Genomic DNA, 54,972 nt, shown 5'->3' with positions numbered 1-54,972 from the left:
TCATCATGAACTGCACCCGCCGCTCCATCCTCCTGGGGGCCGTGGGCGCGGCCGGCATGCTTGCGCTGCCGGCCCGCTCCCAGGCTCCCTCTGAATTCGAGACCCTGTTTGCCCAGGCCCTGTCCGATCCGGACGCCCTGGAACGGGTGCGCCTGCTGCGCGAGCAGCCGCTGGTCGGCGGCACCAAGGCGGTGGCGCCGCGCGTCAAGCGCTCGGACCGCAAGGTGGCGGAGGAAGCGGTGCGCATGCTGGTGCTGTTCGAAGTGAGCAGCGAAAGCCGCTACACCGCCAAGTACCAGCAGCCGGTGTGGCCGGGCGGCGACTCCGGCGCCACCATCGGCATAGGTTACGACATCGGCTATGCCACCGAGTCCTGGCTCAGGGATGACTGGAATGGCTATGTGGACGCCGCCACCCTGGCGCGGCTGCGCGGCGCCTGCCGCAAGACCGGCAAGAGCGCCGGCCAGCTGGTACCCGGCCTGCGCGACGTCGCGGTGCCGTGGACGGCGGCCTACAGCCAGTTCACGGAACGCCTGCTGCCGCTGTACGTCGGCGCCACGCTGAACGCGGTGCCGCTGGCGGACCGGCTGTCCGACAAGTCGCTGGGCGCGCTGGTGTCGCTGGTCTATAACCGTGGCGCCAGCTTCAACAAGCCGGGCGACCGCTACAAGGAGATGCGCGCCATCAAGGCCGCATTGGCCAGCGGCGATTACGCCAGCATCCCCGATCAGATACGGCGCATGACGAGGCTGTGGGATCCGGCGCAGTTCGCCGGCCTGCATACCCGCCGCAAGATGGAGGCCGCGCTGTTCCAGGAGGGCCTGGCATGAAGCGCCTCCTGCCCCTGCTGATACTGTGGCTGCTGTGCGCCGGCGCCCAGGCCCAGGGGCCGCAGCGGCTGGCGCTGCTGATCGGGAACTGGGACTACAACGGCAACGGCCGCTACGACGACAATCCAGACGAAGGGCTGCAAACCGATCTGCACCATCCCTGCGAGGACGCCGCGCGCGTCGGGGAGGCGCTGCGCAAGGTCGGCTTCAGCGGGGTCGATACCGTCTGCAATGTCAACAAGGCGCAGTTCGACAGCAGGGTGGCCGATTTCGCCCGCAAGGTGCAGGCGCTGCCCAAGGGGTCGCTGGTGTTCATCTATTACTCGGGCCACGGCACCCAGCAGTACGGCTATGTGTATTCGCTGCCCGTGATGTTCCGCCTGGGCGAGCAGCTCAATACGGCCAAGGTCAACGACCAGATCCGCTACCTGGCCTCGAACGCGGTCGATGTGCAGGCCATGCTGGCCAAATTCCCGGAACGCAAGGACCTCGCCATCTATGTCGCGCTGGACCAGTGCCGCAGCGAGGCGGTGCAGAAGTTCGACGCCTACAACGACATGGTCAACATCCACACGGCGGACAACGTCATGATCCAGTACTCGACCACGCCGGGCGAGACCAGTCCTGACCAGAGCGATTTTTCCAGCCTGCTGGTGCAGGAACTGCTGCGCGGCGGCGACATGGGCAGCGTGGCCTCGCGCGTGTACGGCAAGAGCCTGGCGCTGTTCCGCAGCGGGAAGACCGGCACCTATGCTCGGGCCCATTCCGGCTACGATTTCGGTGCACTGCGCAGCCCCGCGATGCAGCTGGTTGCGTCCAACCTGTCGCCTGCGCCGCCGGCGCTGCCGCCGGTCAAGGATGCGGGCGCCGTGATGCGCAAGCCGCGCCTGTTCCGCAATATCTACGACAACCCTTCCATCGACATCTTCTGGTGCGCAGGCGAGGGGGAGCGCGAGCGCTACGCCACGGCGGTGGGCATCGCGGAAAAGCTGGCCGCCAACGCCGCCAAATATGGCGTTGGCCGGGTGCGGGTGAGGGAGCTGGATGTGAACCAGAACCTGCACAATGGCTTCAACGTGTGGCGCAACCTGATGCGCTTCGATATCGAGGATCCCAAGGAGCGCAAGCTGTTGGAAAGCATCTCGGCCCAGTTCGCCGAACTGGGCCTGCTGCCCCAGCGTGGCACGGGCAATGCCGGCATGCCCACGCCGAACTACGTTTCCGCCTTTATCTGCGCGGGGTTCACGGGACGCTGAATCAGTATTTGAAGATCAGCGGCAGGTGCGGGCGAAAGTCGTGCACCCTGCCTTGGGCACCGTGATCGAAGCCGGCAGCGGCGCCGGTGTATCCTTGCGCGATGGACTCCCTGATTTCCGCCGCCGCGCGCGCCCTGGCTGGCGGCGATGTGCTCGCTGCCTTACAACATGTCTCCCTGCGCGACGATCCGCCCGCGCTGGCCTTGCGCGGGATCGCCATGGCGCAGCTGGGCGAGCACGCGAGGGCGCGCGAACTGTTGCGGCACGCCGCGCGCGGCTTCGGCGCCCACGAGGCGCAGGCACGGGCGCGCTGCGTGGTGGCGGAGGCGGAGGTGGCGCTGGCCATGCGCGACTTCTCCGCCGCGCCGGGCCCGCTGGCGGCGGCGCTGGCGGTGCTGGAGACGCATGAGGACCATGCCAACGCGCTGCTGGCGCGCCTGATTGTCGCACGCCGCCATCTGCTGCTGGGCCGCCTGCACGATGCCGACACCGCGCTGGCCGGGCTGGCCGCCAGGCCCATGCCGGCGCCCTTGGCCGCGATGGCGGGATTGTGCGCGGCCGAGCTGGCGCTGCGCTCGCTGCGTATCGCCGAAGGGCGCGCCGCGCTGGAGCGCGCGCGGCAGGCGGCCGAACAGGCGCGTATCGCGCCGCTGCTGGGCGAGGTGACGGCGGCGCAGGAAGCGCTGTCCCGTCCCGCGGCCCGCCTCGGCCGCCATGGCGGCCAGGTGCTGGATCTCGGCCAGGTGGCGCAATTGCTGGACTCCGGCGTGCTGGTGCTCGATGCCTGCCGCCGTGGCGTGTCGGCCGGCGGCGAGTGGCGTGCGCTGGCGCGGCGTCCCATCCTGTTTGCGCTTGCGCGCGCCCTGGCCGAAGCGTGGCCAGGCGATGTCGCACGCGAGGCGCTGATCGCCTCCGTGTTCCGTACCGCCCGCCCCGACGATACCCATCGCGCCCGCCTGCGGGTGGAAATCGGCCGTTTGCGGGCGCTGCTCAAGGGGCTGGCGCGGATAGAGGCGACCGCGCACGGCTACACGCTACGGCCCGAGGGCGTCGAAGGCGTGGCCGTGCTGGCGCCGCCCGTGGACGGCGAACAAGCCGCGCTGCAGGCATTGCTGGGCGATGGCCTGGCCTGGTCTACCTCCGGACTGGCGCTGGCGCTGGACGCCAGCCAGCGCACGGTACAGCGCGCCCTGGCCGAGCTGGAAGCGCAGGGTAAGGTGCGGGCCATCGGCCACGCCCGCGCGCGGCGCTGGCTGGCGCCGCTGCTGGCCGGATACACGACAATCTTGTTACTCCCCGCCACGCTGCGTATCCCATAAAGTGTGCTTGCAGCGCCGCTTCCGGCGCACCAACAGGAGCCAGCAATGACACAAGAGAGCAAACTGACGCGCCCGGCCGAGATCGTGCGCGAATACGGACCATTCGGGGAGGCAGGGCGCGTCCACGGCGTGACCCACGACGGCAAGCAGGTGTGGGCCGCCACCGGCGAGCGCCTGGTGGCTTTCGATCCCGCCAACGGCGCGGTCACGCGCAGCCTGGAACTGGCCTGCGACGCCGGCACCGCCTTCGACGGCGCTTACCTGTACCAGATCGCCGAACAGCGCATAGACAAGATCGATCCCGCCAGCGGGCAGGTGGTGGCCAGCATCCCGGCGCCCGGTCACGGCCATGACTCGGGCCTGGCCTGGGCCGAGGGCAGCCTGTGGGTGGGCCAGTACCGCGAGCGCAAGATTCATCAGATCGATCCGGCCAGTGGCGCCATCCTGCGCAGCATCGAGTCCAACCGCTTCGTCACCGGGGTGACCTGGGTCGATGGTGAACTGTGGCACGGCACCTGGGAAGGCGAACAAAGCGGGATACGCCGCATCGATCCCCACAGCGGCGCAGTGCTGGAACAGCTGGAGATGCCGGCCGGGACCGGCGTCAGCGGCCTGGAGTCGGACGGCGCCGAGCTGTTTTATTGCGGTGGCGGCGGTACTGGCAAGGTGCGCGCCGTGCGCCGCCGCTGATCACCTGCCGTAGCAGGCCTTCAGGCGCGCGTAATCATAGTAGTGGCTGGAGGGCGCCACGCGCGCGCTGTCGCAGGCGGGCTTGAAGTCGACCTCTTTTTCATTGTGCAGCATGCGCAGCAGCAGGCCGCCCTTGCCGTCGCTGTACAGGTCCCACTGCACATTGGCCGCCATCGGCGCCACCGCCGCGCCGCGCCACGGGCTGCCGGCATAGGAATAGGGCAGGGCGCGCGGCAGCGCTTCCGACATGCCGGGCAGGCCGAGCAGGGTGATGAAGGGGATCACGGTTTCGGCATGGGCGAAGCGCAGCTTGGCCAGGTGCCGCAGGTCGCCGGCCGCCACCGCGTCGGCCTCGGCGAAGAAGTCGTCCAGCAGCCGCCGCGCCATGCGCGAGGTGACACCCTGGTCCTCCAGCGCGCCCGGGCCTTTTTCGTAGAAGGCCAGGGCATCCTCGGCCTGGGCGAACACGGCGGCCGAGGCGGGCGGCATGTAGCGCTTGAAGTCGGGCTGCAGTTCGGCGCGCATGGAGGCGGCGGCGCTGTACACCTCATACAGGGCCAGGCCGGCGTCGGTGACGGAGGCAATGACGGCGCTGCCGTCGCCGCTCAGCTCCACCTCGCGGCCTTGCTCCTGGCCTTGCCGGGCGCTGCCGGCCTGGGCTTGGTTGCCCTGGCCTGCGCTGTGGTGGCGCACTTTGCCGCTGTTGGCGGCTTGCACCTTGCCCTGGTCCAGCGCCGCCAGGAAGGCGGGCGTGAACAGCGGCGCCAGCGCGGCGCGCGCGGCGGCCGCCAGGCCGGGATCGGCGAGCACCCGCTGTTCCACCGCGTGCAGCGCATCGCCCCTGGCGTAGGCCTGGTAGGCCAGGCTGTCCTGCCAGGTGCGGAACAGGGGATCGGTGCTGTCGCTCACCTGGTCCTGCTTGCCCAGCTTGTGGAAGTACAGCAGGTAGCGGTCCGTGCCCTGCGGACGGCTGGCGTGGTCGGTCTCGGCGCGCGGCGCCAGCGAGGGCGGATACACCACCAGCGGCTTCGGGCCGGTCTGCGAGGCCGTCAGCGATTGCACGAAGAAGTAGCCGCTGTCCACGGCGCGGTCCTTGCCCGAGGTGACGACGACGATCTCGCGCCGCGCCGCGCTGGCCGTGGCGGCGTCGCGGAACAGCTCTGGCAGGCGCAGGCGCAGGCGTTGCGCCAGCTGGGTGTGCTCGGCGATGCCCTGCATGGTCTCGTTGCCGTAGCCCGGCCTGGTGATGCCGGCCACGCCATCACCCAGCAGCGCGTTGGCGCGCAAAAAGGCTTCCAGGTCCGGCCCCAGCTCGCGTCCCAGCGCGGTAAGCGCGTGGTCTTTTTCCGCCTGCTGCCACAGGCGGTACAGCGCCAGGTCGGACTTCATGCTGCTCAAGCCGCGCGAACCATGGCGCGCCAGCAGCTGGGTGTGGACCGCGCGGTAGCCGGCGGGAGGCGCCTCGTAGCTGGCGGCGTCCTGCTGCGGGACGTAGGGGGTCTTGGTCTGGTAGTAGCCGTCATCGGCATGGGCGCTGGCGGCGGCCAGCAGGGCAAGCAGCAGCGCGGCCGGCAGGGAGGGGCGTTTCATGAGGCGTGTTCCGTCTTCAGCAAGTAAAAAGGCGGGCGGCGCGCCCGTGGCACGCCGCCCGCCCCGTGAGGGATGGCTCAGAAGTCTACGCGAACATTCAGGCTGGCGGTGCGCGGCGCGCCCACGTTCAGGTAGTTTTCCTGGTAATAGGTCCAGTATTTGCGGTTGGCGATGTTGGCCACGTTGGCGCGGATGCTGACCATCTTGCCGCCCATGCGCGCACGGTAGTTGAAGCCGGCGTCGAACAGGGTCACGCCGGACAGGGTGTGCACATTGGCTGCGTCCATGGCCAGTTCGCCCAGGTACTGGGTGCCGGCGTGCAGCGCCAGGCCGGCCAGGCCTTCCGGCCGCCAGGTGGCCTGCAGCGAGGCCTGGCGGCGCGGGGCGCCGATGGCGCGCTTGCCCACCACGGCCGGCGCCGCGTCTTCCAGGGTGGCGTCCAGGAACATCAGGCCGCCCTCGACCGACAGGTTCTTCGCGGCCTGCACCACGCTGTTCAGTTCCAGGCCCTGGTAGCGGGTCTCGCCGTCCAGCACGTAATAGTTGGCCGCGTTGGTGTACTGGGCCCCGCGCTGGATGCGGAACAGGGCGGCGCTGGCGTTCCACAGGGCGCGCTCGGTTTTTACGCCGATCTCGGCCTGCTTGCTCTTGATGGGCGCGAACACCTGCTTGGCGTTGACGGTGTTGTCCGGCGCGCTGGCGCTCTGCTCCAGGGCTTCCACGTAGCTGGCGTACAGCGAGGTGTCGGCGGCCGGCTTGTACATCAATGCCACGGTGGGGGTGGTCTTGTTGGCCGGGTAGTAGGCGCTGACCTTGCCCTTGGCGTCCCAGGCGGTGTCCTTGAAGCGGGTGTAGCGCAGGCCGCCCAGCAGCGACCATTGTTCGCCGAACTTGAGGGTGTCGGCCACGAACACCGCGTCCTGGGTGGTCTTTTCGTCGTCGTAGGTGCCGCCGCTGTAGTTGATGCCGTACACGGTCAGGATGTTGGGCGAGTACAGGTTGCCGGTGCCCAAGTAGGTCTTGGGCGTGGTCACGGAGGAGGTGGACACCAGCTCCTGGCTCATCACGCCGGCCACCACTTCATGGCCCACGGCGCCGGTGGCGAACTTGCCCTGTACCATGGCCTGGCTTTGTTCGAAGCGGTAGCCGTGGTATTCGGAGGTGACGCGGTCGCGGTAATCGCCGGCGTTGCTGGTGATGTAGTACTGGTCCTTCTTGTACACGCGTATCGATTCCGAGGTGCGGTAGGACAGGCTGGCGGTCCAGTCGGGCGCGAAGCGGTAGTCCAGGCCCACGGTCTGCAGGTTGAATTCGACGTCGCTGCCGGCGCCTATGCTGTTCAATTTGCTTTCGCCGTCGATGGGGCGCGGCATGGCGTTGGTGGTGTTGATCACCACGTCGGTGCCGCCCACGGTCTTGCGGCGCTGGTAGATGCCGTCGTAGGTCAGGGCCAGGTCCTTGCTGACGCGCCACTCCAGGTTCAGGCCGGCCGCGTTGCGGTTGATTTGCCCGCTTTCCTCGGCCACGTCGCCGTCTTCATGCACCAGGTTGAGGCGGTAGCCGAAGCCGCCTTCCTCGCCCAGGCGGCCGCCGGTGTCGATCTGCTCCTTGAAGGCGCCGCCCTGCTGGTAGCCTACGGCCGCCGCGAAGCTCTTGTCGGTGGTGGGGCGCTTGCTGACGTAGTTGATGATGCCGCCCGGGGAACCGAAGCCATACATAAAGCCGGACAAGCCTTTCAGCGCTTCCACGCTCTCGAACATTTCCAGCGGCAGCTCGCTGCCGCGGTTGACTGCGGCCAGGCCGTCCACCTTGTAGCCGTTCAGGTCATCCAGGCGCAGGCCGCGCATCTGCATGGTGGCCGGGTGGGTGCTGATGGCGGGGCTGATGGCGGTCACCGAGGCGTCGTACTTCAGGGTTTCGGCCACGCCGGTGGCCAGGCGGTCCTCGATTTCGTCGCTGCTGACGGCCTTGGTGGAGAAGGGCGTATCGAGCGCGGCGCGGCGGCCCAGGGCGCCGCCGCTGATGCTGTCGCCCAGGGTTTTCTTTTCCGCCGTGGCTTTCACCACGACTTGCGACAGGGGGCCGAGGTTGGCGTCGTCGGCGGATTCGGCGTGGGATGGCTGTAACACGCCGGCGCACAGGCCTGCCGCAACGAGGGCAAGGTGCAAACGGGTGGCGCGGGGAAGAGGGCTGGCGGGAGAGTGGAAGCGCATGGAGTCCTGGCTTGCAGAGTCATAGTTATTGGAGCCGGCGATGGTAGACCAGCGATATGACAGGGATGTGACAGCGGCGCATGCACTATCATGCTGATGCCACGCCAACCAAGGAGACCGTTTGAGATGAAGCGTTCGTACCCGATACCAGTAATCGCGCTGCTCAGTGCATGCGGCATGGCGGCCGCGGCGCCGGCCTCGCCGGATTTCGTCACCGTGAGGGACAGCCATTTTTCGCGCCAGGGCCGCCTCTACACCGTCGCCGGCGCCAACTTGTGGTACGGCGGCCACCTGGGCGCCAGCGATCCCGCCCGCCTGATGACGGAACTGGACCGGCTGCAGTCCATCGGCGTGAACAACCTGCGCGTGCTGGCCATGTCCGAAGCCACGCGCATGGACAGCGCGGTGCGTCCCGCCACCATGTCCGCTCCGGGCCAGTACGATGAACGGCTGCTGCGCGGACTGGACTTGCTGATGGCGGAAGCGGGCAGGCGCGGCATGACGGTGGTGCTTTACCTGAACAATTTCTGGCAATGGTCGGGCGGCATGACGCAGTACCTGAACTGGGCCGAGGGCCCGCCCGCCATCGATCCCAACGTGAGCCGCGACTACAACGGCTACATGCAAAAGACCGCCGCCTTCTACCGCAGCGCGGCGGCGCAGGCCGCATACCGCAAGGCGATCGCCATGCTGGCCGGGCGCGTCAATACCGTCAGCGGCAAGCGCTATGCGGACGACCCGGCCATCCTGTCCTGGCAACTGGCCAACGAGCCGCGTCCCGGCAACGGCCAGGCCACGGCCGGGGACAAGGCCGTGTACGTGCAATGGATAGCCGACACGGCCGGCTACATCCACAGCCTGGACGGCAACCACCTGGTCAGCAGCGGCAGCGAGGGCCTGGCCGGCTCCGCCCAGGACGCGCAGCTGTACCTGGACGCCCACCGCAGCGCGCACATCGATTACCTGACCTATCATCTGTGGCCGAAGAACTGGGGCTGGTTCGATACCGGCAATCCGGCCGCCACCTGGGACGGCGCGATCGCCAAAAGCCGCGACTACCTGAGCCGCCACATCGACCTGGCGCGCCAGCTCGGCAAGCCCATCGTGCTGGAGGAATTCGGCCTGGACCGCGATGGCGGCGCGTTCAGTCCCAAGGCCGGCACCACCATCCGCGACCGGTTCTACCGCGAGGTGTTCGATATCGTCAGCAGCCGCGCCGCCAGGGGCGATCCCATCGCCGGCTTCAACTTCTGGGCCTGGGGCGGCGCAGGCCGGGCCGCCCATGCCGACTACTGGTGGAAGCCGGGCGACGATTTCCTCGGTGATCCGCCACAGGAAGAGCAGGGCCTGTATTCCGTGTTCGACAGCGACGCCGGCACGCTGGCGCTGGTCAAGGATTACGCGGGACGTCTGGCGGCGCTGGCCGGCGCCGGCGTGCCGGCCGCCGGCGTGCCGGCCGCCGGTTCGCCGGCCGCCGGCGTGCCGGCCGCCGGTTCGCCGGCCGCCGGTTCGCCGGCCGCCGGTTCGCCGGCCGCCATGCCGGTTGCCGTGGCGGCCGGCGACAGCCGCGTCGCCGTGATGGGCCGTACCCAGATCTTGCCCGATGGCGCGCTGCGCTTCGCCTATCCCGGCGTGAGCCTGTTCGTGAACGTGGAGGGCACGCGCCTGTCCATGAACGCGGCCGGGGCGCGCGGCCAGAACTACGTGGACGTGATCGTGGATGGCGGCGCACCGCGCACCTTCCGCATCGCGGCCGGCATGCAGGCCGTGCCGCTGCTGGACGGCGCCGCACCGGGACACCACAGTGTCGAAATCGTCAACCGCACCGAGACCCGCTTTGGCGCCGTCACCGTGGCCGGCTTCAACACGGACGGCAAGCTGGTGGCGCCGCCCGCGCTCCCGCAGCGCAAGCTGGCCGTGCTGGGCGATTCCGTCACCTGCGGCGAGGCCGCCGAGCGCCAACCGCACGGCAAGAAGGAAGCCTCGTGGTGGAATGCGCGCCTGTCCTACGGCATGCTGGTGGCCAAGGCGCTGCAGGCCCAGGTGCAGCTGGTGTGCTATGGCGGCCGTGGCCTGGTGCGCACCTGGGACAACAAGACCGACGCCCTCAACCTGGAAGACTACTACCAGCTGGCCGTGGCCGAGAAGGCCAGCCCGGTGCCGTGGGACCAGTCGCGCTACCACCCCGACCTGATCCTGGTCGCCATCGGCACCAACGATTTCGCGCCGGGTGTGCCGGAGCGCGAGCGCTATGTGGGAGCCTACGTGCGGCTGCTGCGCCAGCTGCGCGCCGACCATCCGCAGGCGCGCATCGCGCTGACCGAAGGCTCCATCCTGGAAGGCGCGCAAAAGGAGACGCTGCGCGGGTACATCGCCGAAGCCATCCGCCGCGCGGGCGACGGCCGCATTTACGCGGTGGATTCCTCGCGCCAGCCGGGCGAGGGCGGCGACGACCATCCCACGCTGGCCCAGCACGCGGCCATGGCGGCCGAACTGGCGCCGCAGCTGCGCCGCCTGATGGGCTGGTGACGGGCTGGTGATGGGCGCGTCAGCCACCGCCGGGCTGGTGTTTGGTGTGCCGGTCCCGGGTGGAGTGGTGGCGGCCTGCGCCGATTATTGGATGGCTGCGGCGATGTACTGGCCGGCCTCGGTGGTGCTGGCCGTGCCGCCCAGGTCCGGCGTGCGCGGCCCCGACACCAGCGAGCGCTCGATGGCGGCCAGGATGGCGTCGTGCGCGGCGCGGTGGCCGAGGAAGTCCAGCATCATGGCGCCGGTCCAGATCATGCCGATGGGGTTGGCGATGTTCTTGCCGTAGATGTCGGGCGCCGAGCCGTGCACCGGCTCGAACATGGACGGCAGTTCGCGGGTCGGGTTGATATTGGCCGAGGGCGCGATGCCGATGGTGCCGGTGCAGGCCGGGCCCAGGTCGGACAGGATGTCGCCAAACAGGTTGGAGGCCACCACCACGTCGAAGCGCTCGGGCGACAGCACGAAGCGCGCCGCAAGGATATCGATGTGGTACTTGTCCCAGCGCACGCCGGGGTAATCCTTGGACAGGGCTTCGACCCGCTCGTCCCAATACGGCATGCTGATCGAGATGCCGTTCGACTTGGTGGCCGAGGTCAGGTGCTTTTTCGGCCGGCTTTGCGCCAGCTCGAAGGCGAACTTCAGCACCCGGTCCACGCCGGTTTTGGTGAACACCGCTTCCTGCAGCACGAACTCGCGTTCCGTGCCTTCGAACATGCGGCCGCCCACGGACGAGTATTCGCCTTCGGTATTCTCGCGCACGATGTAGAAATCGATGTCGCCCGGCTGCTTGTTGGCCAGCGGGCAGGGCACGCCCGGCATCAGGCGCACCGGGCGCAGGTTGATGTACTGGTCGAAGTGGCGGCGGAACTTGATCAGGGAGCCCCACAGCGAGATATGGTCGGGCACCGTGTCCGGCCAGCCCACCGCGCCGAAGAAAATGGCGTCGTAGCCCTTGAGCTGCTCGAACCAGTCGTCCGGCATCATCTGGCCGTGCTGTTGGTAGTAGTCGCAGTTGGCCCACTCGAAGGTGGTCCATTCCAGCGGGATGTTGTACAGCCTGGCGGCGGCCTGTACGGCGCGCACGCCTTCCGGCATGACTTCCTTGCCGATGCCGTCGCCGGCGATGATGGCGATTCTGTGGGCTTGCATGGCTGCTCCTGTAGTCGTGATGGAGACAGCATAGCGTTTTCTGCGGCGTTTATAATCGGCTGTAATGTAAATCCATAAAACACGAATCGTGAATAAAAAGGTCGACAACGAGGATTTGCGCGTGTTCGTCACGGCCGCGCGCCGCGCCAGCTTTGCCGGGGCGGCGCAGGAGCTGGGCATGTCGCCGGCCTGGGTCAGCAAGCGCATCTCCATCCTGGAGCAAGCGCTGGGCGTGCGCCTGTTCCACCGCAGCACGCGGCGCGTGGTTGTCAGCGAGCAGGGCGAACAGGTGTACACGCGCGCACTGGCTATATTGGACCACCTGGACCAGTTGTTCGACGATGTGGTGGAGCGGCGCGGCACGCCGCGCGGCGAACTGCGCATCAGCAGCAGCTTCGGTTTCGGCCGCCGCGTCGTCGCACCTGCCGTGGCGCGCCTGGTGGCAGCCCATCCGGCGCTGCAGGTACGCTTCGAAGTGTTCGATCGCGTGGTCGATATCGTCAGCGAAGGCTTCGACCTCGACATCCGCATAGGCGACGACATCGCGCCGCAGCTGATCGCGCGCCGCCTGATGGACAACCGGCGCGTGCTGTGCGCCGCACCCGCCTATCTGAAAAAGCATGGCGCACCGCGCACCCTGGCCGAGCTGTCCGGCCACCGCTGCCTGGCCATCAAGGAGCGCGACCTGCCATTCGGCCTGTGGCGGCTGCGCGCCGGGAGCGGGCGCGAGGAAACCGTCAAGGTGACCGGGCCGCTGTCCACCAACCATGGCGAGATCGCCGTGCAGTGGGCGGTGGCCGGGGCCGGCATCGTGCTGCGCTCGCTGTGGGACGCCCAGCCCTACCTGGCGCGCGGAGAACTGGTGCAAGTGCTGCCCGAGTACCGCCAGGAGGCCAATGTGTGGGCTGTCTATCCGCAGCGCCTGGCCAATTCGGCCAAGGTGCGGGTGTGCGTGGAGTTCCTGGAGCAGGCGCTGGCAGCTCAGACGTCCTCTTAGTTGGAAAAGCCCTGCATGCGTGGCGGCGCGTCGTGACGTATGCCCCACCAGGGCAGGTAGGCGTAATTGGCGCCGCGGGCGCGGAACCATTTCTGGTCCGGCCGGATCGGGCGTACCACGGCGGGCGGCACCACCATCACCGCGACCGGCCTGCCTGCTTCGGTGGCGCCGGCCACCATCACGTTCCTGCCCATGTGGTTGGCGTAGCCTATGGCCAGGGCGACATTGGTCAGCGCGCTGCCGGCGCCCATGTCGCCCAGCAGCGCGGAGGTATTGAAGGTTTGCGCCATGAAGTCCAGCCGGGGCGGCAGCGTGGTGATGGCCTGCGCCAGCGGGCCTATGCGTTCCGAGGACGAGGGATAGGCATTGCCGGCGTCGTGGATGGCGTAGCCTATGTCGGTTATCTGCTTGTTGGCGTTGCGGGCAGCGGCATCGAATACGGCGCTCCAGGCGCGGACCGGGCCGGGGAGTGCGTGATCGGCCGGGTAGCCGGCGCTATCGCCGCTGGCAGGGTAGCCTATCCAGGCCAGCGCGGCGCGCTTGGTGTCGTACTGGGGGCCGGCCAGCACCAGCAGCACCAGGTTTTCGTTGATCTGTTCATCGAGCGGGCGGCTGGGGGCGTCCCAGTTCAGCACCCACACGGTTTCGGCGGGGTGGGCTTTCAGGTAGTCCAGCGCCAGGCTGAGCGACGTGAACCCGGCGTTGGCGCCGCCCATGGTGACGTTGACGTCCGGCGGGGTGGAGCGTGACCAGGTGGTGGGGAGGTGCACGTTTCCGATTTCAAATGCATCGATGATGCGATCGCGGATGGAATCGCGCGCCTCCTTTGCATCAAGCTTGCCGGCGGGGAGCGCGTATTCCACGTGGATGCCTGCCAGTTCACGCCAGGTGCTCCTGTCCTTGAGCGAATGCGCGTTATAAAAATAATTTGAGTCCATGAAGTAGATGTCGTGGAATAGCGAGGTCAGTTTGTGGAAATAGCTTTTTTGATAGTTGGCGAAGGTCGTTGTGCCCTGGTCCCCTGCCACGATGGAAGCGACGTTTCTGATCGAGGAAAAAATATGCGGATGCGATTTGACCATATCATCGTCCACATTGGGCTTGACCAGGCCGAGCGTCCATAGCAGCTCCCATTCGGTGGAGTAGTCCCGGCGGTGCAGCGGGTTCAGCCACTGAACGCCTACGACCTGCGCCAGGTAAGGTTTTTCTGGCACGACCGATGCCGCCGTGGGGACTGGGGGCTTCAATTTGGCTGGTGTACATGCCGCCAGAAGAAAAATGAGAAAGAGTGCTATTAGCGTGACCGCGAAGTACGTTTGCATTGGAATTCCCGCTGTGGTTTTCATGGATGGCCTCGTTGGCTTTGACGTGGGTTTTGTCTTTGATCTGCGATCTTCTCCGGCATCTTCACTTCACTGTTCAGTACCACCCACTCATGCAGTGGCTTTTTTTCAATGGTTCCATTATCAAAGTGCTCGAAAAACGGGAGGTGGCTTGCCAGCTTTATGTCTTTCAATAGCCGCCAATCCGCAGCCTTGCGCAGCAACAGCAGGTCGCGCTGGCTGATCGTGCAGATGCCGACCGCCACGTCGTAGGCCAGCGCCTTGCGGGCGTGCATGTCGTTGGTGAGGATGGTGGAATGGTCGGTGGCGTTGGCTTCCGCTCCTGCGAGCAGCGCGCGTTCTATCTCAGCCTCGCGCCATGTGGTGTACTTTGCGCTGGCGGTTTCCGGCTGGTCTTCCTCCACTACCGCCGCACCCGGCGCGACCATGCCGGCACGCCGCGCCTTCATGCGCAGCATCGCGTGGTGCTCGTAGCGTAACGAGGCTTCGTCCGCTTCGCTGCCCAGTGCCTGGTCGGTGCCGCCATCGGGGGTGGCGTGCACGCCGCCATAGCCAGCGCCGGCCTTGCGCTGGCGCTGGATATTGCGTTGCTGGCCGGGCGGGTCGTAGCCTTCGTCGAACTGGTCGCTGCGGTTGCCGTGGCGTTTGGATTGCGGCAGGAATGGTTGCGGCAAATCCGGCGCCTCTAGCGGTACCGACCAGTCGTCGGGCGGCGTGGCGTTGATGCGGCTGGTGATGACGCTGGTCAGGATCAGCGGAACCGGCGAAGTGACTAGGGTGGCCGCCTTGCCTATCCAGCTGCGGGATGCTTCCATCGCCCGTCCAAGCGCGAAGCGCGCCGGTTTCGAGGCCGGATACCAGTATGCGTTGCTGCCGCGTTCGGGCCGCCGCCAGTGATGGTCCCAATAGTGATAGCGCCCTTGCCGTCCGACTTCAAAGCCCTGCGCGAACACGCGCTGCACCAGCACCCCGGCCGCGCCGGTGCGTTCGATGTCGCTGGGCCGTCCGTCCATACGCTGGTCGGACAGTCCGCACCAGCCTATGCCGTGCACCGGCGTGGCGGAAATCACCTGGTCGTGCGGGTTGCAGTACAGCGTCACCCGGCCATAGGACGAGGTGCCAGCCGGGTAGCCATGGCGTTCCCGATCGGAGGTGGTGGTAAAACCGGCCTGCTCGTTGGCGCACTCCTGGTCGATGCGCGCCGCCGTTTGCACGGTAGCCAGGGCCGAGCGTTCGCGTATGATGTTGAAGAAGGCGCCCAGTGTGGCGTCGCGCGCCGCCTGGGTCTGACGTCCCGTGCGTCCCTGGCGGTCGCGCATGCCTCCCTGGCTCCAGTTTTCGATGAAGTTGTCCGGCTTGAGGCTGTAGGGCGGATTGCACAGCACATAGTTATCCGCCACACAGGCGCCCTTGCGGCCATTGCCATCGGTGGCGGGCGGCAGGCGCTCGCCCAGGAAGGCGGCCGCCGTTCCCACCATATTGCCCTGGCTGTGGCAGACCATGGTGATGGGCACATCGGCCTGCTTCTGGCGGATGGACTCCACCAGCCTGGCCAGCCGGTAAGCCGCCAGCACGAAGTAGGCGCGCGGCGGGCAGTCAAATATCTGCCGTCCCGGCTCCGGGTTCATGTGCTGCACCTGCCACCACAGGAACAGTTCATCCGACAAGCCACTGCCCCACAAATCGGGCAGGGTGCTGCAGCCGTTGGCGAACGGCCCGCCGCCCCAGTAGTTGTTCTCGTTCAGGTAGATGCCGGCGCCGTAGCGCTGTAGTTCGTCGGCGCTGGCCTTGTAGCCCCAGCGGAAGCGTATCACTGGCGAGCGGCTGCCGCTGTCGTCGATGAAGCTGTTGGGATTGACCAGCGGGCTGATGAAGCCATCCCCGGTCAGTTCGGCGCCGTAGCGTACCGGCGCCAGTTGGCCGCCCTGCGGCCCGGCGTACAGCAAGTCCTGGTCACGGCGGCGCAGGCGCTCGTTCAGGCCGGCGCACAGGCCGCGCTCGGCCTCCTCGTACCACTCGCCGTCCGAATTCACGCCGTGGACCAGGATGACGATACCGGGCAGCGGCAGGGGCCAGGGAATCAGGGCGTCGCCGCCACCGGGCCATGGCAGGATGGTGTCCAGGTAATCGGCTGTTTGCATGGCGTCTCCTTGGGGGAAATGCCCAGTATTGCCGCCCTGGCCGCAAGCCGGCTTGGGATGGCGCAAGCCTGCTCAGGGAAGTCGGCCAATCGCCGCTATGTGTCGCCCGGTAGCCGTTTTTTGCAGTTCGTCGCAATCCGGATGAGGGCAGGGAAGCGCTTCGCTATAGTGATCACATACCCACTGCATACGAAGGAGCGCATCATGAACATCGCTAAAAACATGGAAGCCATCTTCCTCGCTGTCGCCGTGCTGGGCGGCGCCACCGCCTACGCCACCGCCGCCCAACCGGAAATCGTGGTGCCCTACAGCACCCCGGTAGTGGCAGCCGCCCAGGCCGATCAAGCCATGCCTGTCGTTGTTGTCGCCGCCAAGCGCCTGTCCGCCGCGGAAAAAGCCGCTCTGGTGCAATAACACGCGGCGGGCGATTGCCTGCCGCCGCCATGGGCTGCTACATTAGCCGCCACGGCGCCGGTCCCAAACGCCGCGCTGGCCGCTAATGGCGAAGAGAACTACACGAGGAATCGACTATGACGAAATTTTTCCAATTTGGCTTGCTGTTCGCCGCGTTCTGCGCGCTGTTTGGCCGCGCGAACGCCGAGGACAACCTGACCGAGACGCGCTCCATCGATGCGCGCGTGGTGCGGGTCAAGCTGGACGGCATGATAGACCTGAAGCTGCGCCAGGGCGCCTCGCCGGCGCTGGTGATCATCACGGACAAGCGCTACACGGGCAAGGTCAACGCCTCGCAGGCCGGCGACACCCTGCACCTGGACACCGAGGCACGCGGCCTCAAGCTGAGCCACGCCATGGTGCGCGCCGAACTGGTGCTGCCCATGCTGCGCGAGGTGGTGTCGGAAGGTGTGGGCACCACCGAGATCAACGGTTTCAGCGGCGACGAACTGGAGCTTACCCTGGATGGCGCCGGCTCCATGAAGCTCAACGGCGACTACAAGCGGCTCAAGGCCAACCTGGGCGGCGTCGGCAACATGCAGCTGTGGGTCAGCGAGAATGACAGCGTGGACCTGGACCTGCGCGGCGCAGGCTACATCACGCTGGGCGGGCGCAGCAAGATGCTGCGCGCCACCCTGGGCGGACTGGGCGGCCTGAATGCCCAGCAGTTCCAGGCCGAGTCCGTGAACGTGGACCTGAGCGGGCTGGGCAACGCCACCGTCAATGCCAGGGCCAACGCCGTGCTGAACCTCAGTGGGTTGGGCTCGGTCACGGTGTACGGCAAGCCCCTGAACCGCGATGTGACAGTGGATGGGCTGGGCAAGGTCAGCTGGAAGTAAACACCAAGCAGTTAGGGGAACCGGAGGGGTCTCCGGAACAAGAAGAGAGAAATACCCAATCTGACGCGACATGAAAAAACTATTATTAGCGATAGGCCTGCTGCTGGGCGTCCAGTACGCAGCCCAGGCCGGCTTCGCCGAAGGCGCCACCGCCTACAACAACAAGAATTACCAGCTGGCCTACCGCGAGATCGCGCCCCTGGCCAATGCCGGCAATCCCGACGCCGAGCATCTGCTGGGCTTGATGTACTACATGGGCCGCGGTGTGCCGCAGGACTACAAAAAGGCGCTGGAATGGCACCGCAAGGCCGCGCTCAAGGGCAAGGCCGACGCCCAGTACGTGGTGGGGGCCATGTATTACACGGGCAATGCCGTGATCCAGGACCACAAGCAGGCCGTGGTCTGGTTCCGCAAGGCGGCCGAGCAGGGCCATGCCGAGGCCCAGCAGGTGCTGGGACTGATGTACCGCTACCACATAGGCGGCATGCCCCAGGATAATGTGATTGCCTACATGTTGTGGAACCTGGCGGCGGCCGGCGGCTCGGCCAATGCGGCCGAGCAGCGCGCCGCCATCCTGCGCAGCATGACCCAGGAGCAGATCGAGGAGGGCCAGGCGCTGTCGGCCGCGTGGAAGCCGAACACGCCACTGCCCCAAAAGTCCCGCACCGGCGGCAGCTAACGCCTTTCTCGATGCGAGCATGGCGTCGTTGCCGCTCCTTGCCGTGCAGGCGCACTGCCTTCGGCGCCCCGGCCTTGCCCGCGCCTGGCCCTGACGCTGAGTAGGGCCAACGCTGAAATTGCCGCCGCGCTGCAGCAAATTTCCGGCTGGCGTACAATCGTCCTTTCTCCAGAAAGGGTGACATGCGCGCGATAGAAATCACTCAACCGGGTTCGCCCGAGGTGCTGCAGGAATGTGAACGTCCCATCCCGGCCGTCAAGGCCGGCGAACTCCTCATCAAGGTGCACGCGGCCGGCATCAACCGGCCCGACGTGTTCCAGCGCCAGGGCAGCTACGCGCCGCCGCCCGGCGCCTCCGACCTGCCGGGCCTGGAAGTAGCCGGCGAAATCATCGATGGCGATCTGGCCGGCACCGGTTTCAAGAAGGGCGACGCCGTGTGCGCCCTGGTGCAGGGCGGCGGCTACGCCGAATACTGCGTGGCGCCGGCCGCCCAGTGCCTGCCGGTGCCCAAGGGCTTGTCCATGCTGGAGGCGGCCTCGCTGCCGGAAACCTTCTTCACCGTCTGGAGCAACGTATTCGACCGGGTCCGCCTGGCCGGCGGCGAAACCCTGCTGGTGCAGGGCGGCACCTCGGGCATAGGCGTGACCGCCATCCAGCTGGCCACGGCCATGGGCCACCGCGTATTCGCCACCGCCGGCAGCGAGGACAAGGCGCGCGCCTGCGAGAAGCTGGGCGCCGAGCGCGGCATCAATTACAAGGCCGAGGATTTCAGCGCCGTGGTCAAGTCGCTCACCAACGACCGTGGCGTGGATGTGATCCTCGACATGGTGGGTGGCGACTACCTGCCGCGCGAGATCGCCTGCCTGGCCGACGACGGCCGCATTGCCGTGATCGCCCTGCTGGGCGGCGCCAAAGCCACCCTGGACCTGGGCCAGGTGCTGCGCCGGCGCCTGACGGTCACCGGTTCCACCCTGCGGCCGCGCTCCGTGGCCTTCAAGGGCGCCATCGCGGCCCAGCTGCGCCAGCGCGTCTGGCCCATCATAGAGTCCGGCAAGATCAAGCCCGTGATCTACCAGGTGTTCCCACTGGAGAAGGCCGCCGCCGCCCATGCGCTGATGGAAAGCAGCGCCCATGTGGGCAAGATCATGCTCCAGGTAATCTAATTAACAACAACCCGGTTTGACCGGCCTTCTGACCGCACGGTAAAATAGCGGGTTATTACATATTCTGGCCTCCACGATGCGTCGCAAACTAGTACTCGGTAATTGGAAAATGAATGGCAGCCGCAGCGCCAACAGCGCGCTGCTGTCCGGCATCCTGGCCGGCCTGGATGCGCAGGCCGGCGCCGACTGCGGCGTCTGCGTGCCCGCTCCCTACCTGGCCCAGGCCGAGGCTGAACTCCAGGGCACGGCCGTGGCCTGGGGCGCGCAGGATGTGTCGGTGCACGCCAGCGGCGCCTATACCGGCGAGGTGTCGGCCGCCATGCTGGCCGATTTCGGCGCCCGCTATGTGCTGGTCGGCCACTCGGAGCGCCGCAGCTACCACCAGGAGAGCAATGCCGTGGTGGCGCAGAAGGCCGTGGCGGCCCTGGGCGCCGGCCTGACCCCGGTGGTGTGCGTGGGCGAGACCCTTGCCGAGCGCGAAGCCGGCCACACCGCGCAAGTGGTGTCGGCCCAGCTGGACGCCGTGCTGGAAGCCCTGCCGGCCGCCGGCCTGTCGCGCATCGTACTGGCCTACGAGCCGGTGTGGGCCATCGGCACCGGCAAGACCGCCACCCCGGCCATGGCGCAGGAAGTGCACCAGTTGCTGCGCGCCGGCGTGGCGGCCAGGGATGCGGCGGTGGCAGCCGAAGTGAAGATCCTGTACGGCGGCAGCATGAAGCCGGACAATGCGGCGGAATTGCTGGCCCAGCCCGACATCGACGGCGGCCTGATCGGCGGCGCGGCGTTGAAGGCGGCCGATTTCCTGGCCATCATACAAGCGGCTTAATCGCCGCGTGTAATAAACCGGTTTCACTGCGGTGGAAACTTAACGATACAAAGTAGTTAGCTTAATTAATCTGGGAATGGAATAACATGAACACCTTGTTCAATCTGATCGTTATCGTGCAGGTTTTGTCGGCCCTGGCCATTATCGGCCTGGTGCTGCTGCAGCACGGCAAGGGCGCCGACATGGGTGCGGCCTTCGGGTCCGGCGCTTCCGGCAGCCTGTTTGGCGCCACCGGCTCCTCCAACTTCATGTCGAAGTCGACCGCCATCGCGGCCGTGGTGTTCTTCAGCGCCACCCTGGCCCTGTCCTACGTGACCACCCATCAGGGCGGCGGCAGCGTGAGCGGCGGTGTGATGGAGAAGGCGGTTCCTGCTGCCCCGGCCGCACCGGCCCCGACTACTGGCGCGGGCGCAATCCCCGCCACTACCGCACCGGCAGCCCCGGCAGCGGCCGCACCGGCATCGTCGGCACCCGAAGCAGCGCCGGCTGGCGCGGCAGGCGCCATCCCGAAATAACATGAGAATGAACTAATCTCAACTGAATCGTAGTTTTATCGTTTTTCTTCTTGTTTTACCGCAATACGCATTAACAAATGCGGGAAAACACAGTAGAATAATGGCCTTAATGCCGACGTGGTGAAATTGGTAGACACGCTATCTTGAGGGGGTAGTGGCGCAAGCTGTACGAGTTCGAGTCTCGTCGTCGGCACCAGAAATCAGAGGCCAGCGAAGGTGGTAACCATAGCTGGCTTTTTTACGAGGATGTGTCGTTCGATCCTGGTCTACGCTGATTGGGGCGAACGTCAAAACGCACCGCAGGACACCGCAGTGCGCCGTGTTAACTGACCAAGAGAAGCTCATCAATCGTGAACCTCGAAAATTACTTCCCCGTACTGCTCTTCATCCTCGTCGGCCTCGGTGTCGGCATCGTGCCCCAGGTCCTGGGCCACATTCTGGGCCCGAACAAGCCCGACGCGGTCAAACTGTCCCCCTATGAGTGCGGCTTCGAAGCGTTCGAAGATGCGCGCATGAAGTTCGACGTGCGTTACTACCTCGTCGCTATCCTCTTTATTTTGTTCGATCTGGAAACGGCATTCTTCTTCCCGTGGGGCGTATCCATGCGCGAACTGGGCTGGGGCGGCTTCGTGACGATGATGGTGTTCATCGCCGAATTCGTGGTCGGTTTTTGGTATATCTGGAAGAAAGGTGCCCTTGATTGGGAATAAGCCATGGCTATTGAAGGCGTATTAAACGAAGGTTTCGTCACTACCTCGCTGGACTCGGTGATCAACTGGGCGCGCACCGGGTCGATGTTCCCGATGACGTTCGGTCTGGCCTGCTGTGCAGTGGAAATGATGCACGTGGGCGCGGCCCGCTACGACATGGACCGCTTCGGTGTCGTGTTCCGCCCCTCGCCGCGCCAGTCCGACGTGATGATCGTGGCCGGCACCCTGTGCAACAAGATGGCGCCCGCCCTGCGCAAGGTGTACGACCAGATGCCGGAACCGCGCTGGGTGATCTCCATGGGCTCGTGCGCCAACGGCGGCGGCTACTACCATTATTCCTACTCCGTGGTGCGCGGCTGCGACCGCATCGTGCCGGTGGACGTCTACGTGCCGGGCTGCCCGCCCACGGCCGAGGCTCTGCTGTACGGCATCATGCAGCTGCAGAACAAGATCAAGCGGACCAACACGATCGCACGCTAACCGGGGCCGCCACTGACTATGACTACACAATTGGATGTACTGAAAAACGCCCTCGGCACCGCCCTGGGCGAACGCGTTAGCGCTACCCTTGCGCTGGGCGAGCTGACCATCGAGGTCAAGGCCGCCGACTACTACGCCGTGATGCAAACCCTGCGCGACGACCCGTCGCTGCACTTCGAACAGCTGATCGACCTGACCGCCATCGACTACCTGAACTATGGTGAAGGCAGCTGGGACGGCCAGCGTTTCGCCGTGGTGGTGCACCTGCTGTCCGTCAAGCACAACTGGCGCCTGCGCGTGCGCGCCTTCTGCCCGGACGACGACATGCCGCTGCTGCAGTCCGTCACGCCGCTGTGGCGCGCCGCCAACTGGTACGAGCGCGAAGCCTTCGACATGTTCGGCATCCTGTTCGAGAACCACAACGACCTGCGCCGCATCCTGACCGACTACGGCTTCATCGGCCATCCGTTCCGCAAGGACTTCCCGGTGTCGGGCTATGTCGAAATGCGCTACGACCCCGAGCAGAAGCGCGTGATTTACCAGCCGGTGACCATCGAGCCGCGCGAAAACGTGCCGCGCGTCATCCGCGAAGAAAATTACGGGATCAAATAATGGCTGAGATTAAGAACTACACCCTGAACTTCGGTCCGCAGCACCCGGCAGCGCACGGCGTGCTGCGCCTGGTGCTGGAGCTGGACGGCGAAGTCATCCAGCGCGCCGACCCCCACATCGGCCTGCTGCACCGCGGCACCGAGAAGCTGGCGGAACAGAAGACCTACCTGCAATCCGTGCCTTACATGGACCGGCTCGACTACGTCTCCATGATGTGCAACGAGCACGCCTATGTGATGGCCATCGAGAAGCTGCTGGGCCTGGAAGTGCCGCTGCGCGCGCAATACATCCGCGTCATGTTCGACGAGATGACCCGCATCCTGAACCACCTGATGTGGCTGGGCGCGCACGCGCTGGACGTGGGCGCCATGGGTCCTTTCCTGTACTGCTTCCGCGACCGCGAAGACCTGTTCGACTGCTACGAGGCGGTGTCGGGCGCGCGCATGCACGCGGCCTACTACCGTCCGGGCGGCGTGTACCGCGACCTGCCGGACAGCATGCCGCAGCACAAGCCATCCATCATCCGCAGCGCCAAGGCCATCGCCCAGCTCAACGAGAACCGCCAGGGTTCCATGCTGGACTTCATCGAGGACTTCACGCGCCGCTTCCCCACCTATGTGGACGAATACGAGACCCTGCTGACCGACAACCGTATCTGGAAACAGCGTACCGTCGGCATCGGCGTGGTGTCGCCGGAAGACGCGCTGGCCATGGGCTTCACCGGCGCCATGCTGCGCGGCTCGGGCATCGCCTGGGACTTGCGCAAGCAGCAGCCGTATGAAGTCTACGACTTGATGGACTTCGACGTGCCGGTCGGCACCAACGGCGACTGCTACGACCGCTACCTGGTGCGGGTGGAAGAACTGCGCCAGTCGAACAAGATCATCAAGCAGTGCGTGGAATGGCTGCGCAACAACCCGGGCCCGGTCATCACCGACAACCGCAAGGTGGCCCCGCCCAGCCGCGTGGACATGAAGACCAACATGGAATCGCTGATCCACCACTTCAAGCTGTTCACCGAAGGCTTCCACGTGCCGCCGGGCGAGGCCTACAGCGCGGTCGAGCACCCGAAAGGCGAGTTCGGCGTGTACCTGGTGTCGGACGGCGCCAACAAGCCGTACCGCATGAAGCTGCGCGCGCCCGACTACGCCCACCTGCAGTCGCTCGATGAAATGGCGCGCGGCCACATGCTGGCCGACGCCGTGACCATCATCGGCACCCAGGACATCGTGTTCGGCAGTATAGACCGCTAAGTGCGAGAGGCAGAAAAGATTATGTTATCCGAGCAGTGTTATCAAAAAATCGACCGCGAGCTGGCCAAGTACCCGGCCGACCAGCGGCAATCGGCCGTGATGGCCGCGCTGGCCCACGCGCAAGTGGAGCTGGGCTGGGTCTCGCCCGAGACCATGAAGGAACTGGCCGACTACATCGGCATGCCGGCCATCGCCGTGCAGGAAGTGGCCACCTTCTACAACATGTACAACCTCAAGCCGGTCGGCAAGCACAAGATCACCGTGTGCACCAACCTGCCGTGCGCCCTGTCCGGCGGCGAGCGCGCCGCGCACCACCTGAAGGAAAAGCTGGGCATCGACTACCGTGAAACCACGGCCGATGGCGAGTTCACCCTGATGGAAGGCGAGTGCATGGGCGCCTGCGGCGACGCGCCGGTGCTGCTGGTGAACAACCACCGCATGTGCAGCTTCATGACCAACGACAAACTGGACGCCCTCGTGGAGGAACTCAAGAAATGACGTCGCTCCACAACCGACACATCGACCCGGTCATCCTGGCCGGCCTGGACGGCCAGAACTGGCACCTGGAAGACTACGTGAAGCGCGGCGGCTACAGCGCCCTGCGCCGCATCCTGGAAGAGAAAATCTCCCCCGAGCAGATCATCGCCGACCTCAAGGCCTCGTCGCTGCGCGGCCGTGGCGGCGCCGGCTTCCCGACCGGCCTCAAGTGGAGCTTCATGCCGCGCCAGTTCCCGGGCCAGAAGTACCTGGTCTGCAACACAGATGAAGGCGAACCCGGCACTTTCAAGGATCGTGACATCATCCGCTACAATCCCCATGCCCTGATCGAGGGCATGGCCATCGGCGCTTACGCCATGGGCATCACGGTGGGCTACAACTACATCCACGGCGAGATCTTCCAGGAATACCTGCGCTTCGAGGAAGCGCTGGAAGAGGCGCGCGCCGCCGGCTTCCTGGGCGACAAGATCCTCGGTAGCGAGTTCAGCTTCCAGCTGCACGCCCACCACGGCTATGGCGCCTACATCTGCGGCGAGGAAACCGCGCTGCTGGAATCGCTGGAAGGCAAGAAAGGCCAGCCGCGCTTCAAGCCGCCATTCCCGGCCTCGTTCGGCCTGTACGGCAAGCCGACCACCATCAACAATACCGAGACCTTCGCGGCCGTCCCGTTCATCCTGAACATGGGTGCGGACAAGTACCTGGCCATCGGCAAGCCGAACAACGGCGGCTCCAAGATCTTCTCGATCTCGGGCGACGTCAACCTGCCGGGCAACTATGAAGTCCCGCTGGGCACGCCGTTTGCCAAGCTGCTGGAACTGGCCGGCGGCATGCGCGGCGGTAAAAAGATCAAGGCCGTGATCCCCGGCGGTTCCTCCGCCCCCGTGATCCGCGGCGAGCTGATGATGGAAACCGACCTGGATTACGATTCCATCGCCAAGGCCGGCTCCATGCTGGGCTCGGGCGCGGTGATCGTCATGGACGAGACCCGCTGCATGGTCAAGGCCCTGGAGCGCCTGTCCTACTTCTACTTCGAAGAGTCGTGCGGCCAGTGCACGCCCTGCCGCGAGGGCACGGGCTGGATGTACCGCATGGTGCACCGCATCGAGCACGGCCAGGGCCGCCCGTCGGACCTGGACATGCTGAACTCGATCGCCGACAACATCCAGGGCCGCACCATCTGCGCCCTGGGCGATGCCGCCGCGATGCCGGTGCGGGCCTTCGTCAAGCAATTCCGCGAAGAATTTGAATATCACGTCGAGCACAAGCACTGCTTGGTGCCCGCCTACATTTAAGCTGCGTCAGGTAACGATCACCATGGTTGAAATCGAAATAGACGGCAAAAAAGTCGAAGTCCCTGCTGGTAGCATGGTGATGGACGCCGCCAACAAACTGGGAACCTACATTCCGCACTTCTGCTATCACAAGAAATTGTCGATTGCAGCGAACTGCCGCATGTGCCTGGTCGAAGTGGAGAAGGCCCCCAAGCCTTTGCCCGCTTGCGCCACGCCCGTGTCGCCCGGCATGATCGTGCGCTCCGCGTCCGACAAGGCCACGCATGCGCAGAAGTCCGTCATGGAATTCCTGCTGATTAACCACCCGCTGGACTGCCCCATCTGCGACCAGGGCGGCGAATGCCAGCTGCAGGACCTGGCCGTGGGCTATGGCAAGGGCCAGTCGCGCTACGAGGAAGAAAAGCGCGTCGTGACCCCGAAAGATGCCGGCCCGCTGGTGTCCATGCAGGAAATGGCGCGCTGCATCCAGTGCACCCGCTGCGTGCGTTTCGGCCAGGAAGTGGCCGGCGTCATGGAGCTGGGCATGATAGGCCGCGGCGAGCACTCGGAAATCACCGCGTTTGTCGGCCAGACCGTCAACTCCGAAATGTCGGGCAACATGATCGACCTGTGCCCGGTCGGCGCCCTGACCTCGAAACCGTTCCGCTACAGCGCCCGTACCTGGGAACTGTCGCGCCGCAAGTCCGTGTCGCCGCACGATGGCCTGGGCGCCAACCTGATCGTCCAGGTCAAGGGCGGCAAGGTCAAGCGCGTGCTGCCGCTGGAAAACGAAGCCGTCAATGAATGCTGGATCTCGGACAAGGACCGCTTCTCGTATGAAGGCCTGGACAGCGCCGACCGCCTGACCCAGCCCATGCTCAAGCAGGGCGGCGAGTGGAAGGAAGTGGACTGGCAAACCGCGCTGGAATACGTGGCGCACGGCCTGAAGAACATCAAGCACGAGCACGGCGCCAACGCGCTGGGCGCGCTGGCCACCCCGCACTCCACCCTGGAAGAGCTGCACCTGCTGCAAAAGCTGGTGCGCGGCCTGGGTTCGGACAGTGTCGATACCCGTCTGCGCCAGAGCGACTTCGCGCTGGCGGACGTCAAGCCCTGGCTGGGCATGTCCATCACCGAGTTCGGCGCCCTCAACCGCGCCTTCGTGATCGGCTCCTTCCTGCGCAAGGACCATCCGCTGCTGGCCACCCGTTTGCGCCTGGCCGTCAAGGGCGGCGCGCAGCTGAACCTGCTGCACGCTACCGACGACGACCTGCTGATGAACGTCGCCAACAAGATCATCGCCGCGCCGTCCGACTGGCTGGCCGCGCTGTCGCAAGTGGTGGCCGCCGTGGCGCTGGCCAAGGGCGTGGCCGCTCCGGCCGGATTCGAGGGCGTGCAAGCCTCCGACGCCGCCCAGGCCATTGCCGCCAGCCTGCTGTCGGGCGAGAGCAAGGGCGTGTTCCTGGGTAACGCCGCCGTCCAGCATCCGCAAGCGTCGGCGCTGCACGCCGCCGCCCAGTGGATCGCGGAGCAGACCGGCGCCAAGCTGGGCTACCTGACCGAGGCCGCCAACACCGTGGGCGCCTACCTGGCCAACGCCAACGCCGCCAACGTGGCCGCCTTCAGCACCCCGAAACAGGCTTACCTGCTGCTGAACGCCGAACCGGAACTCGATACCGCCAACCCGCAATTGGCCACCGAAGCCCTGAAGCACGCCGAAATGGTGGTGGTGATGTCGGCCTACAAGCATGGACTGGACTACGCCGACGTGCTGCTGCCCATCTCGCCCTTCAGCGAAACCTCGGGCACCTTCGTCAACTGCGAAGGCCGCGCGCAAAGCTTCAACGGCACCGTCAAGCCGCTGCTGGAAACCCGCCCCGCGTGGAAAGTGCTGCGTGTGCTGGGCAACATCCTGGGCCTGGCCGGCTTCGACTACGACACCTCGGAACAGGTGCGCGACGAAGTGCTGGGCGCCGGCGTGACCGATGTGTCTTCCCGCCTCAACAACGTGTCCAGGCAAGCCCTGGTGGCCGCCGCCGCCAACCCCGCCGCCGGGGTCGAACGCGTCGCCGACGTGCCGATTTACTTTGCCGACGCCATCGTGCGCCGCGCCGAGTCGCTGCAGAAGATGGCCGACGCGGCCGCGCCCCAGGCCCACCTGCCGGCGCAACTGGCGCAGCAACTGGGCGTCGCCGCCGGCGACAAGGTAAAAGTCACCCAAGGCTCGGGCAGCGCCATCCTGGTTGCCGCCGTGGACGCCAAACTGCCGGCCAACACGGTCCGCGTCGCCGCCGCGCACGCTTCGACCGCCACGCTGGGCGCCATGTTTGGTCCGATTACCGTTGAAAAAGCAGGGGAGGGTAAATAATGGCTCTGCCTGAATTCGTCACCGCAATCCATACTGCCGGCGCCACCAGCGTGCTGGCTCCGGTCTGGCCGCTGGTCTGGACCTTGATCAAGATCATCTGCGTGCTGCTGCCGCTGATGGGCCTGGTGGCATACGCCACCCTGTGGGAACGCAAGCTGATCGGCTGGATCCAGATCCGTATCGGCCCCAACCGCGTCGGTCCCATGGGCCTGCTGCAGCCCATCGCCGACGCGCTCAAGCTGCTCTTCAAGGAGATCATCACCCCGACCAAGGCCAACGCCGGCCTGTTCGTGATCGGCCCCATCATGACCATCATGCCGGCCCTGGCCGCGTGGTCGGTGGTGCCCTTCGGTCCGGAAGCGGTGCTGGCCAACGTCAACGCCGGCCTGCTGCTGCTGCTGGCCATCACCTCGATGGAGGTGTACGGCATCATCATCGCCGGCTGGTCGTCGAACTCGAAGTATTCCTTCATGGGCGCGATGCGCGCCTCGGCCCAGATGATCTCGTACGAGATCGCCATGGGCTTCGTGCTGGTGGTGGTGCTGATGGTGTCCGGTTCGCTGAACTTCATCGACATCGTCAAGGGCCAGCAAGCCGGCTACTTCGTCGAGCATGGCGCCAACATCCTGTCCTGGAACTGGCTGCCCCTGCTGCCGCTGTTCGTGGTCTACCTGACCTCGGGCCTGGCCGAGACCAACCGCCACCCGTTCGACGTGGTCGAGGGCGAGTCGGAAATCGTGGCCGGCCACATGGTCGAATACTCCGGCATGGCCTACGCCATGTTCATGCTGGCCGAATACGCCAACATGATACTGGTGGGCGTGCTGGGCGCCATCATGTTCCTCGGTGGCTGGTCGGCGCCGTTCTCCTTCCTGGAATTCGGCGGCGGCTTCGGTGGCTTCTTCTGGCTGTTCGTGAAGACTTTCTTCATCGTTTCAGTCTTCATCTGGGTCCGCGGCACCTTCCCGCGCTACCGCTATGACCAGATCATGCGCCTGGGCTGGAAAGTGTTCATTCCGCTGACGCTGGTCTACCTGGTGTTCGTGGCCGGCTGGATGCAGACCTCCTGGAATATCTGGAAGTAAGGATTAAAGACTATGGAACGATTAAAAGACTTCTTCGGCAGCTTCATGCTGACCGAACTGATCAAAGGGATGGCGCTGACGGGCAAGTACATGTTCTCGCGCAAGATCACCGTGCAGTATCCGGAAGAAAAGACCCCGATGTCGCCGCGCTTCCGCGGCCTGCACGCCCTGCGCCGTTATCCGAACGGCGAAGAGCGCTGCATCGCCTGCAAGCTGTGTGAAGCGGTGTGCCCGGCCATGGCCATCACCATCGAGTCCGAGCAGCGCGACGACGGTTCGCGCCGCACCACGCGCTACGACATCGACCTGACCAAGTGCATCTTCTGCGGCTTCTGCGAGGAATCCTGCCCGGTCGATTCGATCGTCGAGACCCACGTGCTGGAGTACCACGGCGAAAAACGCGGTGACCTGTACTACACGAAAGAGATGCTGCTGGCCGTAGGCGATCGCTACGAAGAGCAGATTGCCGCCGCCCGCGCGGCCGATGCTCCGTATCGCTGACGGCCAGGCGCGCCCGCAAGTCCGCAAGGGCAGGGCGCGCCGCCTCGGCGTTGATCTATCAACTGTACGTCTCCTGGGTTAGTTATGGAATTTAAAACTGCTTTGTTCTACGTGTTCGCGGCCATCATGATATTGGCCGCCACGCGTGTTATCACGGCGCGCAATCCCGTGCACGCGGCGCTGTTCCTGGTGCTGGCGTTCTTCAACGCGGCCGGCATCTGGCTGCTGCTGGAAGCCGAGTTCCTGGCCATCGTGCTGGTGCTGGTGTATGTGGGCGCCGTGATGGTGCTGTTCCTGTTCGTCGTGATGATGTTGGACATCAACATCGACAAGATGCGCGAAGGCTTCTGGAACTACCTGCCGGTGGCCTCCCTGGTGGGCGCCGTCATCGTGCTGGAAATGGCCGCCGTGCTGTGGCGCTCCTTCCTGTCGTTCGACCAGCAGGCGGTCAACGCCGGCAACATCGGCGGCACCAAGGAACTGGGCCTCTTGATCTACACCAAATACATCTACGGCTTCGAAATCGCCGCCGCCATCCTGCTGGTGGCCATCATCGCGGCCGTGGCGCTGACCCTGCGCAAGCGCAAGGACACCAAATACTTCGATGCCGGCGACGCCGTGCGCGTCAAGCGCAACGACCGTCTGAAGATCGTCAAGGTCGCCGCCGTATCGACCCGCGGCGCCGGCGCGGATGCAGCAAACAAGGAGGCTCCATGACTTTATCGCTCGCTCACTACCTCGTTCTAGGCGCGATCCTGTTCGCGATCTCGATCGTAGGGATATTCCTGAATCGCAAGAACATCATCATCCTGCTGATGGCCATCGAATTGATGCTGCTGGCAGTGAACATGAACTTCATTGCGTTTTCGCATTACCTGGGCGACGCGGCCGGGCAGATCTTCGTCTTCTTCATCCTGACCGTGGCCGCCGCCGAATCGGCGATCGGCCTCGCGATCCTGGTGGTGATGTTCCGTAACCTGGACACCATCAATGTGGAAGACCTGGATAGCCTCAAAGGCTAAGTTTTTACCTCGAATAATAACGAATAAGGTTTATCATGGCGGGGCAAATCCTCAACCCTAACCTCCTGCTGGCTGTACCGCTGGCGCCGCTAGCCGGCGCCGCGATCGCCGGCCTGCTTGGTACTCAATTCTTTGGCAACGTGATCGGTCGCAAGACCGCTACCGCCGCGACCATCCTGGGCGTGCTGGTGGCGTTCATCCTGTCGGCCATCACCTTCAACGACGTCCTCAATGGCGCCGGCTTCAACGGTACCGTGTACAACTGGATGACGGTGGCCGGCGTCAAGCTGGAAGTCGGCTTCCAGATCGACTCGCTGTCGGCAATGATGATGTGCGTGGTGACCTTCGTGTCGCTGATGGTGCACATCTACACCATCGGCTACATGGCGGAAGATGAAGGCTACAACCGCTTCTTCTCCTACATCTCGCTGTTCACCTTCTCCATGCTGATGCTGGTGATGGCCAACAACTTCCTGCAGCTGTTCTTCGGCTGGGAAGCCGTGGGCCTGGTGTCCTACCTGCTGATCGGTTTCTGGTACACCCGTCCGACCGCCATCTTCGCCAACATGAAGGCCTTCCTGGTCAACCGCGTGGGCGACTTCGGCTTCATCCTGGGCATCGGCCTGCTGCTGGCCTACGCCGGCTCCATGAACTACCAGGACGTGTTCGCCAAGCGCGAGGCGCTGTCGGCCCTGACCCTGCCGGGCACCGACTGGGCCCTGCTGACCGTGGCCTGCATCTGCCTGTTCATTGGCGCCATGGGTAAATCGGCCCAGTTCCCGCTGCACGTGTGGCTGCCGGACTCAATGGAAGGCCCGACCCCGATTTCCGCCCTGATCCACGCCGCCACCATGGTGACGGCCGGTATCTTCATGGTGTCGCGCATGTCGCCGCTGTTCGAGCTGAGCGATACCGCGCTGTCCTTCGTACTGGTGATCGGTTCCATCACCGCGCTGTTCATGGGCTTCCTGGGCATCATCCAGAACGACATCAAGCGCGTGGTCGCCTATTCGACCCTGTCGCAGCTGGGCTACATGACCGTGGCCCTGGGTTCCTCGGCCTACTCGGTGGCCGTGTTCCACCTGATGACCCACGCCTTCTTCAAGGCCCTGCTGTTCCTGGGCGCCGGCTCCGTCATCATGGGCATGCACCACGACCAGGACATCCGCAACATGGGCGGCCTGCGCAAGTACATGCCGATCACCTGGATCACTTCGTTGCTGGGTTCGCTGGCCCTGATCGGCACCCCGTTCTTCTCGGGCTTCTACTCCAAGGATTCGATCATCGAAGCCGTGCACGAGACCCATATCTGGGGCGCCGGCTTTGCCAGCTTCGCGGTGCTGGCCGGCGTGTTCGTGACCGCCTTCTACTCGTTCCGCATGTACTTCCTGGTCTTCCACGGCAAGGAGCGCTTCGGCCAGGCCCACGCCCACGGCCATGACGACCATCACGCCAAGCATGACGCCCATGCGCATGACGACCACGGCCACGACGACCACCACGACGAGGAAGACGACCACGGCCACCACGGCCTGGGCCCGGGCGAGAAGCCGCACGAGTCGCCGTTCGTGGTGACCTTCCCGCTGGTCATGCTGGCCATCCCGTCCGTGATCATCGGCTTCCTGGCCATCGGCCCCATGCTGTATGGCGACTTCTTCAAGGGCGTCATCTTCATCGGCGAAAACCACAAGGCGATGGAAATGCTGGGCGAAGAGTTCCACGGCCCGGTGGCCATGGCGCTGCATTCGCTGACCTCGCTGCCGCTGTGGCTGGCGATTGCCGGCGTGGCGTTCTCGTACTACTGCTACATGATCAATCCGCGCGTACCGGCCTGGTTCTACGCCAAGTTCAAGGCCGTGCACACCCTGCTGGACAACAAGTACTACATGGACAAGTTCAACGAGGTGGTGTTCGCAGGCGGCGCCCGCGTGCTGGGCAACGGCTTGTGGAACGTCGGCGACAAGACCCTGATCGATGGCCTGGTGGTCAACGGCAGCGCCAAGGTGGTGGGCTGGTTCTCCAAGCTGACCCGTGTGCTGCAGACCGGCTACATCTACCACTATGCCTTCGTGATGATCATCGGCATCCTGGGTCTGCTGATTTACTTCCTGCCGTTTTGGCACGCTTGATTAGCTGATACGCAAAGAGAAAACCATAATGATGCAGTCAATTTCCACACTACCTCCGTATCTGAGCCTGGCTATCTGGCTTCCGATTATTTTCGGCTTGCTGGTCCTGGCCCTGGGCCGCGACAGCCATGCCGGCGCCACCCGCGTCGGCGCGCTGGTCGGCTCGCTGGTCAGCCTGGCCGTGACCATCCCGCTGATCACCAACTTCGACAACGCGGCCCATGGCATGCAATTCGTCGAGCGCAAGCCCTGGATCGAGACCTTCAACATCCTGTACTCGCTGGGCATCGACGGCCTGTCGCTGTGGTTCGTGCCGCTGACCGCCTTCATCACCGTGATCGTGGTGATCTCGGCCTGGCAGGTCATCCAGACCCGCGTGGCGCAGTACCTGGGCGCCTTCCTGATCCTGTCCGGCCTGATGATCGGCGTGTTCTGCGCCATGGACGGCCTGCTGTTCTACTTCTTCTTTGAAGCGACCCTGATCCCGATGTACATCATCATCGGTATCTGGGGCGGCGAGAACCGCGTGTACGCCTCGTTCAAGTTCTTCCTGTACACCTTCTTCGGCTCGCTGCTGACCCTGGTGGCCATCATCTACCTGTACCGCGTCTCGGGCGGCACCTTCGACATCCTGACCTGGCACCGCACCCCGCTGACCATGAAGGAACAGATCTTCATCTTCATGGCCTTCTTCATGGCCTTCGCGGTGAAAGTCCCCATGTTCCCGGTCCACACCTGGCTGCCGGACGTGCACGTGGAAGCGCCCACGGGCGGTTCCGCCGTGCTGGCCGCCATCATGCTGAAGCTGGGCGCCTACGGCTTCCTGCGCTTCTCGCTGCCGATCGCCCCGGATGCCTCGCACTACCTGTCCGGCTTCGTGATCACCCTGTCGCTGATTGCCGTGATCTACATCGGCCTGGTGGCCCTGGTGCAGAAGGACATGAAAAAGCTGGTGGCCTATTCGTCCATCGCGCACATGGGCTTTGTCACCCTGGGCTTCTTCCTGTTCAATAACATGGCAGTGCAGGGCGGCATCGTGCAAATGATTTCGCACGGCTTCATTTCCGGCGCCATGTTCCTGTGCATCGGCGTGCTGTACGACCAGGCCCACTCGCGCCAGATCGCCGACTACGGCGGCGTCGTGAACCGCATGCCCAAGTTCGCGGCCCTGTTCATCTTCTTCTCGATGGCCAACTGCGGCCTGCCGGCCACCTCCGGCTTCGTCGGCGAATTCATGGTGATCCTGGGCGCCACCCAGTACAACTTCTGGATCGGCCTGCTGGCCGCCACCGCCCTGATCTTCGGCGCCGCCTATTCGCTGTGGATGGCCAAGCGCGTCATCTTCGGCAAGGTGGCCAACCACCACGTGGCCGAGCTGGTGGACGTCAACGGCCGCGAGTTCTTCATGCTGGGCGTGCTGGCCATCGCCGTGCTGATCATGGGCCTGTACCCGGCGCCGTTCACCGACACCATGCAGACCTCGGTGGCCGACCTGCTGGCCCACGTCGCCCACAGCAAGCTGCCTTAAGAAGATAACGGAAACACACAATGACTACTCCTCTCCAATACGCCGCGCCGGACATGGCTCCGCTGTACGCGGAAGTGTTCCTGCTGATCGGCGCCTCCGCTATCCTGCTGATCGACATGTTCCTGTCCCAGGCGCAGCGCTCGGTCACCTATGTGCTGTCGCTGCTGGTCCTGGCTGGCTGCGCCGTGCTCAGCTATAACGACTACGCGGCCGGCACCACGGTCTACACCTTCAGCGGCATGTTCGTGTCGGACCCCATGTCCAACCTGCTCAAGCTGTTCACCTACCTGGGCGTGGCCGTGACCCTGGTGTATTCGCGCCAGTACGCGGCAGACCGCGACATGCTGAGCGGTAACCTGGGCGGCGAGTTCTACGTGCTGGCCCTGTTCGCCCTGCTGGGCCAGATGGTCATGATCTCGGCCAACAGCCTGCTGTCCGTGTACCTGGGCGTGGAACTGATGTCGCTGGCCCTGTACGCGCTGGTCGCCATCCGCCGCGACAACACGGCCGCCACCGAAGCCGCGATGAAATACTTTATCCTGGGCGCCCTGGCGTCCGGCTTCCTGCTGTACGGCATGTCCATGATCTATGGCGCCACCACCACCCTGAACATCGGCGACATCGCCAAGGCTGCCGCCTCCGGCACCGTCAAGCCCACCATCCTGGTGTTCGGCCTGGTGTTCCTGGTGGCCGGCCTGGCCTTCAAGCTGGGCGCCGTGCCCTTCCACATGTGGGTACCGGACGTGTACCAGGGTTCGCCCACCGCCGTCACCCTGCTGCTGGGCGGCGCACCGAAGATCGCCACCTTCGCCATCTGCATCCGCCTGCTGGTGGAAGGCCTGCTGCCAATGGCGGTGGACTGGCAGCAGATGCTGATGGTGCTGGCCGTGCTGTCGCTGGCCATCGGCAACCTGACCGCCATTGCCCAGACCAACCTGAAGCGCATGCTGGCCTATTCCACCATCGCGCAGATGGGCTTCATCCTGCTGGGCCTGCTGGCCGGCGTGGCGGGCCTGACCGACCGCAGCGGCATTGCCGCCGCCTACAGCGCCTCCATGTACTACGTGATCACCTATGTGCTGACCACCCTGGGCACCTTTGGCGTCATCATGCTGCTGGCACGCGCCGGCCATGAAGCGGAAGAGCTGGTGGACTTCAAGGGCCTGGGCAAACGCAGCCCGTGGTTTGCCCTGGTCATGACCCTGCTGCTGTTCTCGCTGGCTGGCGTGCCGCCGATGGTGGGCTTCATGGCCAAGCTGTCGGTGCTGGCCGCCGTCCTGAAAACCGGACAGATCTGGCTGACCGTGTTCGCGGTGATGGCTTCGCTGATCGGCGCCTTCTACTACCTGCGTGTCATCAAGACCATGTGGTTCGACGAGCCCACCGACAGTGCTCCGCTGGTGGCCACCGGCGACATGAACCTGGTCCTGAGCCTGAACGGCGTGCTGGTACTGGCCATGGGCGTGCTGCCCGGTCCGCTGCTGGATGCCTGCCGCAAGGCCATGGAACTGACCCTCAATTCCTGAACGGTCTCCATGGACGCATCCTCGGCAAGCTGGCTGGTCATCGCGATCGCGCTGTTCGCGGCCAACTTGCCGTTCTTCAATGACAAAGTCTTCGCCGTGGTGAAGCTGTCCGGCCGCAAGCCCCTGGCGCTGCGGCTGGGCGAGATGCTGGTGCTGTACTTTGTCGTCGGCGCCGCCGGTGTCGCGCTGGAAGCGCGCATCGGCAGCGTGTTCCCCCAGGGCTGGGAGTTCTACGCCATCACCGCCTGCCTGTTCCTTGTTCTTGCCTTCCCCGGCTTCGTGCTGCGCTACCTGCGCAAGTCCCACGGCTGAGCCTGACGGCTCGCGCCTGCCTCCTGTCTCCCGTCCTGCCTCCCTGCTACACTGTCGTCTTCACAGACGAAGGAGCAGGCCGCTACATGGACGAACATCTCACTGAATCCCGCATCGACGGCGAGCTGGTCTACGAAGGCCATTTCCTCAAGGTGCAGCGCGACCGCATCCGCCTGCCGGACGGCAAGGAAACCGCGCGCGAATACATCCTCCATCCGGGCGCCGTGGTGATACTGCCGCTGCTGGACGACGGCACGGTGCTGATGGAGCGCCAGTATCGCTATCCGCTGCACCGGGTCTTCATCGAATTCCCGGCCGGGAAGATCGACCAGGGCGAAGATCCGCTGCTGGCCGCCCGGCGCGAGCTGGAGGAGGAAACCGGCTATACCGGGGGTGAATGGCAGTTCGTGACCCGCATCCACAACGCCATCGCCTACTCGGACGAGCACCTGGACCTGTACCTGGCGCGTGGCCTGAAACCGGGCCAGGCCAGGTTGGACGAGGGCGAATTCCTGGACACCTATACCGCCACCATCGACGAACTGCTGCAGGGCGTGCGCGAAGGCGCCATCACCGACGTCAAGACCGTGATCGGCGTATTCTGGCTGGACAAGCTGCGCAGCGGCGCATGGAAGCTGGATTGAGGCCATGAAGGCGGCGCGCCTGCTGTGCCGCATGGCGCTGGCGATGGCGTGCTGCGCGGCCGGCCTGGCCCACGGCGCCGAGCGCACGCCGTTCCAGATCCGCTGCGAGGACAGCATCGCCAAGACGGTGTCGGTGCTGTCGGCCCAGCAGAATGGCTACAGCATCAACAACCAGATGCCGTACCGCATGCTGACCGCCATGAAAGGCGTGCATGGCAACAGCAGCTATGTGCTGGGGCTGACCAAGACGGAATCGAAAATGTCGGTGGCGCTGGGCGGTCCCATACTGCAGGATGCCGCCAGCGGCTACGAGTGCATCGCGCCGAAGATCGAGGTCAAGCTGTACTACGCACCGGTGGTGGTCTACATCGGCAACGAGTTCGCGCCCGGCACCTGCGGCTACCAGGAAATCCTGACCCACGAACTGCGCCACCTGAAGGCCTATATGGACCACCTTCCCAAGGTGGAAGCGACGGTGCGCGAGGCGCTGGCCAAGCGCTTCGGCGACAAGCCGCTGTACGCGCCGTCCGGCACCGCCATGTCGGCCCTGCAGCACGAGATGAACAGCGGCTGGCTGCCCTTCATGAAGAACGAGATGGCCAAGGCCGAGCCGCTGCAGGCAGCCATCGACTCGCCCCAGGAATATGCGCGCCTGAGCAAGGCCTGCAATGGCGAGATTCAGGCTATCATCACGCGGCGGCGGTCCTCGCCGCGGCAACAGTAATTGGAATAGCATGACAGAAGCCAGCAACACCCCCCGCCCGCATTTACCTTCCTATGTCGCCTTGTTGCCGGCCGCCGGCGTGGGCGCGCGCATGGCGGCCAACGGCCCCAAACAATACCTCCCGGTGGCCGGCAAGCCCATGCTGCGGCACGCGGTGGACGCCTTCCGCGCCAGCCCGCTGGTGGCCCATACCTATGTGGTGGTGAGTCCCGACGACGGCGTGATCGCCAGCGTGCTGCCGCCCGGCGAGCCGGGCGTGACGGTGCTGCGCTGCGGCGGCGCCACCCGCATGGACTCGGTGCTGAACGGCCTGCGCGCCGTGCGCGGCCAGCTGGCCGATGACGACCTGGTGATGGTGCACGACGCGGCCCGTCCCGGCCTGACCCCGGCCCTGATCGAGGCCCTGATACGCGGCGTGGGCGATCATCCGGCCGGCGGCCTGCTGGCGCTGCCCGTGGTCGATACCGTCAAGCGCCTGGGCGCCGATGGCGTGGCCACCGTGCCGCGCGACGGCCTGTGGCTGGCCCAGACGCCGCAGATGTTCCGCTACGCGCTGCTGGAGCGCGCGCTGGGCCAGGCCCCCGATCCGCTCGCCATCACGGACGACGCCAGCGCGGTCGAGATGCTGGGCCTGTCGCCGCGCCTGGTGCCCGGCCATCCGAGGAATTTGAAAGTCACGCTGCCGGCCGACATCCGCATTGCCGAGATGTACCTGGCGCACACCGAGTAACGGAAAAGATAGGAAAACACCATGAGCAAACTCCCGTTCCGCATAGGCCAGGGCTACGACTGCCACGCGCTGGTGGAAGGCCGCAAGCTGATCATCGGCGGCGTCGACATTCCGCACCACCTGGGCCTCCTGGGCCACTCGGATGCCGACGTGCTGCTGCACGCCATCACCGACTCGCTGCTGGGTGCGGCCGCGCTGGGCGACATCGGCAAACACTTCCCCGATACCGACCCGCAGTTCAAGGGCGCCGATTCGCGCACCCTGCTGAAGGAGGCGGCGCGCCGCGTGGTGGCCACCGGCTACCGCATCGGCAACGTGGACGCCACCATCATTGCGCAAAAGCCCAAGATGGCGCCCCACATCGCTGCCATGTGCGCCAACATTGCCGAGGACCTGGGGGTGGAAGTAGGGCAGGTCAACATCAAGGCCAAGACCAACGAAAAGCTGGGCTACCTGGGCCGCGAGGAAGGCATTGCGGCGGAATCAATCGCCTTGCTGGTTGCCGGCTGAGCGGGCCAGGCGCGCGCAGGCCTCGGCGCTGCGCTGCTCGTAGAACAGTACTGCGGGGTTGTCGAACGTCGCGCAGGCCGTGTCGCTGCTGACCGCAGGATGGTCGGCCACGAAATCGCTGATCGTCCTGCCGCTGCCCAGGTAGTCAAACATCAGCTTGACCGGCACCAGCGTGCCGCGAAATACCGGCATGCCACACAGGACCTTACGGTCCATCTCCACAGTAGGCACCAGGGACCGGTAGTAGGCGAGCACCTCTTCATCGATGGGGTCATCCGGTGACCTGCGGGGAGGGATGACCCGCCCGTTAATGGTGCGCACCGGGTTGATCATATGGGCGGGATCGTACGAGAGGTCGTCATCGTCCAGGTCCGGATCGGGAGGCCAGACCATCAGTCCTGACCACCTAGATTCCATGGATGTGGTAGGCATCGGTTTCTCGCCTGGAGGCGCGGCGCATCGAGATGATCCGTACTTCATGGTAGTTCTCCGTATATGTGACAGTAACCAGGCGTCCCGCGCAGAATCCGGTGGTGTTGTAGCGGCGCTCCGGATAGAGGAAGCGGTTGTCCTCTTCCGTATAAGTGTTGCCCGCTAAAACTCCGGGCGCGTCGGCAAAATCGAGGCCGTGCTTGCGCAAATTGCTCTGGCGTTTGGCTTCATCCCAGGTAAAGCGTGCCATGTCAGTGTACTCGCCGGTGCGCATTGTTCAAGCGGCCCCGGCTGCAACATGGGCCGGGGCCGGACGAAGGGATATCGTCGCCCCGGAATGCGATGCCGGACTACGATTTGCTCAATCCTGCTTTCGACAGGACGGCGCGCACGGCGTCGTCCAGCGCCACCTTGCCTTTGCGGGCCTGGCCCTCGAAGGCGATCCAGCCCTGGTTGAAGCCATCGAGCATCTGCATGCGCGGCAGCGGATTGCGCATGCCCTGGCTGCGGAACAGGCCTTCCCAGCTGCCGCGCGGTACCGCCTCGGCCTGTACGGGATGGCCCAGCAGGCGGCTGAAGCTGGCGGCGATATCGTCAGGGCTGACCCGCGCCGGCCCTTCCAGCTCCACCACCCGCACGCCGCGCCAGCTTTCCTGCAGCAGCTCGAGGGCCACCGCCGCGATGTCGGCGCACGCCACCATGGGGATGGCGCGGTCCAGCGGCTGCAGGAAGCTGGGGATGCGCTGCGACTGCCGCGCTGCCGCCACATCCCACTGGCAGTTCTCGACGAACCAGGCGGCGCGCAGGAAAGCCACCGGCACATCCAGTCCACCCAGCGCACGCTCCATCATGCCCAACTGGTTCAGCAAATTGGGCTGTCCGGCCTGCGCGCCTATGGTGGACAGCGCCACCACGCGGCCCGGCCGGGCGTGCTGCAGCGCGGCCCGCAGCGAGGCGATGATGGCGGCCGATTCCGGGAAGCCGTCGCCCGGATCGAAGTTGGGCGGCAGCAGCACGAATACGCCGTCGGCGCCTCGGAAGGCGTGCGCCAGGGCGGCGCTGTCGCCCAGGTCCGCCACTGCCACCTCGCAGCGTGCGGCCAGGTGCGCGGCCCTGGCGGCGGCGCGCACCACGGCGCGCACGGGCAGGCCGGCGTCCAGCAGCATGTCGGCCAGCAGGGAGCCTACCTGGCCGGTGATTCCGGTAATTGCATACATGATGATCTCCTTGAGTGAATGTGCGAGCAGTGTGGTGCAAGATGATTGATACTCCTATAGCATGGAGCTCATAACATTCATGACGAGAAATCATGGTATTTGACGAGAAGACAGTGAACGGCATGCGCGTGCTGGCCGCTATCGTGGACAGCGGCAGTTTTGTCGGTGCGGGCGAGCTGCTGGGCATGTCGCAATCCGGCGTCAGCCGGGCGCTGGCCAGGCTGGAACAGCGGCTGCGCATCCGATTGTTCGACCGCAGTACGCGGCGGGTCTCGCTGACCGACGAGGGAAGGCGCTTCTACGCCCAGGTGCAGCCTTTGCTGGCCGGGCTGGAGGACGCCGTGGCTGCGGCAGGCGCCGGCGCGCTGCAGGTGCGCGGACGCCTGCGCGTGAACGTGGACATGTACGTGAGCCGCGCCATCCTCGGCCCGCATCTGGGCGACTTCCTGGCGCGCTATCCTGAGCTGGAACTGGACCTGGTGACGCGCGACCAGCTGGGCGACATGATAGGGGAGGGCTACGACCTGGCCATCCGCTTCGGCCATCCGGCCAGTTCCTCGCTGGTGGCCCGCAAGCTGCTCGACACGCGCGTGCTCACGGTCGCGGCTCCAGCCAATTTGCAGCGGCGCGGCAGGCCCGCGCACCCGTCGGAGCTGGCGCGGCACGATTGCATACAGTTCCGTGACCCGCGTACCGGCCAGCCGTTTGACTGGGAATTCCACCGCGGCGGGGACAAGCTGGTGGCGGCAACCGCGCAGCGCCTGATCCTGAACGATGCCGCCACCCTGCTGAACGTGCTGCTGGCTGGCCATGGCCTGGCCCAGGTGTTGGAGCTGGCGGTGGCGCCGCTGCTGGCCTCGGGCCAGCTGGTGGCGGTGCTGGACGACTGGCCGGACGAGCGCTTTCCGCTGTATGCGCTGTATCCCTCGCGCCAGCATCCGGCCGCCAAGACGGCCGCCTTCCTCGATTTCGTGGCCGGCCTGCTCAGCCAGCGATAGGGAACACCAGGCAGGTAGTGGTAGCCATGGCGTACAGCCTGCCGCTGGCGTCGGTCAGGCGGCCCTCGGCCACGGCCACCTGGTTGCCGACCGTGACGATCTTGCCCTCGGCGCGCACCGGCCCGGTCTTTTCCGTGAGGCCGCGCAGGTAGTTGATCTTCAGCTCCAGCGTCGTATAGCCCTTGCCGGCCGGGAGCATGCTGTGGATGGCGCAGCCCACCGCGCTGTCCAGCAAGGTGGCGATGTAGCCGCCATGTACCGCACCGCTGGGGTTGAGGTGCTGGGGACCGGGCGTACCCTGGAATACGGCCTGGCCCTTGCTCACAGCGATGGGCACGAAGTCCAGCGTCCGGCCTATGGGCGGCGGCGGCAACTCGCCGCTGCCGATGCGGTTCAGGAAGTCGATGCCGTCCTGCCCGCCCAGTTCCTCGCGGCTGGCGACGCCGGGGGCGCCGAGCCGGGCGCGCACGGCCTGTTCCTCGTCCAGCCAGGCCTGGCGGGTGTCTGTTTGGTCCATATGGGTCTCCGTGTATCGATGATGCGGCCACTATACCGCGCGCGCCGCTCTGCTACCATGGCGGCCTCGATCAACAGGAGATGACATGGCGCGTGACATATACGCCTACCGCGAAGTGGCGGTGCATTCGGTGGCGCGGGGAGGGAAGGTGGAAATCCATCCGGTGCCGGGACAGGCTTATTCGCCCGCGCTGCGGGTGCAGTGCTCGCGTGCCCTGAGCGATACGCAGCGCTACCCGTTGGGCACCTGCTTCCTGCTGTTCGCCAAGCTGACCGACCGCCTGGGCGGCGAGCAGTATTTGTACGCCTGGCACGGCGACGAAGTAAAAGTGATGACGGCCAGGGAGACCAAGGTCTTCCTGGCCGCCTTCCGGCGCGGCAGGATTTAATGGACCGCTTGCAGCTTGACGGTGGAAGGGGCTCCGTCATCCTGCCCGCGCAGCCAGATCACGGCCGCCATGGCCAGCGCGAAGACCCCGCCCACCAGCATGGCGCTGGACACGCCCAGGTGATCGACCGCCAGGCCGCCGGCCAGCGCCCCGCTGGACAGTGAAATCTGGGCGATGGCCACAAATAACGCGCCACCGCTTTCCATGGCATCGGGCGCGGCCTTGAAGATCCAGGTCTGGACCGAGATCGGCATCATGCCGAAGCCCAGGCCCCAGACCACCACCAGCACCGCCGCCAGCGCCGGATGCGTGCCCAGCAGCGGCAGCAGCAGGGTGGAGCCGCCCAGGATGGCGCCGGTGGCGATCAGCGACGCGCGCACGCTGCGGGCGACAGCCCAGCCGCCCACCAGGTTGCCGATGAAGCCGGCCGCGCCATAGGCCAGCAGCAGCGCGCTGATGGCCTTGGCGCCCATGCCGCTGACCTGGCTGAGGAAGGGCGTCACATAGGTGTAGGCGGCAAACTGGCCGACAAAGACCAGCAGCGTGGCCAGCAGGCCCAGGCGGGCCTTTTGCACGCGCAGCAACTGCGGCAGGTCGCGCAGGCGCACGGCGGCGGCGCCGGGCACGGAGGGCAGTAGCCACAGCTGGGTCAGCAGCACCAGCACGGCAATGGCGCTGGCGGCGCCGAAGGCCGCGCGCCAGCCATAGAGCTCGCCCAGCAGGGCGCCGGCCGGGACGCCGGCCACGGTGCCCACCGAGACCCCGGCGAAAATCAGCGAGGTGGCGCGGGTGGCGTATTCGGCCGGCACCAGCCGCGTGCCGAGCGCGCCGGCGATGGCCCAGAAGCCGCCCACGCCCACGCCCAGCAGCGAGCGCCCGATCAGCACCGGGATGAAGGAATCGGCCAGGCCCACGATCACGTTGGACACCAGCAGCAACAAGGTCAGGCCGGCCACCACGTAGCGGCGGTCGGTCTTGCCCACGCCTACGGTAACGAACACGGCGGCAAAAGTGGCCACCAGGCCGGGCGCCGTGACCAGCAGGCCGGCCATGCCCTCGGTCACGCCCAGTTCGGCGGCAATGGCGGGCAGCAGGCCGACCGGCAGGAATTCGGAGGTGACCAGGGCAAAGGCGCCGACCGCCACCGACAGCACGGCCAGCCAGGCCTGCAAGGTCGGCGCTGGCGCCGGAATAGGGGGAGGCAGGTCCACGGCCTGCACATGGGCTGGAGATGACATGGTGTGCTTTCTGAATTGGGTAAATGGTCAGTAAGGGCTTGAGTTTTTTACTGCCCGGTTCGATAATGATGTAGGTGACGAGGCGAACTTGTCAATGAATTTTTTAACTGATCGGTATGAAAAAAGAATCTAAGGCGCCGGCGCGCAAGGGCCGGCCGCGTACTTTCGATGAGGACGCGGCCCTGGACCAGGCCATGAAAGTGTTCTGGGAAAAAGGCTACGAAGGCGCCTCGCTGCCGGCGCTGACGCAGGCCATGGGCATGAACCGGCCCAGCCTGTACGCCGTGTTCGGCAACAAGGAGAATTTGTTCAAGCTGGCCCTGGAGCGCTACACGGCCACCCATGATCCGCTGCTGCACACGGCGCTGGGCAAGGCACGCGCGCGCGAGGTGGTCGAGCACCTGCTGCGCGGCGCCGCCGACGCCCAGACGGAGCAGGACAGTCCGCACGGCTGCCTGGTGATCAATGGCGCGCTGGCCTGCAGCGACGAGGCGCTGCCGATCAAGGACTCCCTGATCGCCTGCCGCGCCGGCCAGGAAGGACGGCTGCGCGAACGCTTCAGCCGCGCGAAAGAGGAGGGAGACTTGCCGCCCGACGCCTGCCCCGGCCAGCTGGCGCGCTACGTGATGACGGTCTCGAACGGCATGGCGGTGCAGGCCGGCGCCGGCGCCACCCGCGAACAATTGCAGCAGGTGGTGGACCAGGTCCTGCGCGGCTGGCCGGTGTGAGAGCCACCTGACAAATCGTAAATTTAGCCGGCGGGCAGGATGCTACCGTTCTTAATGTCTCCAACACATTGAGGGTAGCGATGACTACTGAACAATCTCGCGCCGCTTCCTTAGGCGTACAATTTAATGAATTTGAATCGAGAGTGCAGACGGAATTTGATGAGTCCGCTTGGCATTTGTTTTGCGGGACAGTAGTCAATTTCCAGAACGATTTGTACATGAGCGCGCAGAGAATGCATGGAGCGGGCAAATCCGGAACTGATACTGTTGTACACGTCGAAAGACGTCGAGCGCGCTGCAATGCGGCTCGACTTTCAGCGTTTCCATCTGCGCAGGCGACGAAGTAATTTACTTCAGCTTGCAGTAATGCTGAGCAGCCTTTTGGCGGGCGTTTTCGGTAATTGGGCGTTTACCGATATTGTGGGCGCTCATCCCTCAATCCTGCCTTGGTGTGGCTTGATCAGCTCGATCGTTGGCGCTACTGCGTTTTATCACTTGTTATCTTTAAGGAGTGTTGAGCCATGAAAACTTCCGAAGATACATACAAAAATAGATTCAGAATATTGCACAAGTTGTACCAGCTCACTGGCGGGGTGGCGGGGCGCCAGCTGATCGATATTCCGGAGCTGGCTGCGGAGCTGGCGATGCCGGTGCAGGTCGCACTGGAGACTTTCGTCTATTTGAAAAACGAAGACTTGACGGTGTGGACCGGCTTCGGTGGAAAAGGAACAATTACCCCTATGGGTGTCAGGGAGGTCGAACGCGCGCTGAGCAATAAACGTATGGGATATTTCCCTACCGATATCGCTGCACAGTGCGGCGTTTGACCTGGGCTGCGGCCTTATTCCCCGTCGCTGTCGCCATCCTCGTCATCATCGGGCGCGCCGCCATCCTTGCCGCCGCGGGCACGGGCGCTGTCGGTGGCGGTTTTCAGCCTGGTGGCGGCGGCCAGGAAGTCGTCCACGCTGTGGTCGGGACTGTGGCGCGCCGCCGGCGGCAGCAGCACCGCCATGTACAGGTCGTCCGAAGTGCGGCCGGTGCTCTGCAGGTTGGTCATCAGGACCATGGCCACGCTGGCCGCCGCCAGCACCGCGCAGGTGGCGGCCATGCGGCGCGGATGGTGCGGCTTGATGGTGGTCAGGTGGAAGTACAGCATGCCCCAGCCGATCAACAGCAGCGCCAGGTTGCCATAGCCTGTCACCGCTTCGGCCGACCAGGCGTAGGCCACCGTCACGCTGGCCGCGCGCCACAGCAGCCCCACGGTCAGTCCGCAGCCGAGGATGAACAAATGCCGGCCCAGCCGGGCCTGGCTGCCGAACAGGCGGTTGGCCAGGGCCCAGCCGCCGCTCCATACCAGCCCCGCGCCCAGGCCGGACGCGATCACCAGCACGTAGCGCATCAGCTGGAAGCCGTCGACGTCGCTGATCCAGTTTTCCACCCCGGCGAACAGGGCGATCAGCAGCAGGCCGACCACGCCCGGCGCGGCGCCTTCCCAGCCGTGCATGGTGGTGTCGGCGCGCTCGGGCGGCACCGCGAAGTCGGATGGCCGCACCCGCAGCCGCGTGTGGCCCAGGCGCACCACGGCGTCGCCGTCCAGCTTGACCGTGCCCTGGCGCCGGCCCTTGTAGACGGTGCCGTTGCGGCTGCCCAGGTCGCGCAGCAGCAGGCTGCCGTCCTCGGCCGCCTCGATCACGGCGTGGTGGGCGCCGCTGTGGGCGTCGTCCAGGATGAAGTCGTTGTCGTAGGCGCGGCCCAGGCGTATCGGCAAGTCCTGCACGGCGTGGCGGTGCAGCACTTCGCCGGTGCGCGCCAGCACTTCGACGAAATAGGGCGGCTTCATGGCCGGCCTCCGCTGGTCGCGCCGGTATCGGCCTTGATATCCGCCTTGCCCTCGGCCTTGGCGGCGGTGGCGGCCCTGGGCGCCGGCTTGGCCGGCAAGCTCACCGGCGCCAGTCCCAGGCCATCGAGGAACACGCGCGTCAGGCGCAGGCCGTTGTCGTAGGAGACGCCGTTGGCGTCCAGCCGGCTTTGCAGGCTCATCAGGCCCTGGTCGGTGCTGGCGGTCAGCAGCGAGAAATCGTACAGCCCGGCGAACTTGCGGTAGGCGCGCACGCACAGCACGGCGCGCAGCGGCAGGTCCTTGCTGCGCACGAAGGATTCGGTGCAGCTGGGCGGGGTGCGGCGGCTGTCCTTGTTGCTGCCGAAGGATTCGTTGCGGAAGGAGGCGCTGGCCAGCTGGGCGAAGCGCAGCTTGTCCAGGCGGGTGCTGCGCAGGAACTGGTGGCGTATCGCGACCTGGCCGGTCTGCAGCCCGCCGCTGACGAAAATGGCCGATTCCATGGCGCAGCTGGCGTTATCCACCGTGAAGGGCTTGTCGGCGCGCACGTTGGAGCTGCCCCAGCAGCGCATCTGTTCCGATTCGCGCACCGGCACGCTGTACGGTCCCATGGGCTTCTGGCTCAGCGGGCTGGACAGCAGGTGGTCGACCATGGCGCGCTGATGCTGCAGCAACTGGGCCGCCACCACCGTGGTGAAGTCGGTGGGCGCCGCCTTCTGCTGCTCGACCTGCTTGAGCAGGGCCTGGGCATAGCGGGCCGGCACCAGGAAGGACACCAGTTCGCCGTCCAGGCGCTTGGACACATTGATGCCTGCCACGGCGCCATCGACCGTCACGCTGGGGCCGCCGCTCATGCCGGAGTTGATGGGGCCGGTGAACATCAGCTGGTCGTAGAAACTGCGTGCAATCACGCCGTTGTAGGCGCCTTCGGAAATGGCGAAGCCCAAGTCCAGGGGATTGCCCAGCGAGTACAGGTACTGGCCCTGGCTCAGCTGGGCCAGGTGTTCCGGCATCTTGAAAAAGCCGGTGCCATTGCGCGACACGCGCAGCACCGCCAGGTCATGCAGCACGTCGACCGCCAGCAGCTCCACGTTGCCGCGCTGGCCGCCGGTGTCCACCCATTCGCCCACATAGGTGTCGGGATCGAGCGCGAACTGCGATACCACATGGTAGTTGGTCACCACCAGGTTGCTGGTGCCGATCAAAAAGCCGGAGCCCACCGAGGACTGGGTGCGGCCGCTTTTGAGCAGCGAGCGCACTTGCAGGATATCGTTCTTGGCGGCGGCGTACAGGTGCTGCGCCGAGCTGGAGGGCGGCGGCAGCGGCGCGCTGTCGCCCTGGGCGGCGTTGGAGCCGGGGGAAGCGGCGGCGGGAGCAGCGGCCTGGCTCGCGGCGGAGGCCGCCGTAGCGGCGCCTTTGGGAGCGGTGTGAGCGGCAGGGAGCGCGGCGGCTCCCGGAGCGCCGGCTCCCGCCGTGGACGGCGCGGCCTGCGCGGCGGCCCAAGCCCAGGAAAGTGTCAGTAGTGCGGCAGTCTGATGGAATTTCATGCAGTCCTTACAGGGCGCCATCCTCGGCGGGGGCGGGCGTCACCGGCGTCATCATGTGGCCCAGCTTGGCGGCCTTGGTGTCCAGGTAGTGCGTATTGAAGGCATTGCGGTTCACCAGCAGCGGCACGCGTTCGGCCACCGTGATGCCCAGCTTGCCCATGGCATCGATCTTACGCGGATTATTGGTCATCAGGCGCAAGCTTTTTACATTGAATTGTTTCAGCATGGGCAGCACCAGGGCGTAGTTGCGCTGGTCGGGCTGGAAGCCGAGCCGTTCATTGGCTTGCACCGTGTCCGCGCCTTCCTCCTGCAGGCGGTAGGCGCGGATCTTGTTGACCAGGCCGATGCCGCGCCCTTCCTGGCGCAGGTAGAGCAGCACGCCGCGGCCCTCGTCGGCGATTTTCTTGAGCGCGCCTTCCAGCTGGGCGCCGCAATCGCAGCGCTGCGAGAACAGCACGTCGCCGGTCAGGCACTCGGAATGTACGCGCGCCAGCACCGGCTGGCCGTCGGCTATGTCGCCCAGCACCATGGCCAGGTGTTCCTTGCCGGTGCCCTGTTCCACGAAGGCGTGCAGGGTGAACTGGGCCCAGGGCGTAGGCAGCGCGCAGGAGGTGGTGTATTCCAGTGCGGGGGTGGCCGGGGTCTCTACGCTGTGCGACATGGTGATAACTCTTCAAAGTAAGGTAAAAAAGGCGCGCCGGGGCTGAGTGAACAGACCCGGCGCGCCCTTCATGATACCAAAACTGGACGAAATTTATTTTCGGCCAGTTTCAGCTTCCCGGCTCAGCCCGGCAGGTCGAACACCAGCAGCTCGGCCGCTTCGGCGTTCTCCAGGGTAATTGAGCGCTCGCCGCTGATTTTCAAGGCATCGCCGCCTTTCAGTTCGACGCCGTTCACGGTCACCTTGCCACGGATCAGGTGCACATAGCCCAGCCGTCCGGCGCCCAGCTCGTGGCTCAGCTTGTCGCCCGAGGTCAGGATGCTGGCGTACAGCGAGGCGTCCTGGTGGATCAGCACGGAACCGTCGCGGCCGTCGCTGGAGGCGATCAGGCGCAGCTGGCCCAGCTTGCTCTCGGTGCTGAAGTTTTTCTCTTCATAGCTGGGCGGGATGCCGGTCACATTGGGCTGTATCCAGATCTGCAGGAAGTGCACCGGGGCGCTGTGCGAGTGGTTGAACTCGCTGTGGCGCACGCCGTTGCCCGCGCTCATGCGCTGCACGTCGCCGTAGTGCAGCACCGAGCCGGTGCCCATGCTGTCCTTGTGTTCCAGCGCGCCGTCCAGCACGTAGGAGATGATTTCCATGTCGCGGTGGCCGTGGGTGCCGAAGCCCTGGCCGGGGCTGACGCGGTCCTCGTTGATCACCAGCAGGGGGCCGAAGCCGACATGGTTGGGGTCGTAATAGCTGCCAAACGAGAAGCTGTGGTGGGAATTCAGCCAGCCGTGGTTGGCGACGCCGCGTTCTTCCGATTTACGAGTTTGCAACATGATGAGCTCCGTTTCTGTTTCTGGTTAATGTGCGATAATTTTGAAAGATCACCGCATCGATGAGTCACAGTATAGGCCTCTCGATCGCATTAAAAAAACGGAAAATTTACCCCTTTATTGTCGAAAAAATCGAATGCTCAGACTCAGCCTGGAAGCCCTGCAGATCGTGGACGCCATCGACCGCCGCGGATCGTTCTCCGCCGCCGGCAAGGAATTGCACCGCGTTCCCTCGACCATCTCCTATACCGTCGGCAAGCTGGAGGATGAGCTGGGGGTGCAGATTTTCGAACGCAACGGCCCGCGCGTGACCCTGACCCCGGCCGGGGACGAGTTGCTCAAGGAAGGCCGCTATCTGCTGAAGGCGGCCCAGGACCTGGAACACCGGGTGCGGCGCGTGGCCTCCGGCTGGGAAACCGAGCTCACCATCGGCATGGATTCCATGTTCTCGCCCTGCGTGCTGCACGACGACGTGACGGCGTTCTACGAAGTGGCCCAGCAGACCCGCCTGAACATCGTGCAGGAAGCCCTGACCGGCACCTGGGAAGCGCTGCTGGACCGCCGGGTCGACCTGCTGGTGGGCGCGCCCGGCGATGGCCCGGCCGGCGGCGGCTATGTGTCGCACGTGCTGGGCCAAGTCGATTTCGTGTTCGCCGTGGCGCCCTCGCACCCGCTGGCGGCGGTCGAGGGCAAGCTGGGCCGTTCCCACCTGCAGCATTACCGCGCCATCAGCGTGGCCGACTCGGCGCGCCAGATGGCGCCCCGCACCGTGGGCCTGCTGCTGGGCCAGGATGCGCTCACCGTGCCCAATATGCTGGCCAAGTTCCAGTTCCAGCTGTCCGGCCTGGGCTTCGGCTTCCTGCCCGAGCCGTGTGCGCGGGCCGCCATCGCGGCCGGCCTGCTGGTGGAGAAGGCGGTGGAGGAGCCCAAGCCGGCTGAAACCTTCTACCTGGCCTGGCGCAGCGGCGAGGCCGGCGCCGCCCTGCAATGGTGGATCACGCGCATGCGCCAGGCAGGCTTGTTCGGCCGCTTGTTCGATCATTTGCCGCACCGCATGCTATCGCTATAATATTGACTCACGCCAACAATTTCCGGGTAAGATAGCTGGATCGTCACACCTTGGATTTTCTGGGCGCCATGACTCCGCTAGTATTCCTGCAGCCCCTGGCCGACCGCAACGGCCAGCCCGGCGCGCTGCTGTTCAGCGCCGCCACGGCCGGCAGCCAGCCTGCCGACTGGCCCTTGCATCACTTGCAAGAGCTGTGCAGCGCGATGGGCTGTTACTATCCCGCCGACACCGAGGCGGCCGTGGCCGAAGCCTTGCGCCAGGCCGGCTGGCAGGCGCTGGCGCCCGCGCGCCTGCAGCGCGTGGATGGCAGCCTGGACGAGGTGTCCGCCGGCGCCGTGTGGCTGGCTGGGGACTGGTACCTGGCGCCTCCGCCCAAGGCTGTGGGCGCCCAGGCCGCCTCGCGCGCCCTGGCCCTGCAGCTGGTGCAGCTGGTAACGGCCGATGCCGACACCCACGAAATCGAAGCCCTGCTGCGCAAGGATGCCACCCTGTCCTACCACCTGCTCAAGCTGGTCAATTCGCTGGGCATGGGCACGGGACGGCGGGTGACCAGTTTTGCGCAAGCCATCCTGATCCTGGGCCGGGCCCAGCTGCGGCGCTGGCTGAACCTGATGCTGTTTTCCTCGCGCCAGGGGGACAACCGTTCGGCCATGCTGCTGGCGCGGGTGGCGGTGCGGGCCCATGCCATGGAAGCGCTGGCGCGCGCCCTGGGCGAAGACCGCCAGCAGCAGGAGCAGGCCTTCATGGCTGGCATGTTTTCCCTGCTGGGGGTGTTGTTCGGCATGCCGCTGGAGGACGTGCTCAAGCCGCTGGCCATCAGTCCGTCCGTGCAGCAGGCCTTGCTGGAGCAGGCCGGGCCGCTGGGCGCGCTGCTGGCCTTGCTGGAAAGCGCCGAGGCCGGCGATGCGCCGGCGCTGGCGGCGCATCTGCAGGCCCTGGGACTGGCGCATGAGGATTTCAACCGCCTGCTGATCGACGCCTACCTGTGGATGCAGGGCGTCAGCGCGGGCAAGGGCGGCGTCCATGCATGATGCTGCCGTCGAGCGCTGCCTGGAACTGAGCCGGCTGGCGCGCCAGCGGCAAGGGCAGGCGCTGGCCGATACCCTGGCCGAACTCGACACCGAACTGATGCGCTTGCGCAGTCCGCCGGGCGCCGCCACCATCGAAATGGACCTGATGGGCTATGTGACAGGCTGGAGCGAGGGCGCCCAGCAATTGCTGGGTTACACCGCTGAGCAGGCCGTCGGCCAGCATGTACTGTTCCTCTATCCCGAGGACGACGATGGCGGCGATATCGGCACGCTGCAGCTGGCGCCGGAAGCGCCGTCCGTCAGCGAGGTCTGGCGCCGTACCAGCGCCGGCCAGCTGATACGCTTGCGCCGCACCCTGACCCTGCGCGCCGACGCGGGCGGGGAAGCAGTGGGCATGCGGGTCCTGCTCAAGCAGCTAGAGCCGCTGGACGGCGCCTTGCCCGCCGTCGGCGCCGCCGCGCTGCACAGCCGGCTGGTGGAGCAGGCCGAGGTGGCGCTGCTGATCACCGACCTGCGGCAGCGCATCATCTACGTCAATCCCGCCTTCAGCCGTATCGCCGGCTACAGCGCGGCGCAAGCGCTCGGCCAGAGCCCGGACCTGCTGCGCTCCGGCGTGCCGGATGCCGAGCTGCGCACCCGTGTGCAGGGCGTGCTGCAGGATGGCGTGACCTGGCGCGGCGAAATCATCGGCAAGCGCGGCAACGGCGAACTGTTCCCGCAATCCGTCACCGTCAGCGCGCTGCGCGACGAAGCGGGCCGCATCAGCCACTGCTGGGTGGTATTTTCCGACCTCAGCGTGCACAAGGACGCCCAGGCCCGCATCCAGCGCCTGGCCAACTACGACCAGCTGACCGGGCTGCCCAACCTGGGCCTGCTGCACCAGTTGCTGGGCCAGGTGCTGACCGAGGCGCGCCGCGCGCGCAGCCACGGCGCCTTGCTGGTGCTGGAACTGACCCGGGTGGGCGCCATCAGCGACACCCTGGGCCACGAGGTCGGCAATGCGCTGCTGTGCGAGATCGCGCGCCAGTTCCGCGCCGCCCTGCGCGACGGCGACATCCTGGCGCGACTGGACGGCGCCCGTTTCGCGGTGGCGTTGCCGCGCATCGAAAAGCGCGAACACGCCGCCATCGTGGCCCAGAAGCTGCTCAAGGTGCTGGACACTGCCATCCTGGTCGAGGGCCACGCCCTGCAGGCCGGCGCCCATGCCGGCATCACGGTCTACCCGCAGGATGGCGACGACGTGCCGGTGCTGCTGCATTATGCCGAGATGGCGGCCGGCCGCGCCAGCCACCATCCCGCTCCGGCGCTGGCCTTCTATAGCGAGGAAATGAACCAGCGCGCCCAGGAGCATTTGCGCATCGAGAGCGAACTGCGCGAGGCCCTGGCCAATGGCGAACTGATGCTGTACTACCAGCCCAAGGTCAGCCTGCGCAGCGGCCGCATCGTCGGCGCCGAAGCCCTGCTGCGCTGGCGCCACCCGGTGCGCGGCATGGTCTCGCCTGGCGTGTTCATCCCGGTGGCCGAGGAAACCGGGCTGATACTGGAACTGGGCGCCTGGGTGCTGGACGAAGCCTGCCGCCAGGTGCGGGCCTGGAACGACGCCAACCTGATCATGCCGCCGGTGGCGGTCAACCTGTCGGCGCGCCAGTTCGACCAGCAGCTGCCGGCGCGCGTGGCCGCCGTGCTGGACAAGCACGGCGTGCAGCCCGGGCAAATCAACCTGGAAATCACGGAAAGCCTGCTGGTGCGCGGCGCCGACAGCGTGGTGGCCATCATGAACCAGCTGGTGGCCATGGGCATGTCGCTGGCGCTGGACGACTTCGGCACCGGCTATTCCAGCCTGGCCTACCTGAAGAAATTCCCGATCAGCACCCTCAAGATAGACCGCGCCTTCGTGGTCGGCCTGCCCTATGAGGAAAACGATTGCGCCATCGCGCGCGCCATCGTCACCATGGGCCAGCAGCTGCGCCAGGAAATCGTGGCCGAGGGCGTGGAGACGGCCGAGCAGATGGCCTTCCTGCGCGAACTGGGCTGCGACCAGCTGCAGGGTTATCTGTTCAGCCAGCCGGTGCCGGCCGCCGACTTCGCCGCCATGCTGCGCGAAGGCAAGCGCCTGGCCTTTGGCGGGCGCTAGGCGATACCAGGGGTAGCGTCTGCCGCCACCCCGGCGGTTTCAATGTGTTACATCTGCCGCCTTCCTATAATGCCTGCACGTTGAACGCAAGGGGATGCATCATGAATTTACGCTGGCCGGTGGCGCTGATGGGATTGCTGGGATTGAGCCTGTGCTGGCTGGCGCTGGCCAGCACGCCCGAAGAGGATGCGCCGGGAGAACTGCCCCCCGTGTTCAAGGCCACCATCCCCGCCAGGCTGCGCGACGGCCTGGAGATGGTGGAGATCCGCCAGCGCTGCAACGGCTGCGTGCCCTGGCGCTATATCGACTACTACGATAATAATTCGCAGCAAGCCACCCACCGCGCCAAGGTCACCGTGCAGGCCGGCTACTCCGCCATGTATTCCTATCCCGGCACCCAGTACTTCGCCAACGTGAAAATCGAGCAGAGCGCACCCGGCAGCTACGAGGCCGACCGCATCGCGGTCATCGACGCCCTGCGCCACGAGTGCCAGCGCAAGAAGGAGCGCGTGGCCAGCTACCTGGCCGGCCATGCGGACGTGCGCGAGAAGGTTGAAGCCCAGCTGCAGAAGGGCAAGGAAGCCATCGAGTTCGAGGAGGGCAGCTATCGCGGCGTCCAGTTCGTGTCCTGCACCGAGAACGTCATCAAGCTGATCAGCTCCACGCCCAGCCAGCTGCAGATCTTCGTGCCGCGCCACCAGGTCGTGGTGACGGCCTACCTGCTTCGGCAAAGCAATTCCAGGTTCCATACCACGGAGGAATTCCTCAGGATGCGGCGCGACTTCATCGAGGGCTACATCGATTTCCTCGCCGCCACCGACGCCAGCTGATACCCTAGCGTTTTTGGCACACCAAGGACGCTACCATGACCCGCAACATCCTGGATGAATCGCGCATCCATCCTTCGATACGCGCCACCATCAGCAACTTCAATGCCGACATCGTGCGCGAGGTGCAGGCCGCGGTGGCGGCCCATGCCATCGTGGTGGTGGGCATGTCGCTCAATCCCTTCCCGCGCAAGGCGCGCAAGCTGCTGGACCGGCTGGGCGCGCAATACCAGTACCTGGAATACGGCAGCTACTTTTCGCATTGGCGCCCGCGCAGCGCGCTCAAGCTGTGGACCGGCTGGCCGACTTTTCCCATGATTTTCATCAACGGCACCCTGGTGGGCGGCGCCCAGGAACTGCAGAAGCTGGTGGACCAGGGCGAATTCGCCCGCATGGTGGGAGCGCGCGCCAGTGCCTGACACTGCCGATGATGCGGCCACACTGCGCATGCTGCCGCTGCGCCTGGCGCCGGGGCAGGACCTGCGCGCGGCCCTGATGGAGGCCTTGCACGCCAGCGGCGCCCAGGCCGGCTACGTGCTGCAGGGCATGGGCAGCCTGGGCGCCGCCATGCTGCGCTATGCGGGCCGCGCCCAGCCAACAGCGCTGGCCGGCGACATGGAAATCCTCACCTTGGCCGGATCGCTGGCGCCTGATGGCGTGCATCTGCACATGTCGGTGTCGGATGCGGATGGCGTGGTGCGCGGCGGCCATGTGACTGCCGGCTGCGTGGTGCGCACCACGGCCGAGGTGCTGGTGGCGCTGCTGCCGGCGCACCGCTTCGACCGTGTGCATGACGCGGCCACCGGCTACCCGGAATTGCTGGTCAGTCCGGCGCGTGCCGATGGCGGCGTTCGGTCGGTTTGACGCGGCCTCCGGCTATCCGGACTGCTGCTCAGTCCGGCGCCAACCGGTTGAGGCGTTCCGTCAGTTCGCGTAGCGGCGCCGGCGCGGCGTCCAGGTGGTAGCGCACCTGGTGTGCACGGCCGCCGTCCTCGGCGCGCAGGGTGTACTGGAAATCCCAGGATTGCGGCTGCGGCTTGACCAGCTGGTCCGGCAGGGCGAAGAAATCGCAGGCGGCCAGCAGGCTGCGCA

General features: G+C 65.7%; 56 protein-coding genes and 1 tRNA gene (1 of these 57 only partly in view). 42 read left to right on the top strand and 15 right to left on the bottom strand.

The genetic code is table 11. From position 1 onward, the window contains the following. Window positions 1-5: 5 nt before the first annotated feature. From ACLB1G_RS18985 to ACLB1G_RS18970, 4 genes are all read left to right on the top strand, one after another. Window positions 6-830 (top strand): hypothetical protein, encoded by an 825-nt coding sequence (locus ACLB1G_RS18985; protein WP_491628800.1) that lies wholly within the window; start codon window positions 6-8, stop codon window positions 828-830. Beyond that, window positions 827-2,086 carry a caspase family protein gene (locus tag ACLB1G_RS18980; RefSeq protein WP_491628799.1) on the top strand — a complete coding sequence of 420 codons (1,260 nt, stop codon included), beginning with the start codon at window positions 827-829 and terminating at the stop codon, window positions 2,084-2,086. Before ACLB1G_RS18985 ends, ACLB1G_RS18980 begins: the two co-directional genes overlap by 4 nt. Before the next feature lie 101 nt (window positions 2,087-2,187). Then, a complete protein-coding gene (locus ACLB1G_RS18975; RefSeq protein WP_491628798.1) occupies window positions 2,188-3,405 on the top strand; it encodes a helix-turn-helix domain-containing protein in 1,218 nt (405 codons plus the stop codon). 45 nt (window positions 3,406-3,450) lie between these two features. After that, a complete protein-coding gene (locus ACLB1G_RS18970) occupies window positions 3,451-4,095 on the top strand; it encodes a Vgb family protein (protein WP_491628797.1) in 645 nt (214 codons plus the stop codon). Here ACLB1G_RS18970 and ACLB1G_RS18965 read toward each other — a convergent pair whose 3' ends face one another. Beyond that, complete coding sequence (locus ACLB1G_RS18965) at window positions 4,096-5,685, bottom strand: histidine phosphatase family protein (RefSeq protein WP_491628796.1); 1,590 nt, start codon at window positions 5,683-5,685, stop codon at window positions 4,096-4,098. 77 nt (window positions 5,686-5,762) lie between these two features. After that, window positions 5,763-7,814, bottom strand: a complete 2,052-nt coding sequence (locus ACLB1G_RS18960) for a TonB-dependent siderophore receptor (protein ID WP_491628795.1) — start codon at window positions 7,812-7,814, stop codon at window positions 5,763-5,765. Between the two features lie 210 nt (window positions 7,815-8,024). On the opposite strand from ACLB1G_RS18960, the gene ACLB1G_RS18955 reads away from it, so the two are divergent. Next, entirely contained in the window at window positions 8,025-10,427 is a 2,403-nt protein-coding gene (locus ACLB1G_RS18955) for a GDSL-type esterase/lipase family protein (RefSeq protein WP_491628794.1), read from the top strand. A gap of 84 nt (window positions 10,428-10,511) precedes the next feature. On the opposite strand, the gene ACLB1G_RS18950 is transcribed toward ACLB1G_RS18955, so the two are convergent. Next, the gene (locus ACLB1G_RS18950) at window positions 10,512-11,576 is read right to left on the bottom strand and encodes a tartrate dehydrogenase (protein ID WP_491628793.1); all 1,065 of its coding nucleotides are present in this window, start codon (window positions 11,574-11,576) and stop codon (window positions 10,512-10,514) included. A gap of 88 nt (window positions 11,577-11,664) precedes the next feature. Between ACLB1G_RS18950 and ACLB1G_RS18945 the strand changes: the two genes are divergently transcribed. Further along, the gene (locus ACLB1G_RS18945; protein ID WP_491628792.1) at window positions 11,665-12,573 is read left to right on the top strand and encodes a LysR substrate-binding domain-containing protein; all 909 of its coding nucleotides are present in this window, start codon (window positions 11,665-11,667) and stop codon (window positions 12,571-12,573) included. Here the strand turns inward: ACLB1G_RS18945 and ACLB1G_RS18940 are convergent. Beyond that, the gene (locus ACLB1G_RS18940; RefSeq protein WP_491628791.1) at window positions 12,570-13,787 is read right to left on the bottom strand and encodes a hypothetical protein; all 1,218 of its coding nucleotides are present in this window, start codon (window positions 13,785-13,787) and stop codon (window positions 12,570-12,572) included. The two genes, ACLB1G_RS18945 and ACLB1G_RS18940, sit on opposite strands and share 4 nt — an antisense overlap. A gap of 128 nt (window positions 13,788-13,915) precedes the next feature. After that, window positions 13,916-16,057: a T6SS effector phospholipase Tle3 domain-containing protein gene (locus ACLB1G_RS18935; RefSeq protein ID WP_491628790.1), complete on the bottom strand. Its 2,142-nt coding sequence runs from the start codon at window positions 16,055-16,057 to the stop codon at window positions 13,916-13,918. 204 nt (window positions 16,058-16,261) lie between these two features. On the opposite strand from ACLB1G_RS18935, the gene ACLB1G_RS18930 reads away from it, so the two are divergent. The 26 genes from ACLB1G_RS18930 to ispF all read left to right on the top strand — a co-directional run bounded on the left by ACLB1G_RS18930 (window position 16,262) and on the right by ispF (window position 38,435). Further along, window positions 16,262-16,471, top strand: a complete 210-nt coding sequence (locus ACLB1G_RS18930; RefSeq protein ID WP_491628789.1) for a hypothetical protein — start codon at window positions 16,262-16,264, stop codon at window positions 16,469-16,471. Window positions 16,472-16,587: 116 nt separating this feature from the next. Further along, the gene (locus tag ACLB1G_RS18925) at window positions 16,588-17,349 is read left to right on the top strand and encodes a GIN domain-containing protein (protein WP_491628788.1); all 762 of its coding nucleotides are present in this window, start codon (window positions 16,588-16,590) and stop codon (window positions 17,347-17,349) included. Window positions 17,350-17,419: 70 nt separating this feature from the next. Next, entirely contained in the window at window positions 17,420-18,028 is a 609-nt protein-coding gene (locus ACLB1G_RS18920; RefSeq protein WP_491628787.1) for a tetratricopeptide repeat protein, read from the top strand. Window positions 18,029-18,210: 182 nt separating this feature from the next. Next, window positions 18,211-19,191, top strand: coding sequence for an NAD(P)H-quinone oxidoreductase (locus tag ACLB1G_RS18915; RefSeq protein ID WP_491628786.1), 981 nt, complete (start codon window positions 18,211-18,213; stop codon window positions 19,189-19,191). A gap of 76 nt (window positions 19,192-19,267) precedes the next feature. Next, window positions 19,268-20,017 carry a triose-phosphate isomerase gene (tpiA, locus tag ACLB1G_RS18910; RefSeq protein ID WP_491628785.1) on the top strand — a complete coding sequence of 250 codons (750 nt, stop codon included), beginning with the start codon at window positions 19,268-19,270 and terminating at the stop codon, window positions 20,015-20,017. A gap of 86 nt (window positions 20,018-20,103) precedes the next feature. Then, window positions 20,104-20,532 carry a preprotein translocase subunit SecG gene (secG, locus tag ACLB1G_RS18905; protein WP_491628784.1) on the top strand — a complete coding sequence of 143 codons (429 nt, stop codon included), beginning with the start codon at window positions 20,104-20,106 and terminating at the stop codon, window positions 20,530-20,532. A gap of 111 nt (window positions 20,533-20,643) precedes the next feature. Then, window positions 20,644-20,728: transfer RNA gene (locus ACLB1G_RS18900), tRNA-Leu, on the top strand. 154 nt (window positions 20,729-20,882) lie between these two features. Then, window positions 20,883-21,242, top strand: a complete 360-nt coding sequence (locus ACLB1G_RS18895; protein WP_491628783.1) for an NADH-quinone oxidoreductase subunit A — start codon at window positions 20,883-20,885, stop codon at window positions 21,240-21,242. Window positions 21,243-21,245: 3 nt separating this feature from the next. Further along, on the top strand, window positions 21,246-21,722 hold the full coding sequence (locus ACLB1G_RS18890; RefSeq protein WP_491628782.1) for a NuoB/complex I 20 kDa subunit family protein: 477 nt from the start codon (window positions 21,246-21,248) through the stop codon (window positions 21,720-21,722). An 18-nt stretch (window positions 21,723-21,740) separates the two neighbouring features. Next, window positions 21,741-22,334 (top strand): NADH-quinone oxidoreductase subunit C, encoded by a 594-nt coding sequence (locus tag ACLB1G_RS18885; RefSeq protein ID WP_491628781.1) that lies wholly within the window; start codon window positions 21,741-21,743, stop codon window positions 22,332-22,334. Beyond that, on the top strand, window positions 22,334-23,587 hold the full coding sequence (locus ACLB1G_RS18880) for an NADH-quinone oxidoreductase subunit D (protein ID WP_491628780.1): 1,254 nt from the start codon (window positions 22,334-22,336) through the stop codon (window positions 23,585-23,587). The genes ACLB1G_RS18885 and ACLB1G_RS18880 overlap by 1 nt, the downstream gene beginning before the upstream one ends. Before the next feature lie 21 nt (window positions 23,588-23,608). Beyond that, a complete protein-coding gene (gene nuoE, locus ACLB1G_RS18875; protein WP_491628779.1) occupies window positions 23,609-24,085 on the top strand; it encodes an NADH-quinone oxidoreductase subunit NuoE in 477 nt (158 codons plus the stop codon). Further along, on the top strand, window positions 24,082-25,377 hold the full coding sequence (gene nuoF / locus ACLB1G_RS18870) for an NADH-quinone oxidoreductase subunit NuoF (RefSeq protein ID WP_491628778.1): 1,296 nt from the start codon (window positions 24,082-24,084) through the stop codon (window positions 25,375-25,377). The genes nuoE and nuoF overlap by 4 nt, the downstream gene beginning before the upstream one ends. A 22-nt stretch (window positions 25,378-25,399) precedes the next feature. Then, window positions 25,400-27,724, top strand: a complete 2,325-nt coding sequence (nuoG, locus tag ACLB1G_RS18865) for an NADH-quinone oxidoreductase subunit NuoG (protein ID WP_491628777.1) — start codon at window positions 25,400-25,402, stop codon at window positions 27,722-27,724. Next, window positions 27,724-28,809 (top strand): NADH-quinone oxidoreductase subunit NuoH, encoded by a 1,086-nt coding sequence (gene nuoH, locus ACLB1G_RS18860; protein ID WP_491628776.1) that lies wholly within the window; start codon window positions 27,724-27,726, stop codon window positions 28,807-28,809. Before nuoG ends, nuoH begins: the two co-directional genes overlap by 1 nt. 12 nt (window positions 28,810-28,821) lie before the next feature. Further along, window positions 28,822-29,310 carry an NADH-quinone oxidoreductase subunit NuoI gene (nuoI, locus tag ACLB1G_RS18855; RefSeq protein WP_491628775.1) on the top strand — a complete coding sequence of 163 codons (489 nt, stop codon included), beginning with the start codon at window positions 28,822-28,824 and terminating at the stop codon, window positions 29,308-29,310. Window positions 29,311-29,394: 84 nt separating this feature from the next. Then, window positions 29,395-30,027 carry an NADH-quinone oxidoreductase subunit J gene (locus ACLB1G_RS18850; protein WP_491628774.1) on the top strand — a complete coding sequence of 211 codons (633 nt, stop codon included), beginning with the start codon at window positions 29,395-29,397 and terminating at the stop codon, window positions 30,025-30,027. After that, the gene (gene nuoK / locus ACLB1G_RS18845; protein WP_090314441.1) at window positions 30,024-30,332 is read left to right on the top strand and encodes an NADH-quinone oxidoreductase subunit NuoK; all 309 of its coding nucleotides are present in this window, start codon (window positions 30,024-30,026) and stop codon (window positions 30,330-30,332) included. The genes ACLB1G_RS18850 and nuoK overlap by 4 nt, the downstream gene beginning before the upstream one ends. 35 nt (window positions 30,333-30,367) lie before the next feature. Continuing rightward, entirely contained in the window at window positions 30,368-32,461 is a 2,094-nt protein-coding gene (gene nuoL, locus ACLB1G_RS18840) for an NADH-quinone oxidoreductase subunit L (protein WP_491628773.1), read from the top strand. Between the two features lie 28 nt (window positions 32,462-32,489). Continuing rightward, on the top strand, window positions 32,490-33,989 hold the full coding sequence (locus ACLB1G_RS18835) for an NADH-quinone oxidoreductase subunit M (RefSeq protein WP_491628772.1): 1,500 nt from the start codon (window positions 32,490-32,492) through the stop codon (window positions 33,987-33,989). A gap of 20 nt (window positions 33,990-34,009) precedes the next feature. Continuing rightward, window positions 34,010-35,515: an NADH-quinone oxidoreductase subunit NuoN gene (gene nuoN / locus ACLB1G_RS18830; protein ID WP_491628771.1), complete on the top strand. Its 1,506-nt coding sequence runs from the start codon at window positions 34,010-34,012 to the stop codon at window positions 35,513-35,515. Window positions 35,516-35,524: 9 nt separating this feature from the next. Continuing rightward, window positions 35,525-35,827, top strand: coding sequence for a DUF2818 family protein (locus ACLB1G_RS18825; protein ID WP_491628770.1), 303 nt, complete (start codon window positions 35,525-35,527; stop codon window positions 35,825-35,827). Window positions 35,828-35,913: 86 nt separating this feature from the next. Next, window positions 35,914-36,471 carry an NUDIX domain-containing protein gene (locus tag ACLB1G_RS18820; RefSeq protein WP_491628769.1) on the top strand — a complete coding sequence of 186 codons (558 nt, stop codon included), beginning with the start codon at window positions 35,914-35,916 and terminating at the stop codon, window positions 36,469-36,471. Between the two features lie 4 nt (window positions 36,472-36,475). After that, the gene (locus ACLB1G_RS18815; RefSeq protein ID WP_491628768.1) at window positions 36,476-37,195 is read left to right on the top strand and encodes a hypothetical protein; all 720 of its coding nucleotides are present in this window, start codon (window positions 36,476-36,478) and stop codon (window positions 37,193-37,195) included. Window positions 37,196-37,205: 10 nt separating this feature from the next. Further along, window positions 37,206-37,925, top strand: a complete 720-nt coding sequence (gene ispD / locus ACLB1G_RS18810; RefSeq protein WP_491628767.1) for a 2-C-methyl-D-erythritol 4-phosphate cytidylyltransferase — start codon at window positions 37,206-37,208, stop codon at window positions 37,923-37,925. A 21-nt stretch (window positions 37,926-37,946) separates the two neighbouring features. Then, complete coding sequence (ispF, locus tag ACLB1G_RS18805) at window positions 37,947-38,435, top strand: 2-C-methyl-D-erythritol 2,4-cyclodiphosphate synthase (protein ID WP_491628766.1); 489 nt, start codon at window positions 37,947-37,949, stop codon at window positions 38,433-38,435. Here the strand turns inward: ispF and ACLB1G_RS18800 are convergent. The 3 genes from ACLB1G_RS18800 to ACLB1G_RS18790 form a co-directional block, all read right to left on the bottom strand. Beyond that, on the bottom strand, window positions 38,409-38,867 hold the full coding sequence (locus ACLB1G_RS18800; RefSeq protein WP_491628765.1) for a DUF433 domain-containing protein: 459 nt from the start codon (window positions 38,865-38,867) through the stop codon (window positions 38,409-38,411). The two genes, ispF and ACLB1G_RS18800, sit on opposite strands and share 27 nt — an antisense overlap. After that, window positions 38,842-39,117: a BrnT family toxin gene (locus tag ACLB1G_RS18795; RefSeq protein ID WP_491628764.1), complete on the bottom strand. Its 276-nt coding sequence runs from the start codon at window positions 39,115-39,117 to the stop codon at window positions 38,842-38,844. Before ACLB1G_RS18795 ends, ACLB1G_RS18800 begins: the two co-directional genes overlap by 26 nt. A gap of 100 nt (window positions 39,118-39,217) precedes the next feature. Next, the gene (locus ACLB1G_RS18790; RefSeq protein ID WP_491628763.1) at window positions 39,218-40,084 is read right to left on the bottom strand and encodes an NAD(P)H-binding protein; all 867 of its coding nucleotides are present in this window, start codon (window positions 40,082-40,084) and stop codon (window positions 39,218-39,220) included. A 92-nt stretch (window positions 40,085-40,176) separates the two neighbouring features. Between ACLB1G_RS18790 and ACLB1G_RS18785 the strand changes: the two genes are divergently transcribed. Beyond that, on the top strand, window positions 40,177-41,082 hold the full coding sequence (locus ACLB1G_RS18785; protein WP_491628762.1) for a LysR family transcriptional regulator: 906 nt from the start codon (window positions 40,177-40,179) through the stop codon (window positions 41,080-41,082). Here the strand turns inward: ACLB1G_RS18785 and ACLB1G_RS18780 are convergent. Continuing rightward, window positions 41,069-41,599 (bottom strand): PaaI family thioesterase, encoded by a 531-nt coding sequence (locus tag ACLB1G_RS18780; protein ID WP_491628761.1) that lies wholly within the window; start codon window positions 41,597-41,599, stop codon window positions 41,069-41,071. The genes ACLB1G_RS18785 and ACLB1G_RS18780 overlap by 14 nt on opposite strands. 85 nt (window positions 41,600-41,684) lie before the next feature. On the opposite strand from ACLB1G_RS18780, the gene ACLB1G_RS18775 reads away from it, so the two are divergent. Continuing rightward, on the top strand, window positions 41,685-41,987 hold the full coding sequence (locus tag ACLB1G_RS18775; RefSeq protein WP_491628760.1) for a hypothetical protein: 303 nt from the start codon (window positions 41,685-41,687) through the stop codon (window positions 41,985-41,987). Here the strand turns inward: ACLB1G_RS18775 and ACLB1G_RS18770 are convergent. Beyond that, entirely contained in the window at window positions 41,984-43,225 is a 1,242-nt protein-coding gene (locus ACLB1G_RS18770; RefSeq protein ID WP_491628759.1) for an MFS transporter, read from the bottom strand. The two genes, ACLB1G_RS18775 and ACLB1G_RS18770, sit on opposite strands and share 4 nt — an antisense overlap. 116 nt (window positions 43,226-43,341) lie before the next feature. Between ACLB1G_RS18770 and ACLB1G_RS18765 the strand changes: the two genes are divergently transcribed. Beyond that, window positions 43,342-43,953, top strand: a complete 612-nt coding sequence (locus tag ACLB1G_RS18765; protein WP_491628758.1) for a TetR/AcrR family transcriptional regulator — start codon at window positions 43,342-43,344, stop codon at window positions 43,951-43,953. Between the two features lie 521 nt (window positions 43,954-44,474). Further along, a complete protein-coding gene (locus ACLB1G_RS18760; RefSeq protein ID WP_491628757.1) occupies window positions 44,475-44,780 on the top strand; it encodes a hypothetical protein in 306 nt (101 codons plus the stop codon). A gap of 14 nt (window positions 44,781-44,794) precedes the next feature. On the opposite strand, the gene ACLB1G_RS18755 is transcribed toward ACLB1G_RS18760, so the two are convergent. The 4 genes from ACLB1G_RS18755 to ACLB1G_RS18740 form a co-directional block, all read right to left on the bottom strand. Next, a complete protein-coding gene (locus ACLB1G_RS18755; RefSeq protein ID WP_491628756.1) occupies window positions 44,795-45,793 on the bottom strand; it encodes an FHA domain-containing protein in 999 nt (332 codons plus the stop codon). Beyond that, complete coding sequence (locus ACLB1G_RS18750) at window positions 45,790-47,337, bottom strand: S1 family peptidase (RefSeq protein ID WP_491628755.1); 1,548 nt, start codon at window positions 47,335-47,337, stop codon at window positions 45,790-45,792. The genes ACLB1G_RS18755 and ACLB1G_RS18750 overlap by 4 nt, the downstream gene beginning before the upstream one ends. Window positions 47,338-47,344: 7 nt before the next feature. Continuing rightward, complete coding sequence (gene ribA / locus ACLB1G_RS18745) at window positions 47,345-47,998, bottom strand: GTP cyclohydrolase II (RefSeq protein WP_491628754.1); 654 nt, start codon at window positions 47,996-47,998, stop codon at window positions 47,345-47,347. A gap of 122 nt (window positions 47,999-48,120) precedes the next feature. Next, window positions 48,121-48,822, bottom strand: a complete 702-nt coding sequence (locus ACLB1G_RS18740) for a pirin family protein (protein ID WP_491628753.1) — start codon at window positions 48,820-48,822, stop codon at window positions 48,121-48,123. 133 nt (window positions 48,823-48,955) lie between these two features. Here ACLB1G_RS18740 and ACLB1G_RS18735 point away from each other — a divergent pair, with 133 nt between their 5' ends. The 6 genes from ACLB1G_RS18735 (at window position 48,956) to ACLB1G_RS18710 (ending at window position 54,744) form a co-directional block, all read left to right on the top strand. Next, window positions 48,956-49,888, top strand: coding sequence for a LysR substrate-binding domain-containing protein (locus ACLB1G_RS18735; protein WP_491628752.1), 933 nt, complete (start codon window positions 48,956-48,958; stop codon window positions 49,886-49,888). Window positions 49,889-49,956: 68 nt separating this feature from the next. After that, the gene (locus tag ACLB1G_RS18730) at window positions 49,957-50,919 is read left to right on the top strand and encodes an EAL and HDOD domain-containing protein (protein WP_491628751.1); all 963 of its coding nucleotides are present in this window, start codon (window positions 49,957-49,959) and stop codon (window positions 50,917-50,919) included. Then, window positions 50,912-53,053, top strand: a complete 2,142-nt coding sequence (locus tag ACLB1G_RS18725; RefSeq protein ID WP_491628750.1) for a putative bifunctional diguanylate cyclase/phosphodiesterase — start codon at window positions 50,912-50,914, stop codon at window positions 53,051-53,053. Before ACLB1G_RS18730 ends, ACLB1G_RS18725 begins: the two co-directional genes overlap by 8 nt. 101 nt (window positions 53,054-53,154) lie before the next feature. Beyond that, window positions 53,155-53,883 (top strand): hypothetical protein, encoded by a 729-nt coding sequence (locus ACLB1G_RS18720; RefSeq protein ID WP_491628749.1) that lies wholly within the window; start codon window positions 53,155-53,157, stop codon window positions 53,881-53,883. 35 nt (window positions 53,884-53,918) lie between these two features. Further along, window positions 53,919-54,299 carry a glutaredoxin gene (locus ACLB1G_RS18715; protein WP_491628748.1) on the top strand — a complete coding sequence of 127 codons (381 nt, stop codon included), beginning with the start codon at window positions 53,919-53,921 and terminating at the stop codon, window positions 54,297-54,299. A 28-nt stretch (window positions 54,300-54,327) separates the two neighbouring features. Further along, window positions 54,328-54,744, top strand: coding sequence for a PPC domain-containing DNA-binding protein (locus tag ACLB1G_RS18710; protein ID WP_491628919.1), 417 nt, complete (start codon window positions 54,328-54,330; stop codon window positions 54,742-54,744). Between the two features lie 28 nt (window positions 54,745-54,772). Here the strand turns inward: ACLB1G_RS18710 and ACLB1G_RS18705 are convergent, their stop codons facing one another. Continuing rightward, a protein-coding gene (locus ACLB1G_RS18705) for a protealysin inhibitor emfourin (protein WP_491628747.1) crosses the window boundary here: on the bottom strand, window positions 54,773-54,972 show its 3' portion. Its footprint extends 103 nt past the window's final position; the window shows 200 of its 303 coding nt (coding positions 104-303); the start codon falls outside the window, past its right edge; the stop codon is at window positions 54,773-54,775.

Source organism: Duganella kummerowiae, from assembly GCF_053572355.1.
The sequence above is the reverse complement of the archived record's forward strand: the minus strand, read 5'-3'. Positions and strand labels throughout refer to the sequence as shown.

Excerpts from the sequence above, each read along its gene's own strand:
- ACLB1G_RS18715 (WP_491628748.1), top strand. The coding sequence starts at position 53,919 with ATGACCCGCAACATCCTGGATGAATCGCGCATCCATCCTTCGATACGC.
- ACLB1G_RS18750 (WP_491628755.1), bottom strand. The coding sequence starts at position 47,337 with ATGAAATTCCATCAGACTGCCGCACTACTGACACTTTCCTGGGCTTGG.
- ACLB1G_RS18760 (WP_491628757.1), top strand. The coding sequence starts at position 44,475 with ATGAAAACTTCCGAAGATACATACAAAAATAGATTCAGAATATTGCAC.
- ACLB1G_RS18975 (WP_491628798.1), top strand. The coding sequence starts at position 2,188 with ATGGACTCCCTGATTTCCGCCGCCGCGCGCGCCCTGGCTGGCGGCGAT.
- ACLB1G_RS18785 (WP_491628762.1), top strand. The coding sequence starts at position 40,177 with ATGGTATTTGACGAGAAGACAGTGAACGGCATGCGCGTGCTGGCCGCT.
- ACLB1G_RS18925 (WP_491628788.1), top strand. The coding sequence starts at position 16,588 with ATGACGAAATTTTTCCAATTTGGCTTGCTGTTCGCCGCGTTCTGCGCG.
- ACLB1G_RS18795 (WP_491628764.1), bottom strand. The coding sequence starts at position 39,117 with ATGGCACGCTTTACCTGGGATGAAGCCAAACGCCAGAGCAATTTGCGC.
- tpiA (WP_491628785.1), top strand. The coding sequence starts at position 19,268 with ATGCGTCGCAAACTAGTACTCGGTAATTGGAAAATGAATGGCAGCCGC.
- ACLB1G_RS18780 (WP_491628761.1), bottom strand. The coding sequence starts at position 41,599 with ATGGACCAAACAGACACCCGCCAGGCCTGGCTGGACGAGGAACAGGCC.
- ACLB1G_RS18835 (WP_491628772.1), top strand. The coding sequence starts at position 32,490 with ATGATGCAGTCAATTTCCACACTACCTCCGTATCTGAGCCTGGCTATC.
- ACLB1G_RS18825 (WP_491628770.1), top strand. The coding sequence starts at position 35,525 with ATGGACGCATCCTCGGCAAGCTGGCTGGTCATCGCGATCGCGCTGTTC.
- ACLB1G_RS18920 (WP_491628787.1), top strand. The coding sequence starts at position 17,420 with ATGAAAAAACTATTATTAGCGATAGGCCTGCTGCTGGGCGTCCAGTAC.
- ispD (WP_491628767.1), top strand. The coding sequence starts at position 37,206 with ATGACAGAAGCCAGCAACACCCCCCGCCCGCATTTACCTTCCTATGTC.
- ACLB1G_RS18880 (WP_491628780.1), top strand. The coding sequence starts at position 22,334 with ATGGCTGAGATTAAGAACTACACCCTGAACTTCGGTCCGCAGCACCCG.
- nuoN (WP_491628771.1), top strand. The coding sequence starts at position 34,010 with ATGACTACTCCTCTCCAATACGCCGCGCCGGACATGGCTCCGCTGTAC.
- ACLB1G_RS18915 (WP_491628786.1), top strand. The coding sequence starts at position 18,211 with ATGCGCGCGATAGAAATCACTCAACCGGGTTCGCCCGAGGTGCTGCAG.
- ribA (WP_491628754.1), bottom strand. The coding sequence starts at position 47,998 with ATGTCGCACAGCGTAGAGACCCCGGCCACCCCCGCACTGGAATACACC.
- ispF (WP_491628766.1), top strand. The coding sequence starts at position 37,947 with ATGAGCAAACTCCCGTTCCGCATAGGCCAGGGCTACGACTGCCACGCG.
- ACLB1G_RS18800 (WP_491628765.1), bottom strand. The coding sequence starts at position 38,867 with ATGCCTACCACATCCATGGAATCTAGGTGGTCAGGACTGATGGTCTGG.
- nuoF (WP_491628778.1), top strand. The coding sequence starts at position 24,082 with ATGACGTCGCTCCACAACCGACACATCGACCCGGTCATCCTGGCCGGC.
- ACLB1G_RS18985 (WP_491628800.1), top strand. The coding sequence starts at position 6 with ATGAACTGCACCCGCCGCTCCATCCTCCTGGGGGCCGTGGGCGCGGCC.
- ACLB1G_RS18850 (WP_491628774.1), top strand. The coding sequence starts at position 29,395 with ATGGAATTTAAAACTGCTTTGTTCTACGTGTTCGCGGCCATCATGATA.
- ACLB1G_RS18765 (WP_491628758.1), top strand. The coding sequence starts at position 43,342 with ATGAAAAAAGAATCTAAGGCGCCGGCGCGCAAGGGCCGGCCGCGTACT.
- ACLB1G_RS18935 (WP_491628790.1), bottom strand. The coding sequence starts at position 16,057 with ATGCAAACAGCCGATTACCTGGACACCATCCTGCCATGGCCCGGTGGC.
- ACLB1G_RS18725 (WP_491628750.1), top strand. The coding sequence starts at position 50,912 with ATGCATGATGCTGCCGTCGAGCGCTGCCTGGAACTGAGCCGGCTGGCG.
- ACLB1G_RS18930 (WP_491628789.1), top strand. The coding sequence starts at position 16,262 with ATGAACATCGCTAAAAACATGGAAGCCATCTTCCTCGCTGTCGCCGTG.
- ACLB1G_RS18775 (WP_491628760.1), top strand. The coding sequence starts at position 41,685 with ATGGCGCGTGACATATACGCCTACCGCGAAGTGGCGGTGCATTCGGTG.
- secG (WP_491628784.1), top strand. The coding sequence starts at position 20,104 with ATGAACACCTTGTTCAATCTGATCGTTATCGTGCAGGTTTTGTCGGCC.
- ACLB1G_RS18955 (WP_491628794.1), top strand. The coding sequence starts at position 8,025 with ATGAAGCGTTCGTACCCGATACCAGTAATCGCGCTGCTCAGTGCATGC.
- nuoG (WP_491628777.1), top strand. The coding sequence starts at position 25,400 with ATGGTTGAAATCGAAATAGACGGCAAAAAAGTCGAAGTCCCTGCTGGT.
- nuoH (WP_491628776.1), top strand. The coding sequence starts at position 27,724 with ATGGCTCTGCCTGAATTCGTCACCGCAATCCATACTGCCGGCGCCACC.
- ACLB1G_RS18950 (WP_491628793.1), bottom strand. The coding sequence starts at position 11,576 with ATGCAAGCCCACAGAATCGCCATCATCGCCGGCGACGGCATCGGCAAG.
- ACLB1G_RS18885 (WP_491628781.1), top strand. The coding sequence starts at position 21,741 with ATGACTACACAATTGGATGTACTGAAAAACGCCCTCGGCACCGCCCTG.
- nuoE (WP_491628779.1), top strand. The coding sequence starts at position 23,609 with ATGTTATCCGAGCAGTGTTATCAAAAAATCGACCGCGAGCTGGCCAAG.
- ACLB1G_RS18970 (WP_491628797.1), top strand. The coding sequence starts at position 3,451 with ATGACACAAGAGAGCAAACTGACGCGCCCGGCCGAGATCGTGCGCGAA.
- ACLB1G_RS18890 (WP_491628782.1), top strand. The coding sequence starts at position 21,246 with ATGGCTATTGAAGGCGTATTAAACGAAGGTTTCGTCACTACCTCGCTG.
- ACLB1G_RS18770 (WP_491628759.1), bottom strand. The coding sequence starts at position 43,225 with ATGTCATCTCCAGCCCATGTGCAGGCCGTGGACCTGCCTCCCCCTATT.
- ACLB1G_RS18755 (WP_491628756.1), bottom strand. The coding sequence starts at position 45,793 with ATGAAGCCGCCCTATTTCGTCGAAGTGCTGGCGCGCACCGGCGAAGTG.
- ACLB1G_RS18820 (WP_491628769.1), top strand. The coding sequence starts at position 35,914 with ATGGACGAACATCTCACTGAATCCCGCATCGACGGCGAGCTGGTCTAC.
- ACLB1G_RS18965 (WP_491628796.1), bottom strand. The coding sequence starts at position 5,685 with ATGAAACGCCCCTCCCTGCCGGCCGCGCTGCTGCTTGCCCTGCTGGCC.
- ACLB1G_RS18815 (WP_491628768.1), top strand. The coding sequence starts at position 36,476 with ATGAAGGCGGCGCGCCTGCTGTGCCGCATGGCGCTGGCGATGGCGTGC.
- ACLB1G_RS18720 (WP_491628749.1), top strand. The coding sequence starts at position 53,155 with ATGAATTTACGCTGGCCGGTGGCGCTGATGGGATTGCTGGGATTGAGC.
- ACLB1G_RS18790 (WP_491628763.1), bottom strand. The coding sequence starts at position 40,084 with ATGTATGCAATTACCGGAATCACCGGCCAGGTAGGCTCCCTGCTGGCC.
- nuoL (WP_491628773.1), top strand. The coding sequence starts at position 30,368 with ATGGCGGGGCAAATCCTCAACCCTAACCTCCTGCTGGCTGTACCGCTG.
- ACLB1G_RS18730 (WP_491628751.1), top strand. The coding sequence starts at position 49,957 with ATGACTCCGCTAGTATTCCTGCAGCCCCTGGCCGACCGCAACGGCCAG.
- ACLB1G_RS18740 (WP_491628753.1), bottom strand. The coding sequence starts at position 48,822 with ATGTTGCAAACTCGTAAATCGGAAGAACGCGGCGTCGCCAACCACGGC.
- nuoI (WP_491628775.1), top strand. The coding sequence starts at position 28,822 with ATGGAACGATTAAAAGACTTCTTCGGCAGCTTCATGCTGACCGAACTG.
- ACLB1G_RS18735 (WP_491628752.1), top strand. The coding sequence starts at position 48,956 with ATGCTCAGACTCAGCCTGGAAGCCCTGCAGATCGTGGACGCCATCGAC.
- nuoK (WP_090314441.1), top strand. The coding sequence starts at position 30,024 with ATGACTTTATCGCTCGCTCACTACCTCGTTCTAGGCGCGATCCTGTTC.
- ACLB1G_RS18980 (WP_491628799.1), top strand. The coding sequence starts at position 827 with ATGAAGCGCCTCCTGCCCCTGCTGATACTGTGGCTGCTGTGCGCCGGC.
- ACLB1G_RS18710 (WP_491628919.1), top strand. The coding sequence starts at position 54,328 with ATGCTGCCGCTGCGCCTGGCGCCGGGGCAGGACCTGCGCGCGGCCCTG.